The sequence below is a fragment of the Paenibacillus rhizolycopersici genome, from assembly GCF_014947195.2.
Lineage (GTDB): Bacteria > Bacillota > Bacilli > Paenibacillales > Paenibacillaceae > Fontibacillus > Fontibacillus rhizolycopersici.
The window spans coordinates 1-56,459 of sequence record NZ_JADCNN020000025.1; the positions used below are offsets into that span (position 1 = coordinate 1).

A 56,459-nucleotide genomic window follows, 5' to 3' on the forward strand; every position below is an offset into this window, starting at 1 on the left:
TACACGCCGCGTTTGTTGCCCCAGACGAGGGCGTGCAGCTGCGGCAACACCCGAACGTCGTTCAGGTCCGGCGTGGCGACCACTTTGTCGATCAGCGCCTCATAGCGGTGCAGCAGGTCGGACGCATGTTCCTGGATGTCCATCCGCTTCACGTCCGGGTTGCCGACCTGCACATACATCGGTACAGCTGGATATCGGCTGTGCACTTGCTTCGCATAATCCAGGTCGTCGTCATCAAACACGACGACCTTCAGGCTGACGGCGAGCGGGTGAGGCCGGGCCGACAGCTTGGTGACGATGTCGTCCAACACGCCCCAGTCGGTGTCCATGCCCGAGCTAGGCGGCTTCGGCGACAACGTCACCTGGTCCACCGCGGCCAGCCAGTCCTGCCAGCGCGAGCCTTGGGTTTCGACCGCGACGGCGATGCCTTCGGCGTGGAGCAGCTCGACCAGGCCGGCGAGCTGCGGCAGAAGGGCAGGGTTGCCGCCGGACAAGGTGACGTGGGCGAATCGGTTGCCGCCAATTTCGCGCAGCTCGCCGAGAATCTCGGCCGGGGTCAGGCGGCGGATCATGTCCTTCGCGCTGCCGTCCCAGGTAAAGGCCGAGTCGCACCAAACGCAACGGTAGTCGCAGCCGGCGGTGCGGACGAACATCGTCTTTTGCCCGATGACCATGCCTTCGCCTTGAACGGTGGGGCCGAAGATTTCCAGGACGGGGATCGGTAGCTGGCGGGTATCCTTAGTTTCTTGATCAAACACGGATAACTCCGGTGCAACGAGATGTGCAGAAGCAGAATTCTCTTTACTCATCCCGCATCCACTCCCGTCTTGCTTCGGCGTAGCTGGTCGGCGTCTCGTAGAGGCGGACGAACTCCGTCCGGCCTTCAAGCACCGGATTCCGGTAGGCTTCGGATTGCAACGCCTCCTCCATCTTCTCGAACAGCCATACCACCATATTCTCGGCGGTCGTATTCATCGGCGGCAGTGTTTCATTAATGTAACGGTGGTCCAGGTACCCTTCGATTTCGTTCTTCCAGATCTCCTTGATCGTGCCAAAATCAACGGTCATGCCGATTTCGTCCGGCCGACCGCTGATACCGAACACCACTTTGTAGGTATGGCCGTGCAAGTTTTTGCATTTACCGTCATAAGCATGTAAATGGTGTGCCGCATCAAAAGTGAACTCCTTGCTGACCAGCACCCGGCGGCGGTGGTAACGCAGCTGGTCCCGGCCGATGTCCTGGCCCAGCTTCTGAAGTGCTTCGACGATGCGGAATTCTCCCGGTGTTCGGTTCATTTCATATTCGCCTCCTGGCGCTCCAGCAAGTATTTATCCAGTCCGGCCTTTCTCAGCTTACAGGCCGGGCATTCGCCGCAACCGTCGCCGATGACGCCGTTATAGCAGGTCAACGTCCGTTCGCGGACGAACTCGAAGGCTCCAAGCTCATCGGCCAGTTTCCAGGTCTCCGCCTTATCAATCCACATGAGAGGGGTATGAATCACAAACTCGTAATCCATCGCCAGGTTCAGCGTCACGTTTAGCGATTTGACGAACACGTCGCGGCAATCGGGATATCCGCTGAAGTCTGTCTCGCAGACACCGGTGACGATATGCTTGGCGCCTACGCCCTTAGCCAGCACGGCGGCAAAGCTAAGGAAGAGATGATTGCGGCCGTCCACAAACGTGCTGGGCAACTCGCCTTCCTGGTGCTCGATTGCGATGTCGCTTCGAGTCAAAGCATTTTGAGTTAATTGGCCGAGCAAGCTCATGTCCAGCACGGTGTGCTTGATCCCCAGCTCGGTGGTAATGGATCTCGCGCAGTCGATTTCCAACTTATGGCGTTGGCCATAGTCAAAGGTCACGGCTTCAACCTCGCCGAACTGCTGAATGGCCCAGAACAGGCAGGTGGTGCTGTCTTGACCACCGCTGAACACTACAACCGCTTTTTCATTTTTAAGCATAAAAAACCCTCCGTCTTCTTGAATAGTGAAGCGGGAAAGCGTGGCTTTCCGGCTCATTGGCAGAAGAAAGAGAGTTCTTGAACTGGTCACAAAAAAACAAGCCCGTTCGACCGACAGGGCGTTCCTTAGCGCTGCGCCTCGGTGCGAATAAGCAAACGAGTATGCAGGCACGAAAGAACCCGCCAAATCTAGGCTGGGCACTTATAGTTTTTTATAGAGGGAGTTCTCGAACCTCTCCCATGCGCCCCAATGGGGGAGAGCATGGACTTCTTCTTCAATTCATAAGCGCTTGGGATTAAGGCCCCAGGCACAAAGCCCATTATAGCATATTTTGTTCGTAAAGGAAGAGAAGACAGGCGGTCACATCAACGATTTTTTAACGAAAAGAAGGAATTATTGGTTCACAAACCAGCGGAACTAACCGATAATGGAAGAGATTAACTAAAGGAGGGTATAGCATGCGAAAAATTAAATGGCTGGCCATTCCACTGGCGCTGCTACTGGTAGCGCTAACAGGATGCCAGGCGGTCGGCGGGTTTGACGTGGCCAAAGCGCTGGCAAGCAGCGTGAAGACAACGAGTAGCGAGTCGAAGCAGACGGTTACCGTCGAGGTTATTCCGGCTGCATCGGCAAAGCTGACTGCAGAAGATCAAAAAGCAATTGATCTCATTAATTCATTCTCCCTGAATATCGACAGCGCGAAGGTGCAGGATACCAAACATCTTTCGATGAAAGGCTCTGTCGGATTGAAGGGGGAGAAGATTCCATTCCTCTTCGCCATGGACGATAAGGGCATTGCGCTGCAGGTTGAAGGCGCGAAGCAGCCGTTATACATATCCCAGCAGACGGCCACCATTCCCGGCCTAGCGGATATGAGCTCTATGGAAGCCGGAGCGCAGGAGCTTTCCGTCAAACTGGCGGAATTCGTTCTGAAGCATTTCCCCAATCCTTCGGTCCTGACCGTGAAGCAAACCTCCTCGCAGGTGAACGGGGAAACGCTGAGCTTGACCAACCTTCATGCGGAAGTGCGCGGCGATGAGTTATTCGGGTTGATTAAGCCGTTTCTTGCCAGTGCGGTGAAGGATGAGCAAGGACTTAAGGATTTGATCGCGGGTTACTACGATTTGCTGACGCCGTTCCTTGGTACGCTGGAAGACCTTCCGGAGGATGCGGAACTCACGCCGGAGCTGGCGGAGGAAACGAAGAAGCAAGCCGTGGACGAATTGTACAAGGAGCTTCAGCAAGGGATTGAAGAGCTGCTTGCCTCTTATGACGAAGAGGTAGCCGGTTTGTTCGCCGATACGCCGGAGCTTGCGACCGTGTTCGGGAAAGATACGGTGCTGAAGCTGGATCTTTATTTCGACGGCAAGCTGAACATCCGCAAGCAAACGATGGAATTGAACGTAGCGCTTCCGGCTTCCGAGGATCTTCCGATCTCTGCGATCAAGGTGCGCAGCGACAGTGAAATGTGGAACATCGGCGGGACGGTAACTGCGGATCAAGTGGATACGCGTGAGGGTGTCATCGACGTGATTGAAACAGAACCAACCCCGGGGCAAATATTACGTAACTTTAAGGATGTCGCGCCGCTGTACAAATTGCTCAAAGAAGACTTCCAACTGAGTCATAAACAGGTTGTACTGGATACTCAAAGCGATTACTACGGAGTCATCACGAAGAACGGTACGTCCTTCGTGCCGCTACGCTATTTGTCCGAGCAATTTGACGCTGAAGTGAAATGGACACCGGGCTCCGGCCAACTGGTCGTAATCGATGACCTTACAGGCAAGGAGATCGTCCTGAAGGTCGGCTCGAAACAAGCGACGGTGGACGGCAAGGTTGTTCAGCTCAGCCAGCCCGCTTTTGTGCACAAGGACGGCTCAACCTATGTACCGTTGCGTTTCCTGACGGAAGCGCTTGGAGCAACGGTGAGCTTCGATGCGGACGGTTGGATTACGATCGTAAGAGAGTAAGCAAGTAAGCTGGCAACCGCAACATATACGGGATCTTTCCAAGCCATTTGGGTGATGGCTTGGGAAGATCCTTTATTTTTTGGCGAAAGATTTGATTATTTGACCCAGTCTATGTATAATGATAATCATTATCAATGGAAATTGGGGGAACACTACAAATGAAGGTTTACAAACACCGTTTTCTCACTTTGGCGGCGGTCTTGCTGCTGACGGTCGTCCTCGCGGCCTGCGGCCAAAATGGCGGTAACTCGGCAAATGATGCGACCGCGTCGAACAACGGCGCAACGGGCAATACGCAATCCGGCAACGGAGCGAACGATACCGCTGAAGGACAAGCTGCTACGAAAATCTACAAGGACTTCACCGAGCAAGAGGTAGAAATTCCAACGAATCCAGAGCGGATCGTGTCGGTTACGCACCTGGGTGACCTGCTTGCTCTGGGCGTGAAGCCGATCGGTGCCGGCTCGCTCGCATTGGACAATTCGGTGCTGTTGAGCAAGGAGCTGGAGGGCGTAGAAAACGTCGGAGATATCTCGGTCGAGAAGGTGCTGGAGCTTCAACCTGACCTGATTATTGTGCCGACTTACACGCCGGCCGATATCGTGGAGCAATTAAAAAAAATCGCTCCGGTCGTAACGCTCGCGACAGCGGGCTGGGAAGGCATCGATCCGCTGGAGGAAGTGAAGACGGTCGGCGAGATGCTGGGTCGCGAACAGCAAGCGGAGGAATTCATAACCCGGTACAAGCAAAAAGCCGAAGACGCTAAAGCCAAGCTTAGCGAGGTCATCGGTCCGAACGAAACCGTCGGAACCTATTCGATCTGGGCGAAAAATTTCTGGGTATGGCCGAAAACCCGGGATGCCGGGTATAACCTGTATGAAATGTTTGGTCTAAAGCCACAGGAGAAGATCGAGAAAGAAGTATTCTCGACCACGGGCGCGGACATTTCCTTGGAGGTTGTTCCGGAATATGCCGCGGATCACATGTTCCTGACGGTGTATGAGCCGGACGGCGGGAAGGAACGTGCTGAAGAAGTGATGAATGGACCGGTGTGGAAAAATATCCCTGCGGTTCAAAAAAACCACGTGTATCCGCTGAACTATAAAGAGTTCTGGATGGTGGACGGACTGAATCTGGAGAAACAGCTTGATATTCTCGTGAATCTCGTCGTCAGCCAAAATCAATAATAACAGGTTAATAAAGAGGCCGTTCCCCGCGTCAAACGATGACGTGGAGGAACGGCCTTTTTGCATCTTGCATCGGCGTTATAGTCTTACACTACCTGCCGATTGATCGCCGCTGAGAATTGCTCGACTTCATCCCAGCGGATCGCTGGAAGCGCCCGCCCTTCCTTTCGTGCTGCACGCGAGACCATTCTTGCCACGAACCGGTCGAACAGACTCATTTGTTTGAGGCTGAGTTCGCCGCCGAATCCGGCTTTGACCGTAGCGTGCTCCAGCAGGTCCGCCGGAAAGGAGGCGTCTAGGAAGTCTTCGGTTTTCTCAAAGGTTCCGCAACAGATAAACAAGCCTAACTTCTTTCGCATGAGTTCGGTGGAATGATCGCGGCAAAATTGCCGGCAGGCCTGCTGAAGTTGACCAAAGTAAATCGATCCTCCAACGATGACGCTGTCGAACTCTGTCAGATCGGGGACGGCTTCCTGCCGTAAATTAAGGATTTCCACGGGGTCGTTGATCTTGGTTGCCAAGGTTTTGACGCACTTTTCCGTTGTGCCGTATTTTCCTGCATAAACGATGAGTGTGCTCATCACGTACCCTCCCATTCGACCGATTTCGATATCCTCTCTATTGTATCTGGAAATGTTTAGGTGATGATGCGACATCGGTCATATAGAGGCTGCAACAATCAACGGAGCATTGCCCATTCCTCGGCGATCAATGGCTCGGGAAGACGATAACCGATCAGCACGAGATACAGCGGTCCGTCATAATCCATCGCTTCCCAGTTGAACCGCTTGCCGGAGTATTGCATCAGGTAGGCTGATTTCTTCGGTTGGGAGAAACGCACGTAACCTTTGGCCCGAAGCAGGCCGGGGCTCCACTTCTTGATGAAACGCTCCAGCTTGGATACGGGGATTTGCAACGGTTCGCGGATCGGCAAACTGATGGTGTTGATGCGGCTGTAGGAGGTGGGAGCCTCCCCACCGGACGCTGAAGTGGGAGTAGCCGGTAGGTGCTGGTGCGGCTGGACGATCTGAAACGGGGAACGGCTTCCCCGCGAGGAACTCCCTGCGGCAGCGGTAACCTGCGGTAAGCGGCGCGATACCGGTCGGATCGTCGAGAAGAGGGAGGCGAGTGGGATATTGGCGTTGACGGCGTAATGAACCTGGCCCTCGGCATTATATTTGCGGACCATTTCGGTGACTTTGCCGCTGTGAACCGGCGGGATGAGATCGGTTTTGTTAATGATCAGATCATCGGCGGCGGACAGCTGGCTGCGCAGCGTACGAACGAGTTGTTTGTCCGAAGCGAAGAGACTGTTGTACTCCAAGGCATGTTCAGCATCGACGAGGGTGATGACACGGTGAAGGTACAGCTTGGACAGAAGACCGGGCTCGGCCAACTGTTCGACGATTTCCTCGGGGTTCGCCACCCCGGTGAGCTCCAGCAGCAACAGGTCAGGGTCTTGTTGAAGCAGACCGGTCAGGGCGGCTTGGATTTCGTCTTTTTTGGTGCAGCAGATGCAGCCGTCCAGCATCTTCTCCAACGGAAATCGGGTAGAAGTGGAGCGGGAGATCAGCTCACCGTCAATATCCCTTTTGCCCAACTCGTTCATTAGAACACCAGGCTTAAGCCCACGTGCGGCCGCCTCCTCCAGCAGCTTGATCAGCAGGGTCGTTTTGCCGCTGCCTAGAAATCCGCTGAGGACGACTACCGGTATTTTCATCGCCATATTCATCGGGCAAATTTCTCCTTTCGGAATGGGTCATTGACAAAGAAAAGACTAGTTTTTAAGATATACTTATTCGTAAACATTACGTTTAATGCATAGGACAGGATGGATGAATATGCTTAAAATGAAGCGGGGCGACGTTCTGCTGATCGTGTTTCTGGTATTGTTGGGTTCGGCGTGGCTCCTCCTGCGCCAGGCGTTGGAGAGCCGAGAGACGGTTGATCCGGCCACGCTTCGCGCCGAAATCAAAGTAGACGGCGAATCGTTCCGCAGCGTGCCCCTTGGCGGTGGGGAGGAGACGATCGAGATCCACAGCGAATACGGCCACAATACCTTAAAAGTTTTTGACGGGGGAATCCAAATGGTCTATGCCGATTGTCCGAAAAAAATCTCCATGCAGATGGGCTTCATCTCCCGGCCTGGGGAAACGATCATTTGCGTGCCGAACCGCGTGTACGTGGAGGTGGTTCGCAGCGGTACTCCAAGCCCGGAAGAAAACGGCGTAGATGCTTATGTCCGCTAAACTTTGTCCTCTCCTCCAGGCCTCGTTATCCGCCGGTTATTTTGCCGGTTCCGCCTCCGACAGGTTCTCCCACGCTTTCACCGAATCCTCGCTTGGGTAGACGTAGGGCGTTTGGGGCCTTGGAATTTCCCAAATACGCTCCGCCTTAACGGTAATGATCGCTTTACCCTGGCGAATTTGCGGTTCGATGACTCCTTCTACTTCAAGCCAAGTATCTTTAGCTAATCCTTCGAGCGGTTGATCAGAAGTCACTACGAGGCCAAACGGGGCCGAATCCGCGGTACAGCACAGGACGAGAAACCGCCCGAGGATCAGTTCCCCCGCGTTGCCTTGCCCGTCCTGGCGCCCCGGTTCCTGGTAAACGAATCCGCTCAGCTTGACTTTTTTGCCGCGGAATTCTTCCGCAAACAATTCGATCGCCCCGATCGTTTCGGAGAAGATTTCCGGTTTCACCTCGACGACAGCCTGCGGGTAAAGCCGCTTGGCCAATTCGGCGAATTCAACGTTATAGGGGTCTGGCGCCCGGAAGAGTTCTTCCAGCCGTTCAGAGGCGAGCAGGGGAGAGGTTAGGCTCATCCCTTTTTTGGCTGCAGCCGAGCTGCCGAGGGCCTGATTGGGAAGCAAGGTCCCGAGTAACAGCGGGAGCAGAAATAAGCCGTATACCGTTCCGTTCTTCCATCTGGATACGGAAAGCGGGCGCTCGCAGTCGCAGAGGGCGGAAGACGGCTGGAACAGCGCCTGGTAGGCAAGACATACCGCCATGACGGCGAGCGGAATCGGGCAGAATCGAATCAACGGCTCCATGCGGGGGCCGATATAATAATGCAGGGCTCCCGACCGGGCCAGATGGGCGATGAACAGAGCCAATCCAAGCAGGATCAGCGATCTGGCCAAATAATGCCGGCGAATGAGTCGAGGATAGTTCATGCAGCTAACAACCTCCTTTCAGGTGCGATCAATCGAGATGGGGGTGTGTCTCCAAGGCTACGGATTCAGCCAAAGCGTGCCGGTTAACGCCGCCCCCGTGAACACGAGGGTAAAGATCAGGAAAGAGATGTACAGGACGAATTTCGTGCGGAACACGGAGAGCAGCATCAGCAGGTTTTTGAAATCAAGCATCGGCCCGAATACAAGAAAAGCAAGCAGCGAACCGCCGGAGAAGGTCGGCAAAAAGGCGGAAGCCACGAACGCGTCGGACGTCGAGCAAAGCGACAGCAGGAACGCGAAACCCATCATGAAGAGGTAGCTGCTGACCGGGCCGCCGCCGATATCCGCGAGCTGTTCATGGGCGACGAACGATTGGATGCCTGCGGTCAGAATGCAGCCGATCAGCAAATATTTGCCCATCTCGAACACTTCGTCTGCGGCATGCACGAACACGGCGGCCAGCTTGCCGCCCCCATGCGCGGGGGAATGGGGTTCGCTTCCCGCGTCCGCACCGGCGGACAGGGCATGCTTTAAGGGATTGTCCTTCCAGGTCAGGTAGACGATCGCCCCGATGGCGGCAGCGACGGCGAAGGCCAGTCCCATCCGGGCGTACACCATCTCGGGGTACAGGCGGAAGGCCATGTAGGTCGCTCCGAACACGACCGGATTCAGGATCGGCCCGGACAAAATAAAGACGACAGCGATGTAAACGGGCATTCCTTTCTGAATCATCCGGCGGATAAGGGGAATCATCCCGCATTCGCATACCGGGAAGATCAACCCGAGCAGGCAGGCGAACAGGATGCCTGGAACGGGATGCTTCGGCATGAAGCGGCGCAGCGTGTTCTCGGAGACGAACAGATGCAGCAGCGAGGAGAGCAACGCTCCGACCAGCACGAAAGGCAGGGCCTCCAGGAAGATGCCGAGAAAGTTGATTTTGAACGTTTGCAGCTCGTCGAGCGGGACCTGCCGAATCAAGGACGGGTACATGACCGTCAGGCAGGCGAGCGCGAAAGCGGCCGGCACAAGAATCGGCAGCATCCGGGTGAGAGCATGTTTATGCATGGCAAACTCCTTATGGGCATTTTAGGTAACCAACGCAGTATCATATCTATTATTTTCCATGGTAATTCAGAACCGGGCTAATAGATTAGTCCGGATAGACGCATTTACAGTTGACAAAGCCCAACGAAGGAAGATATAGTATGGATTATTAATCGTAATTATTACGATTAAGCTAAAGATGTGACGGATGAGATGTTCGGCCTTGATCAAGAAAGGGGATGAAACCAATTGAATGAACAACTAACGCGCAAAGTTCCGGTTACGGTGCTATGCGGATATTTGGGTTCGGGCAAAACGACGTTGCTCAACCATGTCCTGAGCAATCGCCAGGGCCTGAAGGTAGCGGTGATCGTGAATGACATGAGCGAGATAAACATCGACGCGGAGTTGATCAGCGCCGGCGGAAGCCTCTCACGCACGGAGGAGAGGCTGGTGGAGTTGTCGAACGGCTGTATCTGCTGCACGCTTCGTGATGATTTGCTGAAAGAGGTTCAGATGCTGGCGGCAGAGGGGCGATTCGATTACATATTGATTGAGTCGACGGGCATCAGCGAACCGGTGCCGATCGCCCAAACGTTTACTTATGCGGATGAGGAGTCGGGAATCGATTTGACGAAGATCGCCAAGCTGGACTGCCTGGTGACGGTGGTGGACGCTTACCGGTTCTGGCATGACTTTTCCTCCGGCGATACACTCCTGGAACGCGGGCAGCAAGCGGGGGAGGGGGATACCCGCGACGTCGTCGATCTGTTGATCGACCAAATCGAGACGTGCGACATCCTGATTCTGAACAAATGCGACCTGGTTGACGAGAAAGAGCTGATCGAGCTGGAAGGAGTTTTGCGCAAGCTGCAGCCTACCGCCAAGCTGATTCGCTCAACCATGGGTCGCGTGGAACCGCAGGAAATCCTGAATACGGGGTTGTTCGATTTCGAACAAGCCAGCCAGTCGGCCGGTTGGATCCAGGAGCTGCAGCAGGAAAGCCATACGCCGGAGACGGAGGAATACGGCATCGGTTCGTTCGTGTACCGGCGGAGACGGCCGTTCCACCCGGAGCGGTTGGCGCGATTTATGAGCGAATGGCCGGAGGAAGTGGTGCGGGCCAAAGGTTTGGCTTGGATCGCGACGGATGCGGACATGGCGGCGAATTTAAGTCAGGCAGGGCCGTCGATCCAATTTGGTCCGGCTGGTTATTGGCTGGCCTCGCTGCCCGATTGGCAGCGGGAGGAGTTCTTTGCCGAAGAGCCCGAATTGCGGCGCAGGTGGGACGAGGCTTGGGGCGACCGGATCAACGAACTGGTGTTTATCGGGATCGAAATGGACCGCTCCGGGATCGAACGGGAGCTCGACGCTTGCCTGTTAAGCGACGAAGAAATGCAGTTGGACTGGGCGGCCTTCCCGAATCCGCTGCCGTGGATTTCGGCGGAAGAATCGGCCGACGCCGGATAAATGCCAAAGACAAGGAGGGGAAGACATGCGAGTAGTGGTTACGCTGGCCTGCACGGAGTGCGGAGATCGCAACTATACGACGACAAAGAATAAGAAGACGCACCCCGAGCGGCTGGAGCTGCGGAAGTATTCACCGCGGCTGCGCAAATATACGATTCATCGGGAGACGCGTTAATAAAGCCTCGAACCGTTGAGGGGCGATTTGTCGTCTTTGTTAATCGTAATAATTACGCTTTAAAGAAGAGAGGTACCATGATTTTATCAACGATGGAAAACGTCGTGTTTGGTTATAGTACAAAGCCGGTGATCGACGGAGTGTCTCTCGAAATCGGGGTTGGCGAGTTTATTGGTATTACCGGGCCGAACGGCGCGGCCAAAACGACGCTGCTTAAGCTGCTGCTCGGTCTACTGAAACCATGGAGCGGGAGCGTGCGAATCAACGAAGAAGCGCTGATCGACGGACGGCTGAACGTGGGTTACGTCCCGCAGCAAGTTGCCGCGTTTAACAGCGGGTTTCCAAGCCGGGTACTGGAGCTGGTGAAGTCGGGGTGTTATCCCCGGCTCGGCCTGTTTCGGCGGTTTGGCGCGGAGGAGCGGCAGCTCGTCGAACGCAGCTTGAAGCAGGTGGGGATGTGGGAGCACCGCCACCGAAGAATTGGGGAACTGTCGGGCGGACAAAAACAGCGCATCTGCATCGCCCGGGCCTTGGCCGGGCAACCCCGGGTGCTGGTTCTGGACGAACCGACGACGGGCATGGACCGGCAAAGTCGGCAAGGATTTTATCGGCTGCTGCGGCATATGGCGGACCAGCATGGCCTGACGGTCATCATGGTAACTCACGGCCCGGAGGAGGCGGAGGCGTATCTGGACCGCCTGATTTCCCTGGAGCAACAGGAAAGTGAGGAATGGCAATGTTTGACTACGCATTCATGCAGCGTGCGTTTTGGGCAGGCGCTTTGATCGGAAGCATCGCTCCGGTGATCGGCGTCTACCTGATGCTGCGGCGCCAGGCGCTGCTGGCCGATACGTTGTCCCACGTCTCGCTGGCCGGCGTGGCCCTGGGAGCCGTGCTGGGGTGGAACCCGGCCGTCGCGGGCTTCGCCGCCGCCATCCTTGGCGGACTGCTGATCGAGCAGTTGCGCCAGAGCTACCGGGCATACAGCGAGATGCCAGTCGCCATCGTCATGACCTCGGGCTTGGCGCTCGCCGTCGTGCTGATGAGCTTGCGTAGCAGCCTGAGCCAAAGCTTCAGCGCGTACTTGTTCGGCTCAATCGTAGCGGTGAGCGACACCCAACTGGCGTTGATGGCCGGCGTTGCCTTGGTTGGTGCCGCGTATTTCGCCGTGCTGCGGAGACCGCTGTACAGTCTGACCTTTGACGAAGAAACCGCCCGAATCGGCGGGGTTTCGGTGAAGTGGCTGTCGTTCTCCTTCGCGGTGTTTACCGGGATGGCAGTGGCGGCGGCGATCCCGGTCGTCGGCGTGCTGCTGGTGTCCTCGCTGATCGTCCTGCCGGCATCGCTTGCGCTGCGGCTGGCCCGCGGGTTTGCCGCAGCGATTGCTATTTCGGTCGCCGCGGGCCTGACGGGGATTTTCAGCGGGTTAACCGCTTCATATTACCTGGATATGCCGCCCGGCGGGACGATCGCGTTGATTTTGCTGCTGATTCTATTGATCGGCATCGCGGGGCAGAAGGTCCGAGGCCGGGTCGTCCGAAGGAGCGGCCGTAGCGCGAAGCGGACTGCGCGGGACACAGAGGAAAGTATGACGTTGCCGTCCAAGGACGGCGAGAGATTAACGATGGAATAAGGGAGAGAGATGAGGATGAATTTGCGAATTGCGAAACGGGCCGCCGCCGCGGTCGGCCTGAGCTTGGTGCTGACGATCGCCGGTTGCGGCGGGGGCGGACAACAGGCCGGTGGAAATGCGGCTAATTCAACGAATTCCGCAGGGAATGCGGCAGGCAGCGGAGGAACGGTAAACGGGGAACATCCATTACGGATCCAAACGAGCTTTTACCCGATCTACGAATTTACGAAACAAGTCGCCGGCGATTTTGCGACGGTCGAACTGCTGGTACCCGGTGGCATGGAACCTCATGACTGGGAGCCTAGCCCCCAGGATATCCGGAAGCTGGCCGAATCCGATCTGCTGATCGTGAACGGGGCCGGGATGGAAAGTTGGCTGGAACAGGTAGAGGCATCGTCCGCCAGCGGCAAGCCGGAAATCGTAGAAGCCAGCGAGGGGATCACCTTGATGGAAGGCGGAGAAGAGGAGGAGCACGGGCAGGAAGAGGAACAGGCCGACGGAGATGAGCATGCCGCGGAGTCCGAGGCCGACTCAGGGGAAGCAGCTCACAATCACGACCACGACCACGACGGGCTGGATCCTCATGTTTGGTTGTCTCCGGCGTTAGCGGTCCAGGAGGTCCGTCGCATCGAGGCTGCCTTGGCTCAGGCGGACCCCGAGCATGCTGCCGACTACAAGCAAAACGCGGACGCTTACGCCGACCAGCTCGAACAGCTGAATCAAGAGTTTGTCGAGGGATTGGCGAACGCCAAACGTAAGGACTTTATCACGCAGCATGCCGCATTTGGTTACTTGGCCCGGGAGTATGGGCTGACCCAGGTGCCGATTGCCGGCTTGGCCCCTGATCAGGAGCCGTCGGCAGAGCAGATGACGGAGATCGTGAAGTTCGCCAAGGAGCATCAAGTGAAGACGATTTTCTTCGAGACGCTGGTCTCTTCCAAAGTAGCCGAAACGATTGCCCGGGAAATCGGGGCGAAGACGGCCGTGCTTAACCCGATCGAAGGGCTAACGGCCGAAGACGAGACGGCTGGGGAAGACTATCTGTCGCTGATGCGCCAGAATCTCGATGCCTTGAAGGCGGCGTTAAACGAGTAAAGTAACAATACTCCCGAGATTCGCTATGAAATCACAAAGCAGCCCCAGCCGAATTGCGGCGAGGGCTGCTTTACTTCTTTTAGCTGTCCTCCAGGGATCCGGAGGCGATATTTTTGCCATAGAAGATTTCATCCATCTCGGTCACGAGCATCGCGGTAATCGTCTTCTGCTCCTCGGGGGTCAGCTCGTCCTTTGTATACCCGAACAAATAGTTGTTGAGGTCAAACTGCTTCAGCTTGCACTTCGTATGGAAAATATGCTCCGGGTACACATTGACGTCGATCATCTGATATTGCTCGATTACTTCGTCGGGAATGTAGTTCTGGATCGAACTGATGTCATGGTCGATGAACAGCTTGTGGCCGTTGATGTCCCGGGTAAATCCGCGAACCCGGTAATCGATCGTCATAATGTCCGCTTCGAAGGAGTGGATCAAGTAATTCAGCGCCTTTAACGGCGAGATCTCCCCGCAGGTCGACACGTCGATGTCGGCACGGAACGTGCTGATGCTTTCGTTCGGATCGTATTCGGGGTACGTGTGCACGGTGATATGGCTTTTGTCGAGCTGCATTACGACGGAGTCCGGCAGCGGCCCGGGCGATTCGTCAAACGACTCGGTGGGCACCTCCACTACGGGGCCTTCGGAAATCAACATGGTCACGCTGGCTCCCTGCGGAACGTAATCCTGGTTCGCGATATTCAAAATATGAGCGCCGATAATTTCGGAAACGGTGCTGAGGATTTTCGTCAGGCGGTCGGAATTGTACTGGTCGTCGATATAGGCGATATAAGCTTCGCGTTCCTCTTTGGTCCGGGTGTAACAAACATCGTACATATTGAAGCTTAACGTTTTGGTCAGATTGTTGAACTCATGCAGCTGAATGCGCTGCTCCGGCGTCAACTTCATCAGGGAATCCCCCTTAGCATAGGTATACCCTATTGGTTATTCCCTTTTCTTCTAGAAAAAAAACGTCATGCCTAAGACAGCGCATCCCATCTGGACCATTGCTCCGGCGGGTTCAAGGTATAGACCTCCAGCTCCCGGCTCATGAACCGGTGGATGATCCATTCGCGGCGAATCGTGGCGTAATCCTCGTCAAATTGCTGGATGTACGCATTAATTTCAGGTTCGGTGTAGTTTCGTCCGTGCTCGAGACCAGAAACCAAATGCTCCAGAACGATTAATTTCTTCTTGAGCTGGGCTGGCAGGTTCTTGAGTCTCCCTGAATTTGTGAAAAAGTTGCGGAGGACGTTCTCCGGCAAAGGTGAGCGTGGGGTGGTCATATTGGTACCTCCTCATGAATTATGAATTAGCCGTAAATCTAATTAGATGATTGTTTAATTAGATGATAAACGATGATCCCTTGACTGTCAAACAAGCGCTCCTTTCCTATGATTCCCACCCTATGTTAGTTTGACAGAATAGAGTTGATATTGTATCCTACAAACACAATTGAATCAGACCTCACGTTCTTCATGGTGAGGTAGAGGCGCGATATTTAACAGTTTTCGGAGGAGCTTGAGCAAGCGAAGAAGCCGGGAAGAAGGAAATGTCGCCGAAGCGGGATACAGGCTCACTGTATGCTGCTGGGTCTGCAGTTAAGAACTGCAGGACTGTCTTGGTAGATTACCCGATCTATCAAGTTGCGCTATCTCGTCGAGGGGAGAAGTGGGTGTCAGGACGGAAATGAACCCATCAAACGGCCTCGGAGTATACCCGAAGCCGTTTTTTTGTTTCTGTTATTCATCTATTATTTGTATGGAGAGTGAAGAAAAATGAGAAAAACTTGGTCTTTATCCATCCTGATGCTGCTGTCGGCAATGCTTGTCCTGGCGGGCTGCAACTCTGGCAGCAAAGACGACAATACGTTTAAAGTAGGGCTTGAAGCGGGTTATGCCCCGTTTAACTGGACGCAAAACGGTGAGGCCAACGGCGGGGTTCCGATTGACGGCAGCGCGGAATACGCAGGCGGCTACGACGTGGAAATCGCCAAGAAAATCGCGGACGGCCTCGGCAAGAAGCTGGTCATCGTGAAGACGGAATGGAATGGTCTGGTTCCGGCGCTGACGTCCGGCAAGATCGACGCCATTATCGCGGGGATGTCTCCGACGGCGGAACGCAAGGAATCGATAGATTTCTCGGATAACTACTATAAATCGAACCTCGTTATGGTGGTGAAGAAAGGGGGCTCCTATGAGGGAGCTACCTCGATCCAGGATTTCAGCGGCGCGAAAATCACGGCTCAGTTGAATACATTCCATTACTCGGTTATCGACCAAATTAACGGAGTCAATAAGCAACCGGCCATGGACGATTTCCCGGCGATGCGCGTCGCCCTGGAATCGGGGGCCATTGACGGTTACGTCTCGGAGCTTCCGGAAGGCGTCAGCGCCGCGGCAGCTAACGAGAATTTCGCTTATGTTGAATTCACGGAAGGCTTCACCACCTCGGATGATGACACTGCTATCGCCGTTGGATTGGAGAAAGGCAGCGACCTGACGGAGAAAATTAATGAGATCCTGGCTGGCATCTCCGAAGACGAGCGGGCCGCAATCATGAACGACGCCATCAAGAATCAACCTGCAGCGAACTAAATAAAGCACGGTGATCATAAAGCCGGCTGCAGCGGGACTGCAGTCGGTTTTATGGTGATCTTGCGGGAGGAAACAAAATGACTTACGAGTGGATTATTCGAATCGTCTCCGACAACTGGCCCATGTTCCTGCGCGGAGCGGCGGTAACTTTATATATCTCATTGATCGGCACGATGGTCGGCGCGGCGATCGGCCTCCTGGCCGGCGTGATCCGCACGGTTCCGCTGCCGGAGCGCGGCTTCAAACGGCTGCTGTTCAAGATCGTAAACGGTTTGCTCACCGTGTACATCGAATGCTTCCGGGGCACGCCGATGATCGTCCAGGCCATGGCGATTTTCTACGGGTCGTCCCTGCTGTTCAACTATGATATGGACCGGACGTTCGCGGCGATTTTTATCGTCTCGATCAATACGGGGGCCTATATGGCCGAAATCGTCCGGGGCGGCGTTTATTCGGTAGACAAAGGGCAGTTCGAAGCCGCTCATGCGATCGGGATGACCCATTGGCAGACGATGCGGAACGTGGTGCTGCCGCAGGTCATCCGCCATATTTTGCCGGCAACGGGCAATCAGTTTATCATCAACATCAAAGATACCTCGGTTTTAAACGTCATTTCCGTATCGGAACTGTTCTTTATGACCAAATCGATCGCCGGCAACAACTTCCGGTTCTTCGAATCGTTTTTTGTTGCAAGTATTTTGTATTTGGTCATGACGTTGACCGTAACGAAGATATTACAGCGTATCGAGAAAAGGCTGGACGGCCCCGAAAGCTATACGCTGCAGCGCTAGCAGAAAGCAGGAGTGAAGATGGAAAAGGTCATCGAAATTCGGCATTTGAGCAAATTTTTCGGCGCTAACGAGGTGCTCAAAGATATCAATCTGTCGGTCAGTAAAGGGGAGGTCGTCAGCATCATCGGCTCCTCCGGCTCCGGCAAGTCGACGCTGCTCCGGTGCATTAATCTGCTGGAGAAGCCCAGCGGCGGGGAGATTATTTACAACGGCAACAACATCCTCGATGATGCGCATAAGGTCTCGTCGTACCGCCGGCATTTAGGAATGGTCTTTCAGCAGTTCAACCTGTTCAACAATCATGATGCGCTCAGCAACTGCGTCGTGGGACAAGTTAAGGTGCTGAAGCGCTCCAAGGAAGAGGCGACCGAGACCGCGATGAAATATTTGCTGAACGTGGGGATGGAGCAATACATTCATGCGAAGCCAAAGCAGCTCTCCGGCGGGCAAAAGCAGCGGGTGGCCATCGCCCGCGCTTTATCCATGGACCCGGACGTGCTGCTGTTCGACGAGCCGACCTCGGCGCTGGATCCCGAGATGGTGGGCGAGGTGCTCAAGGTCATGAAGGAATTGGCTTATTCGGGGCTCACCATGATCGTCGTGACCCATGAGATGGAATTCGCCAGAGAGGTGTCGGACCGCGTCGTGTTTATGGATCAAGGCGTTATTGCCGAAGAGGGGACGCCGGAACAAATCTTCAATGATCCGAAACAGGAGCGAACGAGAGAGTTCTTGAAGCGGACGTTAAATCGAGAAGGATAAATATACGGGAAAGGCGGAACCTGGATGAATATTTGGGCTCCGCCTTTTTTCCCTGATTTCTCTACCTCAGGCTTGGGGTGTCTGTTCCCTATAATTGAAGGAATGCCACACCCCAAAATTATCTTTGACGGTGATCGTGCGTCTCCCGCCCATGGAGGCATCCTGGTAGTAAGGGTAACGCCGTCCGGCGGTGAAGTGACCGCGGAAAGCGCCGGCAAACGTCACCGGCACGACCTCGAACCGAATTTCGCGGGGGGTCACACTAGTGACACGGGTTGTCTGTGTGGACGATCCATAGTTGCTTTCATGGGTTTGCTGTACGTTGTTATCCGCTTTTAGCATATTAATGTCGCTTTGCATTGCGGTGATCGTTTCCCGCAGGCCGGTCACGTCGGGAGCGCCGCCAAACTGCGGGATGCAGAGCCGTTGTCCCACCCGTAGCGAGTTCGGGTCTACTCCCGGGTTCGCTTCCAGGATACTGGCGACGCTGACGCCGTAATCTTGAGCGATCTGATACAACGTATCGCCGCGCTCAATGATCCGGGAGACATGATTCGGCGGGCAGGAGGGAATGCAGATGACCTGGCCGATTTGCAGGTTGTTTGGGTCAAGTCCAGGATTCGCGGTAAGGATACGCATCACGCTGGATTCCAGTCGAAAGGCAATCAAGTTCAGCGTGTCTCCGGGCTGAACGGTATAAGGATAGTGCTCTGCGGGGCATTGCCGGTAATTATAATTAAACAATGGAACGTTCCCCTTTCGTGTAGGCGGTTTTCCTATACCGTATGCGGCGCCTGGGCGTCGGTTACCGGAATCTCCGTTTTGGACGAGCCTAGGTTTAGGACTTAGGGTTAGTGTATAGTAAAATGGAGTGCCGCTAACTCAAGGTGCGGCTCTTCCGCCATAGAAGGGAATGGATGAAAGTCTCATGTTCAAGCTACGTTTATTCAATTTCAGTTATTTTTCACTGTTCGCGATCTTTCTGTCCTTCCTTCCGGTGTATCTGTCCAATCTCGGACTTCCCGAGACGGAGATCGGACTGATGATCGGGACGGGCGGGTTCATCGGGTTATTCTCCCAGCCGTTTTGGGGCGTGGTCAGCGACCGGAAAAAATCGATCACCCAGATCCTACTGCTGACGCTGGCGATCTCGGCCGTCGTCGGTTTTGTGTTGTTTCGGGCGGTTTCTCCCTGGGCGCTCGTTCCCTTGGTCGGGTTGATGTATTTCTTCTTTATGCCAACCGACTCGCTGGTGGAAAGCTTGAACTTTCAATCCGCGTTAAGACGGAAGGTGAACTATGGTTCGATTAAGATGTTCGGAGCGCTCGGGTATGCGACGGCTTCGTTTGCCATCGGTCAATTGACGGATTGGACGGGTCCATCCGGCTTTGCCTGGGTATTTCTCGGATACGGCGTGACCACCTGGCTCATCGGATTTACGCTGGAGGATGTGGAGGCAAGCACGAAACCATTGAAACTTGGCGAGCTCAAAGCTTTTTTGGGACAACGATCGACGGTATCCTTCCTGTTGCTGATCTTCCTACTAGCGCTGCCGCATCGCATCAACGACACGTATATCGGGATTTATATCCGGGATTTGGGCGGGAGTTTTTCGCTTGTCGGAACAACCTGGTTTGTCATGACGATGGTGGAGTTTTTAGGTTTCGCCGTGGTTCACCGGTTTCTTAAACGGGGAAACGAGTTGAAGCTGATTGCTTTGGCAGGCGTGTTTTACGTGCTGCGCTTCGGGTTGACTGCCATCGCGGATCAGGCAGGGATGATTGTTTTGCTGCAGCTGCTTCAAGGGGTGACCTTCGTGTTTTTTTATACCGCGGCAATGCAGCAATTGTATTCGATCGTGCCGGAGGCCTGGCGTGCTACGGGGCAGACGATTTTGGCGATTGTGTTCTTTGGGATTTCGGGGATTGTCGCTTCGTTTGCGGGCGGGTTCGTTTTTGACCATTGGGGAGGCCGTGCCCTTTATTGGATTATGACCGGACTGTCGCTAACCGGCTGTCTGTATAGTTTTATACTGATGAGAGGAGGGCACCGAGAGGCGTCCGCACTTCAAGACCAATAAATAGGAGGCGATGATCATGACCATCCATATCGCGCTGCTGCGGGGCATTAACGTCGGCGGCAAAAATATCATCAAAATGGCGGAGCTCAAGCGTTCACTAACCGAACAGGGGTTTAGCAAGGTACAGACCTATATCCAAAGCGGCAATATCCTGTTTGCTTCGGAAGAAGAAGGGGCGCTGGGCTTGCGGATGGAGGAAGTGATCCGCCGGGATTTTGGCCTGGATATCCCGGTCGTGCTTCGCACGGCGTCAGAATTGCGAGCGACGGCGGAAGGTTGTCCGTTCACGCCAGAAGAGATCGCTGCGGCGGAAGCGGCATCGACAGGGGAGTGCCTGTATGTTGCCTTTTTGCGGAGCGAGCCGACCGCCGAAGCGCTGAAGCGCTTTGCGGCCTATGCCAACGAACAGGAGCTGTTTCGCACATCGGGCAGGGAGGTTTACTTGTTGTTTAAAGAAAGCGTTCGGAATTCCAAGCTGGCGGCGAACCTGCAGAAATTGGATGCCTATGCTACGGTGCGCAACTGGAAAACGGTGGGCAAGCTGCTCTCCCTGGCCGAAGGCATGGAAACGCTGAATTAACTGCGCGATATCCGTCAATCTGGCTTTGCTTGCCCGTAGCCGTCCCCGCTCAAAACCAGCTTTTGCGGTTTAGGTCAAGCTCCCTCGAGGTCAGGTGAATCAGCAGTTCTTCCGTGGCGCTCGCCGCGGAGACGATGCACAAAACGATAAGAATCCACGGATGGTTGCCCTTCGCGAGCATGAGCCAAGGGGCGGCGAAAACGAGCAACCCGGTGATTTTATTGCCCCAGGTATGGATCATCGCAACGGTGCGAAATTTACAGACCGCATAACCTGCGGATGCCACTCGAATGGCAATGGCACCGGCGAGATACGGCCATACGAACCTCATTCCTTCTCCCGCCCACCGGATGAGCGCGAAGGTCACCACCCCGAACATCAGCAGGTCCGCCATTGAATCCAGCTTGGCCCCTATGGAGCTGGCCGTATTCGTTCGGCGCGCAATCCTTCCGTCCAGCACATCGGTAATCCCGGCAATCGTATAGATGATGATAAATACCGTGGGTTGGTTCAGTACGAAGATCATGATACAAGACAGGACCATGCGGCTTAGGGTCAGGCCATTGGCCAAATGCTTCATCTTAGCCCTCCGCTAGATCGGGAAGCTGCCAATCGATTTCAGCCCATCCTTTGGAGCGTAAAAATTGATTCGCCCGCGAAAAGGGCTTGCTGCCCAAGAATCCCCGATGGGCGGACAACGGACTGGGGTGTGGCGACTTGATCAAATGATGCTCACGGTTGGTGATCAGCGCCGCTTTTTTCTGCGCATGGCTGCCCCAAAGTAGAAATACGATCGGTTCCCGCTTCTGGTTCAGCGTTTCGATCACCTTGTCGGTGAACACCTCCCAGCCCATGCCCTTGTGGGAATTGGGGAAATCGGCCTGCACGGTCAGTACCGTGTTGAGCAACAACACGCCCTGCTTTGCCCATGGAACCAGATATCCATTGTTGGGAATACGGCAACCCAAATCGTCCCGCAGCTCCTTGAACATATTCTGCAGGGATGGTGGGGCTTTGATACCCGGCTTCACGGAGAAGCTGAGCCCATGAGCCTGTCCGGGTCCGTGATAAGGGTCCTGGCCGAGGATCACTACCTTGGTGTCGGCGAAGGAGGTATAATGCAATGCGTTGAAAATATCATACAAATCGGGATAAATCGTTTTGGTGCGATATTCGTTCGCCAGAAACTGGCGCAGCTGCGAATAATACGGTTTCTCGAATTCGGGCTCCAGAAACGGGGCCCAATCGTTTTGAAGAATCGTCAAGCGGAAATCACCTCAGGTCTAGTTTGCTAAAGTAGGCTTCGACATCGGTCGACCGAGTTCCTTCTTTCGGATGTGGAACCGATGGGGGTTAATCTATTGGAACATCCAGCAGAAATTCACTATAATAGGGGTAATGCATCAACGGGCGGGAGGATTGGCGATGAGTAAGCAGGAGCAGGTCATCCTGGATTTCAGAAACGTATTCAACAAGATGGTCTGGCTTAATAAGATGAAGATGGAAGACCGTCTGAAAGGGGTTAAGCCTTCAGAAGTCCATTGTATTGAATCGATTGGAAAGCATGCGGATCCTAACGTAACCCGAATTGCCGATTCTCTTTATATGACGAAAGGTGCGATTACGAAGCTCACGAAGAAGCTCATGGAGAAGGGCCTGATCGAAAGCTACCAGAAGCCGGACAACAAGAAAGAGATCTACTTTAAACTGACCGAGCAGGGTCAAGAGATTTATGACATTCACGAGGAGCTGCATAAGGAGTTTCAAGAGCGGGATCAATCTGTATTTGAGCAGGTCACCGAGGAACAATATGATCAAATGCTAATTTTTATGGAACAGTATAGTCGGCATTTGGATGCGGAGATCAAGAAGCAAGGGATCGATCTGAAATAAATGAGTTGGAATCAAAAGGTGCTAGTACATGGCAAATCACAGGCAGCCCATTCTTTTTGAAGGGCTGTCTTTTTTGTTTCGACTATTTGGTTGACAAGGAAACCATACTTGCGTTACTATTTTGTTGAAAAGGAAACAAAATACACGTTGACTTCTGAAAGGAGAATCCCATGGAGAAAGCAAAAGCTAAAGAAAGAGAGCTGCCTAGAGAAATCCTGATAGCGGCCTGGGCGATTGCGCTTGGCGCCATTGCCCCTATGCTGGACTCGACGATGGTGAATATTGCAATCGACATCCTCACCAAGGATTTTCATACGACATTGGATATCATTCAATGGGCCATTACAGGTTATGTGCTGGCTCTTGCGATGGCGGTCCCGGTGTCCGGTTGGCTAATGAACCATTTTAATGGAAAGAAGATCTTTATCGGAGCAGTTGCTGCGTTTGGCATCATATCCGTTCTAGTGGGCCTAAGCTGGAATATCTCCAGTTTCATTTTTTTTCGCTTACTGCAAGGATTTAGCGCCGGGATCATTACTACACTGATGTTCACGCTTCTGGTTAAAACCGCGGGTCCGAATTATTTGGGGAGAGTGATGGCCATCGTCAGCACGCCGATGATCTTTGGTCCGATTTTGGGTCCCGTCATCGGAGGCTTTATCGTTCAGGGCGCATCATGGCAGTGGATTTTCTTCATTAATGTATTGGTTGTTCTCATTGCCGCACCGCTGATGATCAGACGGATCCCGGACTTTGAACCGTTCAACAAAGAGAGTAAGCTGGATGGATTTGGGATCGTTTGTTTGTCTCTGATGAGTGCGGCTTTCATTTATGGAATTACGAAAGCAGCGGAACATGCTTCGTTTCATAATCACGAAACCTTGATTTGGGTGGGCATCGGCCTTGCCTTAGCTGTCATGTACCTCGCCTATAACCGATTTAGAAGGAATCAAACCGTACTTCCGCTAAACTTGTTTACGCATCGAAATTATCTGGCATCCAGCGTCGGATTATTTTTGGCGAATATGGCCATCATGGGGCCGATGTTGATCTTGCCCTTGTTCTTCCAAAACTTCCGACACTTCACGGCGATTGAAGCGGCGCTTGCGTTAATTCCCCAAGGCGTCGGAATGCTTGTGACCCGGCCTTTGATCGGTAAAATGATCGATCGGATCGGCGCGAAATACGTGGTCATGGTCAGCCTGGTTCTTTCGCTGATCGGGTCCATTCCGCTGATTTTCATCACCGATCGAACCAGCATGGTTTGGATATCCCTCGTCCTATTTATTCGGGGGACCAGCGTTGGGGGGATTAATCTCCCGTTGACGAGTGACGCGTATACGGGACTGGACGATCATCAGCTCCCGGAAGCAGGCGTTGGGATCAACATCATTGAGAACTTGGGCGCAAGTTTTGGTTCCGCCGTGATCGCGACTGTGGTTGCGACGGTGGTCCAAGGGGTACAGCCAACCATCGCAAATGGTTTGAAAGGATACCACGCAGGATTTCTCGTTTCAGCTCTCATCCTCATCCTTATCTTTATCCCGGGCTTATTCCTCACCCATAAAAGAAACGCATAAAGAAGCCGCGAGATGAATCCTCGCGGCTTCTTATTGTTTCAATATTATTTATCGAACCATTGAAAATGGAACGTTCCTTCCTGGTCAACGCGTTCGAACGTATGAGCGCCGAAGTAGTCGCGCTGCGCTTGCAGCAGATTGGCCGGCAACCGCTCGGAACGATAGCTGTCGTAGTACGCCAGGGCGGAGGAGAAGGCCGGTACCGGAATGCCGCGGGTGACGGCGGTGGCAATAACTTGTCTCCAGGCGTCTTGATAGTTCTCCACAACATCCTTGAAGTAATCGTCCAGCAGCAGGTTTCTAAGCTCCGGATCGCGATCATAAGCGTTCTTGATGTTCTGCAGGAAGCGGGCGCGGATGATGCAGCCGCCGCGGAAGATCATGGCGATGGCGCCATAGTTCAAGTCCCAGCCATATTCCTCGGAAGCCAGTCGCATCTGCGCGAAGCCTTGGGCGTACGACGCGATTTTGCTGGCGTACAACGCCTTGCGAACGGCTTCGATGAACGCTTGTTTGTCGCCGGTGTACGGCGTGGCGGCTGGACCGCTCAGTCGTTTACTCGCAGCAACGCGTTCCGCCTTCATCGCGGAGATGAAGCGTGCGAACACCGACTCGGTGATGATGGACAGCGGCACGCCGAGATCAAGGGCGCTTTGGCTGGTCCATTTGCCGGTGCCTTTCTGGCCGGCGGCATCGAGAATGACGTCCACCATCGGTTGGCCGGTGGCGGGATCTTTTTTGCCGAAGATGTCGGCGGTGATTTCGATCAGGTAGCTGTCCAGCTCGCCGTTATTCCACTCGGTGAATATATCATGCAGTTCGTCCACGCCAAGTCCGAGCACGTCCTTCAACAGTTGGTAGGCTTCGCCAATCAATTGCATATCGCCATATTCGATCCCGTTATGAACCATCTTCACGTAGTGGCCAGCACCGTCCGGACCGATGTAGGTGGAGCAGGGATCGCCGTTTACTTTGGCCGAAATGGCCGTCAGAATCGGCTCAACCAGCTCGTAAGCGTCGCGTTGCCCGCCGGGCATGATCGCCGGTCCCTTCAGCGCGCCTTCTTCGCCGCCGGACACGCCGGCGCCGATATAGCGGATGCCTTGGGACTCCAGCAATTTATTTCTGCGCTGCGTATCCGGGAAGTGCGCGTTCCCGCCGTCGATCAAAATGTCGCCCTTTTCGAGATAAGGGACGAGCTGGTTAATCGTGTCGTCGGTTGGTTTGCCGGCTTTCACCATAATCAAAATTTTACGGGGCGTTTCGAGCGCTTGTACGAATTCCTCAATGTTGTAGGTGCCGACGAAATTTTTACCCGGCGCTTCCTCCAGCAGCTCTTTGGTTTTCTCAGAAGAGCGGTTGTACAAGGCAACGGAGAAGCCGTTGCTTTCGATATTTAAGGCGAGGTTCTTGCCCATGACGGCCAGGCCGACGACGCCAATTTGTTGTTTCTTCATTCGAATTTTCCTCCAAACCTATCCGCGAATATTTTCTTACTATATAAAATTAAAATGCGAGTTCAAAAGGCAGTTTTTCAGCACCGAGAAGGTTGGAAGAAGCTAGGGACCGAGGAGCGGAGCGTAGGTAGAACCTACGTGAGCACCAGAGGGCCCGGCTGAATTCTAGATTCGATGCTGAATCCACTTCATGACTTGCTTTGTGATCAAAAGATGACTTTCGAATTACCGCTTATAAGGATTTTTTCCAGTCGGCAGCGAACTTCTCTAGCCCTTGATCCGTAAGCGGGTGTTTAGCCAGCTGCTCGATGACGCCAAACGGAATCGTGGCGATATGCGCCCCAGCTAACGCTACGCGGGTGACGTGGTCCGGGTGACGAACGGAGGCCGCGATGATTTGCGTGTCCAAGCCATGAACCCGGAACAACTCCGCTATTTTTGCAACCAATAGCACGCCATCTTCTGAAATATCGTCTAAGCGGCCGAGAAATGGCGATACGTACGTGGCACCGGCGCGGGCGGCGAGCAGGGCCTGATTGACCGTGAAGATCAAGGTAACGTTGGTCTTGACGCCTTTTTGAGCCAGGTACTTGGTCGCTTCGAGTCCTGCCAATGTCATCGGAAGCTTAATCGTGATGCGCGGGTCATGGTTATTGATTTTGATCAATTCGTCCGCTTGGGCAATCATCTCTTCGGCCGTGAGCGCATCCGGTGTCACTTCAGCCGAAACGGATTCCACGTCGGAAACGGCTTGCAGGATTTCGGCGATGCGGTCTTCGAACTTGACGCCTTCCTTGGCTACCAGGGAAGGGTTGGTTGTCACCCCGGACAAGACGCCGATTTTATGGGCCTTTTTGATGTCTTCCAGATTGGCTGTGTCTACAAAAAACTTCATCGCAAATCCCTCCAATTTGTAAAATATAGATTTGAGATATCGGGGCGAAAAGCACGTTCATCCCCCGTTATTTGATGGACAAGGCTTCCTTCGCCGACGGTGTAACTGTCTGAACTTCTGTAGATGCGGCTTCGCTTTCTTGATCGAACCACCACTCGAAACCGTCTTTAGCCAACAGTTCATGCGCGGCCTTCGGACCAAAACTGCCTGCCGGGTAGGCATGTAATGGAACCTCATTCGCCGCATAGGCGTCAAGGATCGGCTGCACCCATTTCCAGGACAACTCGACTTCGTCCCAATGGGCGAAGAAGGAAGAATCGCCGCGGAGCGCGTCATAAATCAGGTTCTCGTAAGCCTCTGGCACATCGCTACCGCTCTTGTGAGATCCGATCAGGACCTTCGTGAGATCCTGCTGTTGCGCTTCGCCTTCCGTATTCAGGCGCAGGTAAATGCCTTCATTCGGGCTGATTTCGAACACCAGCAAGTTCGGGGCGCCGCCGTTGTTGGGCGCAGCAATTTGCTTAACCGGCTCCCGGAATTCAATGACGATCCGCGTCGCTTTCTCCTTCATGCGTTTGCCGGTGCGGATATAAAACGGAATCCCCCGCCAGAAATCATCTTCGATTTGCAGCTTGGCAGCGATAAACGTGTCGTTATGGGAATCCTGCGGGATTCCGGCTTCGTCCTTGTAGCCAACGACCGGCTTCCCTTGAATCGACCCGCTCGCATACTGACCGCGGACCACCTGGGTTGCGACGTCCTGGCGCGGCAGCGGCTCTAAGGATTGCATGACGTGTTTCTTCTTGTTACGCACTTGCTCCGAATCATCGCCTTTTGGCAGGTGTCCGGCCAACATCATCAACAGTTGCAGCATATGATTTTGGAACATGTCGCGCAACGCGCCGGAATGATCGTAATAGCCGGCTCTTTCTTCGACGCCGACCGTTTCGCTGGCCGTAATTTGCACGTTAGCAATATAACGCTTGTTCCAGGAAGCCTGAAGCACCGGGTTCGTCTGTTGCAGCAGCTGGAGCTTCTGTACCATCGGCTTGCCGAGGTAGTGGTCGATGCGGAAAATTTCCTCTTCGGTAAAAGCTTTGCTGAGCTGCGCGTTGAAATCCCGAGCAGATTGCAAATCGCGGCCAAACGGTTTTTCGATCACAAGGCGTTTCCAGCCTTTCGTATCGCCAAGCCCGCTATCCTGAATATGGGCGGCGATCGTTTCGAACAGTTCCGGACCTACCGACAAATAAAACAATCGGTTTGGGGCAATCCCTGCGGTTCGTTCGCCTTCCTCGACCCGTTGCAGCAGGCTTTGATAATCTTCCTTACGGTCGACGTTCAGCACATGATAGCGGAAGAAGCCGAGGAATTGGTTCACGGCCTCCGCGTTGCTGGCATCCCGTCGCGAAAAGCTGTGCAGAGACCGCTCGATGTTTGCCTTAAAGGTCTCGTCGGACCATTCTCTGCGGCCCAAGCCAATCACGGAAAAAACATCCGGCAGCTTTCCATCCAAAAACAAGTTAAACAGGGCAGGGTAAATTTTGCGTTTTGCCAAATCCCCGGTTGCCCCAAACAATACAAACGTATTGGCATCCATCCAGGTTCTCTCCTCTCGGCATAGCTTTTCATCTATGTGTTCTTGGGAGGCGCCTCGGTCTTGATTCCGGGGTAACCGCCTAAATCCCATCTCTAAGCTATGGATTATTTTGACTGACTCCACTATAATACGAATATCGCCATAGGTGAAATTAATATATTTGACAGGAGCTATAGACTGCATTTATGACAAATAATTATGAATTATATAAAGTCTTTTATTGGGCGGCCAAAACCGGCAGTCTGACTCAGGCAGCCAATGCCTTGTTTCTGACGCAGCCGAGCGTAAGCCATGCCATTAAGCAGCTGGAAGAGAGCTTTGGCCTCACGTTGTTCTACCGCAACTCCAAGGGGGTGTCTCTAACGCAAGAAGGCGCGCTCTTGTACTCCTATATCGAGCAATCGCAAATTCTTATCTCCCTCGCGGAGAAAAAAATGGCTGAGCTCAAAAACCTCGATACCGGTGTGCTCCGGATCGGCGGCAGCGACTCGTTATTCAAGCATTACTTGCTTCCGTATATAGAAGAGTTTCACCACCGATATCCTGACGTTGGGATTCAGCTGCTTCACGGTACGACGCCGGAAATCATGGGTTACTTGAAGGAGGGGAAGATCGATCTTGGCGTCGCCCGGATGCCGATCGTTGATTCTCATATCGAGGTGCGGGAAGGGATTCTACTGCAAGATTGCTTCGTGGCCGGCTGCGCGTACGCCGATCTCAAGGATAAAGTGATCCCGCTGGATACACTGCTGGAGCATCCGCTCGTCTTGTTCTCGCGGAATAGCCGGGCTCGCATGGCGATCACCGAGTTGTTCCACGAGTACGGTTACGAGCTTAAGCCGGAAATCGAAGTGGGCAGTGTCGATCTGCTGATCGAATTGGCCCGCAAAGGACTGGGAGTCTCCTATGTAGCTCGGGAATTCGTGTCGAAGGAGCTGGAGGAAGGGTCGTTGTTTGAAATCCGGCTGGACGTGGAACTGCCGCCGTCGCAAGTGGGGATTATGAATATGCGGAATATGCCGCTCACGAGTGCGGCCCAGAAATTCATCGAGGAATTCCGTTAAGTCAAAGTTTAAGAACGGGGGACCCGCGAGATTTCTCCAGCATAGGATGAAATAGGTGTTTGACTATTTTTCCTGTGGGAGGATAACTCGTGTACATCTATCAAGAAGCCCGGCAAATGGTACCTCACCCCGTGTTAACGGAGGTGAGACAAATCGCAGCCAACCAAGTTCTCCTGGTATACGATCAGCGAGCCGATTTTGGATCGGCAACACGGATCTCGAACTATTGGATCCGCAGTAATAAAGGAGCAGGCGGAGCGGCTAGCCTAGGGATGGGGGAGGCGCTGACTGCGGCAAACGCGATCAGGCCAGAAGCGGCGATGATTACGGCAGCGGATAATACGAACACACGATTTGTCATCACATTCAGGGAGCGGGCATTGACCGGTGTCACTCATATCGTTCTGCCTTGCTTCGTCAGTGTGGAAGGCATGACCGGGTATGGCGGAGCCAATTGGGGCCCTTTCAGCCGTAACGTGTTTATTGGGATGTAAAAAAAGGAAGGAGGGGGCGTACCCCTCCTTCCTCCGTTTTTCACGCCTCATTCAAGGTACCCCAATCCGCTTGGAGCAGCTGTTTCAACAAGGCGACCTGATCGGCTCCGAGAGCATCCATGATTTTTTGCTCCAGCGATGCCTTAATCAAGGCATTCTTCTCATAACTGCTCTCGCCTAGCGACGTTAATTTGAGACATTTCTCCTTTTTATTGTTCTGAGCTTTGGTGATCTCGACCCATCCTTTTGATTCCAAACTCTTGATGAATTTGTGGGTAGCCTGCCGTGAAATGTCCACCTGCCTGGTCACCTGAGAGATGGTCGGATTTCTCTTATAAATCCTTGCCATAATAAACCACTCTGAATTGGAAATGTAGATATCATGACGGTCGTTCCACAACTGCTCGCAGATGGAGCGAAGCTGGACATGGCGTTCGCTGATCAGGTCGATCAGATTCAATTCCTCGAATTCAAGGTACACTCCGTTCCTCCATTCCATTCACGTTCCTATTTCCCTACACTATACAAAAGCATCCGTAAATTGTCAATTTGGTTGACATTTTGTCGAAAAACAGGTATATTGATAATAGTCAACTTAGTTGACAAAAATAGAGAGGCGGGATCACGACCATGTTTCATGAGGGGGATTTGATCATTTATTCGGTGCATGGCGTTTGCCGCATCGACGACGTTTGCGTCAAATCGCTAGCCGGCGTTTCCAAGTCTTATTATGAGCTGCATCCGCTCGGCAACGAGACCTTGAAAATTAGCACTCCGGTCGATAATGCGTCGGTGCTGATGCAGAAATTGATGGGTCCGGAGGAGGCCAAGACGATATTGGATTCGTTTCAGGCACCGGGCATCCAATGGATTGATAATAATAATGAACGGCATCACAGCTATACTGCGATCGTTAAAACGGGCAACCGGGAGGATATCGTACAAGTCGCCAGTACGTTGATGCGTAAGAAACAACTAGCTGAGCTGAATCATAAGAAATTGGGCAACCAGGATCATCAACTGTTGCTCGGAATTCAGAACGTCCTGTTCAAAGAGCTAGCCATTGCCTTGAATATCACTTACGAAGACGTGATAAGCGAAGTGCATGAGAAGGTTGCCGTGAACTTATAAATATAATAGAAGAAGAGAGGTGCAAGCCGCACCTCTCTTCTTTGCCTTATAAATAACATTGAATCGACTTTTCAATCCAATACGAGAACCTTGTCTCCGGATACTGTTGTTCAATGAGCTTCATCTTCAAATACAATTCGATCCCATCGGAAACGTCATGCCATAAATCGGTGAACACGTAATCGTAAGCATCCTGGGACAACCGTGTGCGGGCAAACTCGAAAGCATCCGCATGAATGATCTGAATTTTCCCAGCCTGCTTGAACTGGGGCAGAATATGCTGCTTAAACAAACGGATAACGTCCTCATTGATTTCCACAATCGTCACGCTGTCCACGTTGTCTTTCTCCGAAACCATATAAGCATAGTAGCCAAGGCCAAGACCAAACGTAAGGACGCTCCCAAAAGCTTCCGCGACGGGTACCTTCATCGTCTCGATTTCGTTTGGCGTCACCGTCATCCAGACGCGGCCCTGTTCCAGAACCGCCGGATATTTGAATTCAGCGGGAAAGATACCGATTTGCGGAATCTGGCGTCCTTCCGAAGTTTGGAGGATGTCATTGCAGACAAAACCTTCATACGGCTTATAGCATTCGTATGTGAGCTCGCTACCGCCGATGCGCACTTCGGGGAGGCGGATATTCCGATAATAGGGGTTTTGTTCGTATTCCCCAACGTCGAGCAGATGAATCATGGGGTGGAAATACGCGTTAAATAGCGCCTTATCCTCGTCACTATCGACGATATCTAGCCCGAACTTGGCAGCAAGAATCAGCTTGAAGGCGTATTCGACCGACACGCCGTTTTGGACAATCTCTTCGACCTCCGCCTCATGGATGAGATCGGGTGCATGGTTCAAATAACTGCTCAGTAATGCGAATACTTTGTGATTGTCTTGGCGGATTTGTTTCTGTTGTTCCTGTGTTGGTTGTTGTTGTTCTGGCAAATGGCTCACCTGTTTCCACGAACTATTGTTGATTGGTCAATATGGACAGGGTACCATTCGAATGGCTTCTTTTCAATCCAAGGTCCTATTCGTACAACCCCAGGCTAACGCTTGCCTCAATGCTTATTGATGCCAAATAAGGGGGATGTCAGCTCTAACGCTTACCAGCGAGCTTATTTGGGCAAAAACGCCTCTTTTACGAGGAGAAACAGGCAAATAAGCTCTACCATAAGCGTTACATTGGGAATCCCCCCATTTTGGGCCTAATAGCGTTGCTGACAAGCGTTAAGGAGCATTGCGGTTTGGGAGTTATTAAAAATAGGACGGCCCATCGATATCAGCAATCAATCCGGATTGTGTAGGTCTCCATCCCAACCTGAAAAGCCTTGTCCCATTTGTGTTTATCTCCGGGTATTTCAAACCCTTAAAGCCCCGCGGAACCCTCTGGCGCCGTAGTAGGAGTCCGCTCCATTGTGGTACACAAAGACCGTATCGTAGCGGCGGTCGCAGAAGAGGGCGCCGCCAAGCTTTCGGATCGGAGCAGGGGTTTTCACCCAACTGGATGTCTTCAGATCGAAGTTCCCAAGCTTTTGCAACTCCCGATATTGTTCTTCCGTTAACAGCTCAACGCCCATGGCTTCCGCCATATTCATCGCGCTGTCTTCCGGCTTGTGCTGTTTTCTCGACTCCAGTGCTTCATGGTCGTAACAGATGCTTCTGCGACCCTTAGGCGTTTCCGCCGAGCAGTCTACAAATACAAATTCATCCGTCTGCTCGTCATACCTGATTACGTCCGGTTCGCCGCCGGTCCGTTCCATTTCATGGAGCGACCACAGCTTCTTCGGCTGAGCCTCCAGCTTAGCTTGTACATGAGCCCATCCCAACCCGGGATGGCGGCCCAAATTTCTCTCGAATCGGGCCTTCAGGGCTTGGAGCAGTTCCTCACGTTGCTCTGGCAGCAAGTCCGTTTGTTCATTCGTCATCATGAAGCCTCCTTTGCTTTATTTAAGCTTAATCCTTATAATTCTTCGGTATTAAGCGTAAATCCTTCGATCACCGCATCTTCATCGACCTCGATCAAGATGCAACGTTTACCATGATAATTGACTTGTTTCACGTATCTTAAATCCTGCGGGCTGACCGAAATCGTGGCGACCTTCGTATCGATCTTGATTGATTTCGAAGTAAACTTCGGCACGACGCTGCTCGCTTTGATCTCATAATTCTTGTCATCGATAACCGTTTGGTAGGCAAGCTCAACCCTTTCCGTGGTAACGTTCTCCACGCCGCTGGCGGTCAGCACGCGCTCGACATCTTTATAATCCAGCTTCGGAGGCTCTTCCTCTTCGTGGGTTTCGATGACCTGTTGAATTTCCTCGTAGACGCTCGCAATCGTGGAGGCGTCCAGCTGATCCCCGGCAATTTCCTTGACGATATCCTCGAAGATGGCTCTCTCTTCTAACGCGGTTACGGTCTTCTCGGCATTCAGAACCTGATCGATAAACTGCTGATTCGGATCGTTGACTTTGCCCGCGCAATACAGCACCCGATTCACATCGGAGAAACCGTCCGTTACGCTAGGGTAGAAGAAGCCTTGCTCCGGCGTACGCAGCTTGATGATCGGATCAACGATGACATTGTATTTGAATTCGCGTTCAATATAATCGAACATCAGTGTTTTTCGTTGCGGTTCCGTGGAATTGATACTGCATAGAATAAACGGATTCGCGAACATCTCATCGTTTTCGCTATCCTCGGCTTCCTCGTTACGTTCCTTGGTTGGCTTGTAGTATTGTCCGCGAACGAAGGTGATCACCGTATCCCGCTCATACTTCGTATCTTCCAACATTTTCTCCACCAGAAGAAGCATCAAATCATGCCACTCCTCGGCATCACCGGTAACCAGAGCTTGATGGAGAAGCGGCTGAGAGGGCTTGTCCGTTTCCGGCTGCTCCTGGAACTTTAACTCGAACAGCTTCTGATCCAATTCACCGGCCAGCAGCTTCTTGAAATTGCCCATATGCAGCTCCTGCTTCTCCCGCTCCAAGAGTTCGAACGGCGTGCGTTCAAAATGATAGATTTCATTCGTTTCCTTCATAATATAGACGTTAAGAATGTCGTAAATACTAAGTCTTTCATGATCCAACTTGAACTGTTTACGGATATAAGCGACTTCTTTCTTGATCAAGGCGATTCCCCTTTGCAAAAATCAATATTTGCATTGTACTACAATGCTCGTCACCTGTCATGATCCGCCAAAACGAAAAAGATCCAAACTGTCAAAGAGGAGCGGCCGAGGCCAAAACTCTATTGCAGGTTGGATCCGTGTGAATGAACCAAAGAACAGACGCGTGTCTTCCTTCTATGATGTAATTACTTCATGAACCCCACAATCAGCAAGATGATCCCAAGTGCGATGGAGAAGTAGCCGGCGATCTTTTTGATCGTCCCGCCCCATTTGGACAGCTTGCTGAGAACGGAAATGGAGAAGACCGCAACCAATGCGAGAATCACGCCTTTGCCCAGGGAGTACGTCGTCATGAGCAACGCGCCGTGAAGCGGACTGCCTTGAAGAGCAATATAGCTGATCAACGCGAAAAAGATCGGGATCGCACAGGGCGAAATGACAAGTCCATATGGAATCCCCAGCTTGAAAGCAGCCAACAGGCCAGGCTGTTTATCCGGCCGGCTCATCGGCTTCTGGAAGGCAGGCATCGCGAATGAAATAACTCCTAACAGCTGCAGACCTGCCAAGATGTCAAAGAGCGGCGGGATCCAGGTCAGCAAGTGATATTTCTCGATAAAGGGAAGAAACTGCTGGCCAAGCAGGGCGAAAATGAAACCCGCCAACAACGAAGTGACCCCCATGCCTAAGATAAAGTTAAATGCAATAGCCAGGGCTTTTCTTTTACTGCCGGAGGCCCCTTTTTGGACATATCCTCCAAACATCGCAAGTACGGGTAAATAGCAGGCTAACACCGCGCTCACGATGCCAACAATGAACACCAGGATGTAGGTCGAGGCGGAAATACCGCCCGAGATCGTAAAATGATATAAATTTTCCATTAGTGACTCCTTTGATCTTGTGGATGATTTTCGTGACGAAGCAGTTCAGCGACACGTTCGCGAAGCTTGGTGAATGTGGGTAAAGTAACAAATTCCGCTTTTCCATTGATCAGAATCGCCCCGGCGCTAAATAGGTTCAGCTCCTGAAGACGTTCAAACTGATCAACGACATGTAATTCCTGGATCACGATTTGTGGAAATTCTTCCGCCACTTGCTTGACCAGCTTGATCGCTTTCTGACAAATGGAACACCCCGGTCCAGCGGATACTACTTCAATTAACAGATGGACCTCCTCCTTTACTTCGTGCTGTGAACCATTCTCCCCGTTTCAGGAAGATTTGTTTTTGATTATAAAGACCGGGCTGTTAAATCCTTGTTAAGTGGAGCTTCCACAAACCCCAGGACTTGCTCGCATCCCGAAAACGGGTATGATATGGTATTGTCATTGAAGAAAGGGGCGGTGTAATGCGAATCCTTATTGTTGAAGATGAGGAGGATCTATCCCGTGCATTAGCCAAGGGATTAAAGCGGGAAGGGTATGCCGTGGACATGGCGTTGGACGGGCTGATCGGCTGGGAGATGGCGGATACGAATGAGTACGATGTGGTGATTCTCGACATCAATCTTCCAGAGCTCGACGGTATTTCGCTTTGCCAGCAAATTCGCCGATCCTCGCACCATCCCGATGTGCTTATCCTCATGCTGACCGCACGTAGCCACCCAGATGAGGTGGAAGAAGGGTTGGATTCCGGGGCAGATGACTATCTCCGCAAACCGTTTGTGTTTAATGAATTGCTTGCCCGCATCCGGGCGCTGCTTCGCCGGAGCTCGTCCGTGAAAAGCCCGGTTTTACAATACGAGGGGCTGACCCTTGATACGAATAGGAAAGAAGTTTGGGATGGGGAGGAACGGATTTCATTAACGCGAAAAGAATTTGGTCTGCTTGAATATCTGATGCTGCATCCCGGTGAGGTCATTTCGTCGGAAAGGCTTCTGGAGCATGTTTGGGATATCCATGCCGATCCTTTGACTTCTACGGTCCGGGTTCATATCAACTCGCTGCGAAGAAAGCTCTCGCACCATGATCCGGAGGCTGGGGAGAGGTATATTCAGACGGTTCAAGGTCATGGATACAAATGGGCGGGCACAACTGCAAAGAAAGAGGAATTAAAATGAGAAGAGGGAATCGACTTTCGCTACGTCTCAGATTAACGCTGTTCGAAATTCTTTTTCTGGCCATCTTAATTACGCTATATGTATCGATAGAAACTTTCTTCTCTACGACTCGAATTGTACCGGAGATGCAGGGGCGAATCATCAGCCTGTTGGTTGTTCTCACGGGGATGGTGCTCAGCGCGCAATGGCTCGCCGTGATCATCTTGAAGCCCGTAAAACGGATGAGCGAAACCTCGGCTGGCATTACCGCTTCCACCCTGCATAAACGGCTGGAGATCGATGAGCTCCATGATGAATTAAAGAAGCTGGGGATTACCTTTAATACGATGCTGGATGGGTTGGAGCATTCGTTTAACCAGCAGGCCAGGTTTGTTTCGGCGGCCGCACATGAGTTAAGAACCCCGCTTTCCATCCTACGCACGAATCTGGAAGTGGCCGGGGATAGCCGGAGTATCGATCCGGACGAATGGAGAGAGTACAGGGAGACCACGGAACGGACGCTTGCGCGGCTGGAATCCTTAACGGAAGATTTGCTGCTGCTGGCGGACGGGACGAATGATCGGGACGAGCGGGAGCATCAAGTAGTGGGGCTTGCGGACATTCTTCGAGATGTGATTTCCTTTATGGAACCGATGGCTGACAAACACGGGGTGACGCTTCATTTGATGGAGCCCTGTACGGCCCTGGTGAAGGGGGAGGAGAACTTCTTATTCCTCGTATTCCGTAACCTGCTGGATAATGCCATTCGGTATAATCGGCCTAAAGGGAGCGTTACCCTGCAGGTCACGGAAGAGGATGAACAGGTTGTGGTTCGGGTGTCGGATACCGGGAAGGGGATTCCCCTGGAGTCCAGGGAGTTGATATATGAACGGTTTTATCGCCTCGACTCGTCACGGGCGCGCAGGCATGGCGGCGCCGGCCTAGGCCTGTCGATCGTCCGCCATCTGCTCTCCTTCTTCCAGGGTACCGTTGAGCTGGAGGCATCTTCCGAACTGGGAAGCGTATTTAAGGTTACGTTGCGTCGGGGCTAAACCGAAGCATCCGGGGCAATTCGTCCATTGGGTTAGCTCTTCAATATCTTGTCAAGCGTCCCCACATCAAGCAGGTTCACGGTTTGAAACTTTCCTTTATAAAATGCCCCCCAGTTATTAAATACACCGGGCAAGTCCTTTGCTTTTTCTAACGAGTCAACCGGAATCATGGATACTGTCACCTTATGATCATTGCAGTACTGCTTGATATCTTCAATCTTCTGGTGAATAAACGGACACTGCATGCTGTAATAAATCGTCAGTTCCTGATTCTCGATCTGCTGTTTTCTTGCTTTATCCGTAAACCTGGGTAGGGTTCCATCAAAGGAAAGTGCCAATAATTCATATCCGTCTTCGGTAGAGTCCACCGATTCGAACCCGTACTTTTTAGCAAAGGACTGGTTGGAAAGCCAGTTCTTCTGCTTTTTTGCGCCAAGCATACAAACGCCGGACATCCCTTTTTCCTTTGCATCTAAAATGCAGTAATCCATCAAGGCTTTCGCGTAACCTTTTCCTTTAAAATCACCGGAGACCCATAAGCAATAAATATAATAATAATTATGGCCTACCACGGGAGTCCACGCTGACTTTAATGGCGAATACTCAATAAAACAGCATCCCTTAGCGTTTAGCTTTCGAAACACATGACCTTCCTTCAATCGCTCGGCAAGCCATGCTCGTTTCGCTTCAACACCGGGGTGAGGTTTCTTGCTTCTGATGATGCAACATAAATGCTCATCTACGAGGTTATCCTGCGTTAAATTAATAAACTCCTCCAGCATGCCTTCATGCCTCCGTCATTTATTTTTTTGACATCAAAACAACCGTCTCCACATGACTCGTCTGCGGGAACATGTCCACCGGTTGCACCCATTCGAGAACGTAACCGCCGTCCAGCAGCGCCTTGCAATCCTTCGCCAGAGTGGAAGGGTTGCAGGAGACATAGACGAAACGCTTGGGCTTGGTCTTCAACACCGCTTCAAGGAAGCGGGGATCAAGACCGGTGCGCGGTGGGTCGGCGACGATCACGTCCGGCGTAAATCCGGATTTCACCCAGCGGGGGAGCAGTTCCTCGGCGTAACCCGCGTAAAACGCCGTGTTAATCCGCCCGTTGCAAGCGGCATTGGCTTTGGCATCCTCCACCGCCTCGGGGATCGATTCGATCCCGCGAACTTCCTTCGCGTAAGGCGCAAGCCACAGGCCGATCGTGCCAGTGCCGCAGTATGCGTCGACGACCGTTTCCCGACCCGTTAATCCAGCGGCCGTACGCACGGATTCGTACAGTTTGACCGTCTGCAGCGGATTCAGCTGGAAGAAGGCGCGGGGGGATAAGGTAAATTCCAGATCGCCAAGCGATTCCTGAATGCCGTCCGCTCCCCACAGGACTTCCGTCCGATTCCCAAACACGAGCGAGGTGTTCTTCGGGTTGACGTTCATCGCAATGCTGGTTAGTTCCGGCATAGCCAGCCGCAGTTCCTTAATCAATTCGTCCCGGCGCGGCAGCTTGTCGCTGGCGGTCACGAGCGTGACCTGCAGCTGCCCAGATTGAAATCCAACGCGGACGACAAGGGTGCGGACGAGCCCTTGATTGCCTTTCTCCTTGTACACCGGAATACCTAGTCTTTGCAGGACGTTCCGCGTCTTGTCCACCACTTCGTTTACCTTCGGGTGCTGGATCGGGCAGCCGGTAATGTCGATTAGTTTGTGGGAATCGGCAGCATACAAGCCGGCGATCATCCCTTCCTGGGCCATACCTAATTGAAGCTGTGCCTTGTTGCGGTAACCCCAAGGGTGATCCATTCCCAGCATGGGTTTCAGGCGTACATCCTGCATGCCGGCGTAACGCGCAAACGCCTCGCGGATGATCTCCTCCTTGCCGGCCAGTTGGCCCTCATAGGACAAATGCTGGATTTGGCAGCCGCCGCAGATGCCGAATACCGGGCATGGGGCATCGACCCGATGCGGAGAACGTTTCTCGATCTCCCGGATCTCGGCGGCGATATATTTGTTCTCAACGCGGATGACTTCCGCTTTAATGACCTCGCCGGGAATTCCGCCTTCGACGAAAACGGCCTTCCGTCGGTAATAGCCGACGCCTTCGCCGTTAATCCCCAGCCGCTTGATCGTAACGACAATGCGGTCGCCGGAGCGTACCTCATCGGCCTGCTCCCGTTTAGCGATTGACGGCATTGGTCGTGACTGCTTTTTTTTGTCCGAGCGGTTGCCGGAGTAATTGCGTTCTTTCATCAATCCTGATTCTCCATCCTACTGAAGTTTGTACTAGACTCAATATACCATGCGAACCTTAACGGCACCATCACCCGCCTGTGGGGATAGGTTCCTACTGCATGATTAAGCTGATCAGCAAACTAACGCTTGCCAAGGAGAGTTGGACCCATCCGAAGAACCTCGCAACCTTTTGTTCCTTTTGCATCTGCCGGACCTTATATACCCTATGATCCACCAGAAGCAGGACGAGTCCGGAGAATAGAAATAGGGCAGCGGTAAAAGCGAGGACACGAAACATCCCAAACACCTCCTATTTTGCTTTTAGGCCGGTTCGACGGATCGAAAGGGCTAGTTTAATGGATATTGGAATATCCGCATACATTTGTTCCCAATCGCTTTTTTGACGGATGTTGCTCTTCCAGAATCCAGGATGATAGGCCCTCACATATTCGCCAAAGCCAAAAATATCGGAATGGTGGCGCTGCGTTTGGCGGCAGAAATTTTTGAGTAATTTCGTCGCATCCTCTTCAAACGCTTCTTCGATGAGGTCGATGTCCGTTTCAGAGCTGACATTCCGTCTTGAATCGAAATGTTCGTCCAGAATCCCTTCTACATGAATCTTGAGATTCACTTGGGGTTTACCGTCAACGATGCGGACATCGGTTTTCGCATGCCGTTCCGTGATCTTGATCATGACGTAACCTAGGTTGGGTACTCGGATCAAAGCGGAATACCCTCCGGGATTGTACCCTTTGACTGCCATATAAGCTCCGATATCAACGGCCGTGCTGGTTCCGGCAAGACGTCCTCCGCTGAAGTAAGCCAAACCCTTAATGAGAACATTCTCCTTGCCTTGGATTGCGATGTAAGGCAGGTATCCGTCTTGCCCCCAGTTCGACTCTTCGACCCAAAACTCGCCTATATAATTCGCCGGGAATTTCCCCATTAGGATAGACTTTTCGACCATAGCCTGAAGATATAGCGTAGGCACGCGCTCCAGCGGTGGAGCCACCTTCATGAGTTCCGCCGCTTCGGCCTCGGAGACGAGCAGCCATGTTCGGCGGCGGACCTCCGGATTCCGGCGTAAATAATCGTTTAGTTCGTCCAGCCCGTCCTTAGCGATGCCCTTGCTAATCACGATCACCCGCAAATGAATAAGGTAACGGGGATCGGCGATTTGCTGCTGCAGATTGTTCAATGCCTCGTCCAGACTATGCCCATACACTTGAACGACCCACACCGGGCTTTCTCCGTCGCCGCCGCTTCCCGCGCCGCCGTTGCTTGGACCGAGGGGAACTCGACCGGGGACTGCGATTTGGGCGGTCACCCGGAGCATCTTCTTCGGCAGGGGTTCGTTCTTCAGATGGGCGACGGTCGGTTCCAACTGCGCGGTATCGGGAGGAGCCTCATCGATGGCCAGGCCAAGCACCAGGGCACGGTTTTCAATTTCGACCTGATCCCAGCAACCGGTCAAATGGAACGCCAGAGTCATGCTAAGCAAGCCCAATACCCAACGCGCCCGTATTTTACCCATGTTGCTGCCCGCCCTTCCGTCTGATCACAGCTACGATCCACAGAAGAAGAGCGTAGCCGGTCAGGAAGAGATACCCGGCCCCGTCAGCGATTCGAGAAAATTTGTAAAGTTGGAGTTGATCCTGTGGGAGCAGGGAGACGGCAAACAATATAGGGATTAACAGGGTAGTTGCAAGACGGTGATCCTGGATCCGAAGCATATGGCTTAGGGAGAGCGAAGTTAGATAATAGTTGGAGAACATGGTCGTGTAAACATTAATCACCCACATAATAATAAAAATCGCATCCAAACGTTCTATGACATCACCGCCAATCGCTATCGAGCGCGCCATTTCCAGGGTGGGATATAACAATTGGAGGGTCTCCTGAACCCCGTAAATCCCGATCGTGGATAAGACCAACAGCAGGTATAAGCTGGCGCTGACGGCAATGCCCAGCATTGCCGCCTTCATCGCGTGACGTGGTTTCTCTGTAATTGGAAGCATAATCGTGATGATGAAGGAGCCCAAATAGAGGGAGGCCGGAGATAGCAAAGCCGGCAACCCGTTGATGGAATCATTGCCTAGTAGGGGAAGCCAATTTAAGAGATGCACAGATTTCATCGACATCATGATGACAAAGAGGAAGGGCAAGACGACAAACGGCCAATAGAACAGGTGTATATAGGTGAATTTCACCGTATCCCTTCGGCAGGATAAGGCGACCAGGATCAAGATCATCAGGATACTTATCTCGATGGGAGTTCTTCGGAAGACGACCGAAGACAATACTTCGCCAAACTGGCGGAACAACATCGCCGAGGTGATGAAGAAGCAGGCGAACACAAGAAGATTGCCGAGCAGGGCAGGGATCTTTCCAATCACCGTCTGGCTGTAACTAAACAGCGTCTGATTACTGAATCTTTGGCTGATCCGGGTATACACGAACAGGCTGAAGATGGCGCAGCAGGTGCCCGCAACGGTCATAAGCGGAGCGGCGCTATCGGCCGATTCAGCGATCGTTTTCGGGAAACTCAGAACGTAGGGGCCAAATATCGTGCTACTGATGACGATGGCCAGCTGAGTCGTGCTGATTTTCTGGGCTTTTTGCATCGGCTTTTCCCTCCGGGTCAAAAATCTTATCGATATTCGCTTGGAACGTGCCTTCAGCGCGCCGCGTATCATCCAGGGCATGAAGGTAACTCGGACGTTTCCCCATCCACCACAGGGGAGCCCGGATCAAGGTATCCGTGAACCCCGCCCGTTTCTTGGCCAGGATGGACTGCAGGAATGGCACGCCAAACGATTCCAGGTACAACATATGATTGATGATGAAAATGCTGCCTAACACGACGCCGTACAATCCGAATAAGCCGGCCAGCACGATAAGCGGGAAACGCAGCATTCGCATGGCGATCGCCGCATTATAGGCGGGGGTTGCAAAGGAGCCAATCGTCGTCAGGGCCACGATCACCACGGTGATCGGGCTCGACAGGCCTGCGGAAACGGCTGCTTGTCCGATCACCAGAACGCCAACGATCGACAACGCGCCGCCGATCATTTGCGGCAGGCGAATCGTCGCTTCTCTCAAGATCTCCATCGAAGCTTCCATAATCAGCACCTCCAGCATGGCGGGGAAGGGAACCCCTGCGCGTCCGCCGGATATCGCCACGGCAAAATCGGTTGGCAAGAGCTCGGGATTGTAGGAGATGACGGAGACGTATAAGGACGGAAAAAATACGGAAAAGAGCAGGGCGATTAACCTGACGAATCGCAGCAAGCTGGCGATCATAAACCGTTCGGAATAGTCGTCAATGGTTTGGAAATATTGGTCGAACAAAGAAGGGACAATTAACGCGAAGGAGGAACCGTCCACCAGAATGGCCACCCTGCCTTCCAATAAGGCGGCTACCGTTTTGTCCGCCCGTTCCGTGTTTTGGATTTGCGGAAACGGCGAAATCGGCTGATCCTCGATAAACTGTTCAATGTAACCGGCGTCGATGATGCCGTCGATATCGATTTTGGACAGACGTCGCATGACCTCGCTCACCAATTCCGGATTGGCAATTCCAGCGATGTAGCAGACGGCCGTCTTCGATTTGGTGCGGGCGCCCAGCTCGCCGGTTTCGATCACCAGATCGGCGGATTGCAGGCGATAACGGATGAGCGATATGTTCGTCTCCAACTGCTCGATAAATCCATCCCGCGAGCCGCGGATCACCTGCTCGGTTTGAGGCTGCTCGATCGACCGCTTCTCAACCAACCGGGTATCGAAGGTCACCGCTTCGGCATGACCGTCGATGAACAACAACGTCTGCCCTTTCATGAGCTGATCCAAAAGAACGTTCCATTCGGAGCTTCGCCGACCCAGGTTGGCGTGCACCCGCTCCTGATACACCAGATCAAACAGGTCCACCTGGCGAAGCGGGTCCCCCTCCCTCCCTGGCTCAAAGGCAAGGGGCGGAGCTTGTAAAGGAGCGACAACCCCTTCCTGTATCAACTTTGAATCCGTCAAGGACGAGAGGAATAACAAAGCGGCGCTGTGTATGCTCATGATCCTCACTCGGCGGACAACCAAATCCGTAGAGTTTCTCATTCGGTTCTGAATCGAGCTCAGATTGTCGTCCAGATCGGCCTCAAGCTGCCTAGGCTCGCTATCCATGCCGGCGGGAGTGTCTGTGGAAGATAGAGATTCAGTTGGATGTGAAGGATGTTTTTTCAAGAATGCTTCGTAATTGGATTTCCAATCCAGCATATCTGCCGCCTCCGGTCTTAGCACATGATTAATAGAGAGTGTTGGTTATTTTGGAAAAGTTTATGTACCCGCTGCAGCGGTTGCCCATTTCCCCAAACCCCGGTAAACTTAAGAGTGCATAAAGCCGGTCTGTCCCGGAATCCGGGAGGACGACGGCCTAATGGGAAGTTAGGAGAAATGGTAAAATGAGCACGGAAGTACTGACAATGGAACATGCGCAGCAGCTGCTGCAGAAATATTACGGGTATCCCGATTTCCGCGAAGGGCAGCGGCGGATCGTCGAGAGCGTACTGACCGGTGCGGATACCTTGGGCATCATGCCAACGGGCGGCGGGAAATCGATCTGCTACCAGATCCCGGCCTTGATGCTGCCAGGTCTCACGTTGGTCGTGTCGCCGTTGATCTCGTTGATGAAGGACCAGGTGGATGCGCTCACGGCGATGGGCGTCTCTGCGGCCTACATCAACAGTACGTTGTCGGGCAAGGAAGTGAACGACCGCATCCGGGCGGCTCGCCGCGGCGAGATCAAGCTGCTGTATGTGGCCCCGGAACGACTGGAGCTGGACTGGTTCCGCGAGGAAATGAGCGGGTTGACCATCTCTTGCGTTGCCGTCGACGAGGCGCACTGCGTCTCACAGTGGGGCCATGACTTCCGGACAAGCTATCTGGCGGTCTCCCCGTTTGTCGAGTCGCTGCCGCAACGTCCGATTTTGGCCGCCTTTACGGCTACGGCAACGCCGGAAGTCATGGACGACATGGTCCGCCTGCTTCGTCTTGCGGATCCGGCCGTATTCGTCACCGGCCTCGGCCGGGATAATCTGGCGATGTCGGTGCTGCGCGGCGAGAACAAGCGCGAATTCGTCCTGAATTACGCGAATACGCATGCCCACCAGCCTGGCATCGTTTATGCCGCGACCCGCAAGGAGGTCGACGACTTGTACGAACGGCTGCGCCGCGCCGGGATCCCTGCCGGCCGTTACCATGCCGGCTTGTCCGATAAGGAGCGGGAGGAGAGCCAGGAGGCTTTTCTCTATGACGACATTCGCGTGATGGTCGCAACGAACGCTTTCGGGATGGGGATCGACAAATCGAACGTTCGTTATGTCATCCACTACAATATGCCGAAGAACATGGAAGCTTACGTACAGGAAGCCGGTCGGGCAGGCCGGGACGGCGAGCCCAGCGAATGTATCCTGCTGTTCAGTCCGCAGGACATCATGACGCAGAAATTCCTGATCGAGCAAAATCCCCAAGAAGGGGATCGCAAACGCAACGAATACCGCAAGCTGCAGCAGATGATCGAATATTGCTACCATACTAGCTGCCTGCGCTGGGCGATGCTGGATTACTTCGGCGAAGCCCACGACCATAAGCATTGCGGCATCTGCAGCTCCTGCCGGGACGAACGGGAACTCGTCGACATGACTCGCGACGCGCAAATCGTCTTCTCCTGCATTCACCGGATGCGAGAACGATTTGGAGTTTCGCTTGTCGCTTCCGTACTGAAGGGCTCGCAGAACAAGAAAGTGTTGCAGTATGGCTTTGATGCGTTGCCTACATACGGGATGCTACGCACGCGCACGGAGAAGGAGATCTCCGAGCTGATCAACGTATTTATTGCGGAAGGCTATTTAGCTTTGTCCGAAGGGCAGTACCCGGTCGTACGGTTGCAACCGCTGGCGGTTGAGGTGTTGAAGAGTCGCCATCAAGTCATGATGCGCGCTCCGGAGCCTGCGGCCCCCTCCAAATCGTCTTCCGGTTCACGGCGCCGCGGGTACGACGAAGGTCCGTCTGCCGTCAACGAGACGGTGTTCGAGCAACTGCGCCTGATCCGCCGGGATTTGGCCGAGAAAGAGCATGTGCCATCCTACATTATTTTCAACGATGCGACGCTGCGCGAGATGAGTGTCGTCTGTCCGACCCACGAAGCGGACATGCTGAGAATTAAAGGGGTCGGTGAAGTGAAGTACCGCAAATATGGAAAGCCGTTTCTGGAGTTTTTTCAAAATATGGAATAGGGTTGTGAACTTGTGAAAGTCATATTGGCGACGCTTAATGCAAAATTTATCCATACCTCGCTGGCCATCCGGCTGCTTAAAGCCTACAGCGGCAACGAGTTCGACATTGATCTGGCGGAATACACGATCAAGGACCCGGTCATGAACGTCGTAGCGGACTTGTTTGGCCGCAAACCCGATGTGATTGGCTTCTCCTGCTACATCTGGAACATCGAGGAGACGATCAAGCTAGTCGCATTACTCAAAAAAGTGCTGCCGGAAGTGAAGATCGTATTGGGCGGACCCGAGGTCAGCTATGACACGGAATATTGGATGGAACGCGCCCCGGAGGTCGACTTTATCGTGATGGGGGATGGCGAGGAGACGTTCCACCATCTGCTGCAAGAGCTGTCCGGAGAACGAAAGTTCCACTTCGTTTTTGGCGCAGCCTACCGCAAAGGGGAAGAGATCGTTTTGAATCCAGGCCGGCCCAAGTCCGATTTGAACACGCTCCCTTCGCCGCATCGGTTCCCCGAGGATATCCCGAACCTTGGCAAACGGATCGTCTACTTCGAGACAAGCCGCGGCTGCCCGTTCAGTTGCCAGTTTTGCCTCTCGAGCATCGAGGTGGGGGTGCGGTATTACGATATTGAACGGGTGAAGGCGGACATTCTTTATCTGATCGAGCATGGCGCGAAGATCATTAAATTCCTTGACCGTACCTTTAACATCAACCGCAGCTATGCGATGGAGATGTTCGAATTTCTCATTAATAACCATCAGGGCTGCGTATTCCAGTTCGAGATCACGGCGGATATCATGCGGCCGGAGGTATTGGACTATTTGGCGGAGAAAGCGCCGCCCGGCATCTTCCGGTTCGAGATCGGCGTGCAGTCGACGAATGATCCGACCAACGAGCTGGTGAAGCGCCGCCAGAATTTCACCAAGTTAACTCGGACCGTGACCAAAATCAAGGAGAGCGGCAAAATCGACCAGCATCTCGACTTGATCGCCGGACTGCCGGAAGAGGATTACGCTACGTTTCGCAAGACGTTTAACGACGTGTTCGCCATGCGTCCCGAGGAGCTACAGCTCGGCTTCCTGAAGATGCTGCGCGGGACCGGACTGCGAAACGACGCCGCCAAATACAACTACGTTTTTATGGACCACGCGCCTTATGAAATCCTGGGTAACGATGTGCTTCCGTTTACGGACGTGATCCGGCTGAAGCGGCTAGAGGATGTGCTGGAGAAATATTGGAATGCGCACCGGATGGACCATACGCTGGAATACCTGGTCACCCGTGAATTTGACTCGCCGTTCGACTTCTTCCAAGGGTTCGGCGATTATTGGGAGGAACAAGGCTGGCAGCGCATCGGTCATCAATTGGAGGACTTGTTCACCCGGCTTCATGAATTTTTAGGCCAACGCGCCTTGAAAGAACCGGAGGTGGTGTTGGGGTTGATGAAGCTCGACTACCTGCTGGGACATAAGTACAAGCCGCGGAAAATATGGTGGGAAGACCAGATGGACAAAGACCGGCGCAACGATTATTTCCGGGCGCTGGCCGAGACGCCGGGCGCCTTGTCCGAACGATTTGCGGCATACGGCCTGGACGAACGCGACTTGCAGAAATACGCCTGCATGGAGGAACTGCCGTTCTCGCTGAGCGATGTGCTGACCAGGGGAGACGCGGAGAATTCTTCCGGGCCGGGAACCGCAGAAGGGACGCCGCAAGGATCGCTGCTGGTCGTTCTCTACCAGCAGGAGCCGGATGAGCAACCGGTGTTCTTCCAAGCGCCTTTAAGTGCCTGGTCCCCGGGGCATCGTACCCTGGCCAAGTGAGGAGTGGACTGAAGGATGTTTACGATCCTGATCGTCGAAGACGACGCCAAAATGGCCGGGATGTTATCCGGGCATATCGAGAAATATGGTTACCGCGCGTTGCGTGTGAACGACTTCGGTCGGGTGCTGGACGAGTTTCGGGAATCTGCCGCCGATATGGTGCTGCTGGACGTCAACCTGCCGAAGTTCGACGGCTTTTACTGGTGCCGTCAAATCCGTGGCTTGTCCACCTGCCCGATCCTGTTCCTGTCGGCGCGCGACAGCGGGATGGATCAGGTTATGGCGCTCGATAACGGTGCTGACGACTACATCACCAAGCCATTTTCCTACGAGGTCGTCATGGCTAAGATCCGCAGCCACTTGCGGCGGGCTTATGGCGATTATTCCGCCAAACAGGAAGAGCGGACCGTAAGTGCGGCGGGGCTGATCCTTTACCCTGAACGGTTTACCGTGACGAATGGAAAAACGAACGTGCTGCTGACGCAGAAGGAAGCGGTGCTCTTGGAAGCGCTCCTGCAAAAGGCGGGCCGGGTCGTCAGTCGCGAGAAGCTGCTGGATCTGATGTGGCAGGGCCATCATTTTATCGACGATAACACGTTAAACGTATATGTAACCCGCATCCGCAAAAAGCTGAAGGAGTTAGGCATGGAGGAAGCAGTGGAGACGGTACGCGGGGCAGGGTATCTGTTTCAAGCGAATGGACATGCCGAAGCCGGGGTGATTTCGGAATGAGGCTGTTTTGGAAGGAGCATGTCCCGCTGCTGCTGTTTCTCGTGCCGCAGATTCTGCTGGTTCCTTTCCTATACTGGTTGGCCGGGACCCGCCAGGCCGAAATTGCCGGTTATGCCCTCCTGCTAAGCTTTACGTTGCTGCTGCTTTACTTGATCTACCGGTACGTTAGCAACCGGGAGGTGTACCGGCGGATGATGGAGCCGCCGCAGACACTGGAGGAGTTGCTGCAGCCGGCGGGGGATACCCCGCTTGCTCTGGCTTTGCATGAACTGCTCGAATCGGGGTACCGGTTATACGAGTCAGAACTCTATCGCTACGGCAAGCAACGCGAGCAGCAATTAGCGTTTTCGGGCCGTTGGGTTCACCAGATGAAGACGCCGATCTCGGTCATTCAGCTCACGCTGGAGAATGAACGCGAGAAAGAGACGCTACCGGAATCCGTGCTCGACAGCATTCAGGAGGAGCTTGACCGATTGCGCAAAGGGCTGGAGATGGCATTGTACACCTCTCGGCTGGAACAATTCGAGCATGATTTTCACGTGGCACCGGTTCGGCTTTTGGATGTGGTGAATGAGGCCGTTGCCGACCACCGCAAGCTGTTTATCCGTAAGGGAGTGTACCCGGACATTCGCATCGCTGAGGAGCTTGAGGTGTATACCGACAAGAAGTGGCTGATGTTTGTGCTCGGCCAATTGATCACGAACGCGGTAAATTATTCCGCCGGAGTGGGGGAGAAGGTAGAGTTTACCGCATACGCTCGCGGCAAAAAGACGGTGCTCGATGTTCGCGATTACGGTATCGGCATTCTGAAAGAAGATATCCGCCGCGTCTTCGAACCTTATTACACGGGACAACGCGGGCGGCAGTACAGCGAATCGACCGGGATGGGCCTCTATTTGGTCCATGAGGTGTGCAGCCGCTTGGGGCATCGCGTAGAGCTTGCGTCCACGCCGGGACAAGGAACGACTATAAGCCTGCTGTTTGAGCGACAGCGACCGTTATAGAGCACAGGGGTAACGTTGATCGGTTTCTTCGAGGTCAGCGAACCGCTGTTTTTTTTGCCCGAACATAACCTTACAAACATTTAAGATTGGATTAAGATCCATCGATGGCTGGCATCCCGGCGATAGGTTAGAGTATAACCATAACCACCCGGGCCGCGGCAACAACGCAAGACGAGCTTGCCGAAGGCTCCGCGAAAGGGGATTAGACACAAATGGAAATACTTAAGGTCCAGGGATTAAACAAGGTATACCCGGGAAAAATTGCGACGCGCGCGCTGCAGGACATAGAGCTGACGATTGAGAAAGGCGAATTCGTCGGAATCATGGGACCCTCCGGCAGCGGGAAAACGACGCTGCTCAATCTGGTCTCGACCATTGATTCGCCCAGCTCGGGAGAGGTGCGAATCAACGGGAAAAATCCGCATGGCTTGAAACGGAAGGAGCTTGCCGCCTTTCGCCGACGCGAGCTGGGGTTCGTGTTCCAGGATTTCAATCTGCTGGATACGCTCACCGTTGCGGAAAATATCGTCCTTCCCTTAACGCTGGATTCCCGTCCTTTCCGGGAAATGGAGCAGAAGCTGCAAGCCATCGCACATCGGTTGGGGATTACGGACATTCTAGGCAAACGAACCTACGAAATCTCCGGGGGTCAGCGGCAGCGAGCCGCGATTGCACGGGCGATGATCTCCTCGCCATCGTTGCTGCTGGCTGACGAACCAACGGGCTCGCTAGATTCGAATGCGTCCCGCAACGTCATGGAGTTGCTGGAGACCTTGAACCGTACCGAAGGCACCACGATGATGCTGGTCAGCCATGATCCGCTGGCAGCGAGCTATTGCGATCGGGTCGTGTTTATCAAGGACGGCAGACTGACAAACGAAATTCACCGGGGCGACAGCAGGCAGGTTTTTTTCCAAAAGATCATCGATATGCTGTCGTATTTGGGAGGGAACGCGCATGAACTTTCTTCAATTCGCGTTTAACAATGTCAGACGTAATGCTCGGGCTTACTTCGCTTATTTCCTGAGCAGCGCTTTTATGGTCATGATCTTTTTTACTTATGCGATGTTCATTTTTCACCCGGGTATAGCCCAGAGCGAAATGGGACGGATGACGAGTATCGGGATGGAGGTCGCGGAATATATCATTTTCGTGTTTTCTATTCTGTTCGTGTTATTTTCAATCGGCAGTTTCTTGAAGGCGCGCAGTAAGGAGTTTGGTGTGCTGTCACTGCTGGGGGCGACTACCGGCTCGATCAACCGGCTTGTGTTTCTCGAAAACCTGATCATTGGCATTGGGTCCATCGTTGCGGGCTTGGCCGGGGGGCTGCTGCTTTCCAAGCTATTCCTGCTGCTGAGCGTGAAGGTGACGGGGATGAACCGGCTGCCCTTCTACATGCCTTGGAAGGCGATGGGGTTCACGGCGATCGCGTTTCTGGTCTTGTTTGCCGTGTTGTCGGTTTTTACGCTGGTTTTCTTCCGGAAAAATCAGGTTATTGAACTGCTTGGCGGAAGCAGCAAGCCGAAGACGGAACCGCGCGTTTCCTGGGTGCTGGCGCTGCTTGGCGTCGCGCTGCTGGCGAGCGCGGTGCTGCTCCTGAAGGGCGGCGAAGGCCTGGACTTCCCCAAAGTGATGATGGCGGCTGCAACGGGGATCTGGGGGACCTACTTCTTCTATACCCAAGTGACGGTGGCGCTCATTCGACTACTAAGACGCAGTCGCCGCCTGTTGTGGCGCGGAACTCGTTTGCTTTGGGTGTCCGAAATGGCCTATAAAATCAAAGATAATGCGCGGATGTTGTTTATGGTTACCGTCGCCATCTCGCTGGCGTGCATGAGCGTTGGCGTCATACTGGCAGCCCAGGCCCAAAATGAACGGATATACGAGGGGGATCCATTTGCCTTCTCGTACGGCATCTATGAAGAAGAATTCGTGGAAGCGGATGTGGCCTGGATCGATCAACAGCTGTCTGAACAAGGGATTCGTTATGAAACCATCGAGCAGGAATCGTTCTCGGGTTACCTCGGTACAATGGAATCCTATGTGAAAGTTTATTCGCGTTCGGAATATAACAAAGCCGCAGCGTTGTTAGGCAAGGAGATGTTGCCCGAGATCGGCAAAGGGCAATCCGTCGCGCATGCCATGGAAGGATCCGCCGCAGAGCGTATGCTGAAGGGGAAAACTATCCCGTTAACTCTTTCGATTTTGGGGGAGCCCATGGAGCTCGAGCTGTTGCCAAATGAGGTTCCGTTAATCGGCTCCAATAGCTACACCTCGGTTGTCGTGTTGTCCGACGCTGATTTTACGGAACTCAAGAACGGCTTAACGGAAGAAAATCAGAATCGTCTGTACCGTGATATCGAGATTTACGTTCCAAGTTGGCAGCACAAGGGGGCGCCTCGTCTCCAAGATCCGGAGATCGTCATCGGGAAGAGGCTGTTTCATGGGATGATGAATCGCCTTGAAAACAAGGTGACCGATAATTATATGAGCTCGCGTGGCCGATCCTACGCGGAAACTCGAGAACAGCTCTCGATGCTGAGCTTTGTTGGGATTTTCATCGCCGCCATTTTCTCAGTGTCCTCTGCCAGCTTCCTGTATTTCAAGCTGTACAGCGAATTGAACCAGGACCGGCGGATGTACCATTCGTTGTCGAAGATCGGGCTGGGAGACCGTGAAATGCGTTATTCCTCCAGCCTGCAAATCGCCTTGCTCTTCTTCATCCCGGTGGTCATCTCAGGGATTCAGACGATGGTTGTCCTGTCTTTGTTAGGGGCTAGATTCCTGCTAGGGGATGTCACGGTTCCGGTACTGACGGCCACCGGTGCTTTCCTGGCGGCGCAGCTACTGTATTATGTCGTAGTTCGCTCGCGTTATGTGGTGCAATTAAAACGCGTAATGGTATAATGTACAATCAAAAAGCGAGCTTGCTGTCGGTATCCTCTCCGTAAGGGAGGCTCCGGTTTGCATGCTCGCTTTAAAGTTTATTTTGCGGGGGATGCCGCCAGCGGCATGTGGCTCTCCAGCCAACCCAGCACATCCGACATCACTTCGTCGCGGTTGACTTCATTCAGCATTTCGTGACGACCGCCGGGATATAGCTTGACCGAGACTTCTTTGAGACCCAGTCGGTCGTATAACTTGGCCAGTCGCCGTATTCCGTCGCCGTTCCGGCCGACCGGATCCAGATCGCCTCCGAAGATATAGATGGGCTTCTCCTTGGGTATGGAGCGCATCTTCTCCGGGCGGTGGATCTCCTGCAAGAGGCCGAAGAACCCGTAAAAGAAGCCGGCACTGCACAAGAAGCCGCAGTGCGGGTCCGCTATGTATTTATCGACCTCCTCATCGTCTCGGGAGAGCCAATCGAACGGCGTTCGCGCCGGAAGGAATTTCCGATTAAAGCTGCCGAAAGTCACCGCGTTCATCAGCAGGCTGGGATGGCTGTCGCCTTGCAGCAGGGCTTGGACTCGGGCCAAGGTACGGCCGATGCCAAGTAGGCCTCGAGGACCGTTCGTCCCCGAGAGAATAAATCCGGCGTAAGGCTCAGGCGTTCGGTACATGACCTTCTGAGTCAAGAAGGAGCCCATGCTGTGACCGAGCAGAAACAGAGGCAGGTCCGGGTGCTCCCGGCGGATGATGGCGGAGAGCCCGGTGATATCCTCCGCCATGCCGGTAAAACCTTGCTTGCCCGGCCAGCCCAGTTCCTCCGGACTCCCGGCGGTGCGGCCGTGGCCACGGTGGTCGTTCGCGTACACGATGAAGCCATGGGCGGTCAGCACCCGCGCCAGACGTTCGTAGCGCTTGGCGGTCTCCGCCATGCCGTGAGCGATTTGCAGTACGCCCCGCAGCGGCGCCTCGGAATCGTCAGAACTCCAGCGGTACACGAAGACAGGATGGCCGGTGTCATTGTCGAAGGTAAACGTATGCTCTTCCACGCACAGCCCTTCTTTCCTTGATTTTAATAAAGGTTGTTCAATAAGTCATCTTTCCATGACGAAGCAGAACATGTGAAGTGGATTCGACATCGAATCTTGAATTCAGCCGGTCCCAAGCTTATGCTTCCGATGCATGTTTCCTACGGAAACATTTCAGTTGCTCACGTACCCAAAACGTACGCTCCGCTACTCACTCCCTAGCTTCATCCAACCTTCTCGGTCCTGAAAACCTGACTTTTTGAACTTGCACTAATAGAGGAGATCAAGCTAGGAACGCCGGTTGGAACAATTCGATCCGCTCGCCATCGGGGCCGTTAAAGAAGAAGAAACGGCAGCCGTTGGGCAAACTGCGAATTTCCGGATCGAGTCCCGACAGGCCCAGAGCGGAAATACGGTCATACTCCTCCTCAATATCGCTGGCCGTAAAGGCGATGTGATTGACTTTGCCTTCATTCGGCAAATCTTCGCCTTCACGAATATATACGAGTTCCACTTCGACTGACTCCTGCCCCGGAAAGGTCAGGAAGGCCAAACGCAGCGATTCACCCACCTCGCCGATCGTGGATAGCAGCTTCATGCCGATAATTCGTTCATAAAATTCAATGGAATCCTCCAGCGCCGAAACGCGGATTCCGATATGCTCGATTTTGCGAATCCCCAAATCGATGACCCCCAATGATTGATGGTTTGTTATTTCTTCTCGACAGCGATCAAATACGGCGCAGCCGACCTTTGCGGCTGTCGGTAGAGAATTGCTTGCCCGGCGGAAGCAGGGAGTAGCGCCGCCCATGCTTCTACTGCCGCCGCTTCGGCGTCACCTCCGGGATGGCCGGGGTAGAGAACGGCGGTCAGGATCCCGCGCGGCCGCAGCAGGGCGAGGCCGGCCTCCAGGGCCGGCAGCGTGCTGTCCGGCAGCGTGATCAGCGCCGAATCGGCGCCCTCGGCAGGAAGATAGCCGAGGTTAAACATGACGGCGCCCAATCGGCCGTGTACGTCGGACGGCAGCACGGCCGCCATGTCCGCGTGGCTGGCCTGGAGCAGGGACACGGCAGCGATGGAGTCCGCCGGCTCCTTGTCCAGCCTGGCCTGCGTGAGCGCCAGCGCCTGCGGCTGGATATCGAAGGCGAATACTCGCCCCTTCGGTCCGCAGGCCTTGGCCAGGAACAGGGTGTCCGCGCCCGTGCCCGCCGTGGCGTCGACCGCGGCGTCGCCAGGCGCAAGCCGCTCACTCGCCAGTTTATGTGCGAAGCTTAATACGGAGAGAAAGCCCATAGCCTATCAGCGTCCTCTCCAATACTTGCCTTGCCAGGAATCGCGGCGTTTCAGCTCGGCGTCGATGGCGTTCAGCACTTCCCATTTCTTAAGGCTCCACATCGGTCCGACCAGCAGGTCGCGTGGAGCATCCCCCGTCAGCCGGTGCACAATCATTTCTGGCGGTAGAAATTCCAGCGTATCCACGATCAGCTTGATGTATTCGTCCTGTTCCAAAAATCGCAGCAACCCCGCCTCATATTGCTTGACCATCGGCGTTTTGCGCATCAGATGGAGCAGATGGATCTTGATCCCCTGCACATCCATGTTCGCTACAGCGCGGCCGGTTTCCAGCATCATTTCGTGCGTTTCCTGTGGCAATCCGTAAATGATATGCGTGCAGACGCGAATGCCTCGTTTGCGCAGCTTCTCCACCGCATCGAGGTAGCACTGCGTATCATGCGCCCGGTTGATCAGCGTAGACGTCGATTCGTGGATCGTTTGAAGGCCCATCTCCACCCAAAGGTAGGTCCGCTCATTGAGCTCGGCCAAATAATCGACGACATCGTCGGGCAGGCAATCCGGCCGCGTGGCGATAGATAAGCCGACGACCCCCGGTTGCTCAAGTATCGCCTCGTAATATTCACGAAGGACCTCCACCGGCGCATAAGTATTCGTATAGGCCTGGAAGTACCCGATATATTTGGCATGCGGCCATTTCTGATGCTGCCGGTCGCGGATCGTGGCAAATTGTGTGACCAGATCGTCTCTGCGGCTCCCGGCGAAGTCGCCCGATCCCCGGGCGCTGCAGAACGTGCAGCCGCCTTTCGCGATCGAACCGTCCCGGTTGGGACAAGTGAATCCGGCATCCAGCATGACCTTAAATACTTTGTCCCCGAACTCGCGTCGCATCTCGGTATTCCATGTATGAAATCTTTTGTCTCCCCACCAAGTAGGAGTGTCCGTCATCAGTGTACTCATTGCGGCTCCTTCATTTTGTCACAAAATAATTTATGCATATTTATACAACGGCGAAAGCCGCGTCCGTACGCCGCTTCCACTGGATTCATTGTATCAAATTTCGCGCAAAAAGGGGAAGTGTGCTTGCCTGATTCCTTGCGGCAGGTTTCGGAATATGTTATTTTGAAAGTATCAAATTCGTTGGACCCCAATTCCAAAATATATCGAAAAAGGAATCACTCGTCTCGTCTCCCCGGCGAACGGTTGGTTCCTTTTTCATTGCGCGCTTTACATTTTCGGCGATCTTCGGCACAATATTGCAAGGAATGGATAACAAGAAAGCGGAGGAATAACATGCGTTTACGCGGTAGAAAAGGAATACGGGAGAATTTGGAACAACAGCAGGAGCTGGTTGTCCTGAATCCTCGGGAATATAAAGGGCGTTGGGCTGAGGTGTTCGGTAACGGTCGGCCGATCCACATCGAGCTTGGCATGGGTAAAGGCCAGTTCATCAGCGGCATGAGCGTGAAATATCCGGACGTGAATTTCATCGGTATGGATATGTACGACGAGCTGATCCGACGGGCTAGCGAGAAGGTCCGTGCGAAGTGGGATGAGCAGGGAGCGAAGGAGCCGGAAACCGTTCGTCTGGCGCTCGGCAACATCGAGATGATCGAAGAGTTTTTTGCGCCGGGGGAAGTAGAACGCATTTATTTGAATTTCAGCGATCCTTGGCCGAAGAAGAAGCATTGGCGTCGGCGGCTGACCCATCCGCGTTTTCTGGACAAGTACCGCCAGCTTCTGAATGAGAACGGCGAAATTCACTTCAAGACGGATTCGCGCGTGCTGTTTGAATTCTCGCTGAATGCCTTCGCTGCTGTGGGACTGCAGATGAATGACATCTCGCTCAGCTTGCATGAAGGCGGGATCAACGAGGCCCATGTCATGACGGAGTATGAGAGCAAATTCGTTGGACAAGGGATGCCGATTTACCGCTGCGAGGTCATGGTCGGCGAAGCGGCAGTGCGGCGGTACCAGGAGCGGAAGATGGAGATGTTTGAATAGCGAACAAAAGCGGAGCAGGATGGATATCCTTAGCTCCGCTTTTTTTTGCGACTGGCCGTTCCTTCAGGCCGGTTATTTTCGGATGAAATTCGTATTTGCAAGAAGATCGATAATAGCTTGGGCACTCTGCATCGGCCGGAATAGGGCAATATGATTCAAGACCTCTTCCCGCTTGCGAACGACATCGTCGTACTGTTCGGTCAACCGTTTGACCCAATTGGTAATGTCGTCCAACGAATTGATAGGGGTTCCCCATCCCTGTTGCGTAAAATAATGTGAATTTTCCTCTTCCTGTCCGGGAAGGGGCTTGTGAAACAAC

59 protein-coding genes and 2 riboswitches (1 of these 61 running past the window's edge) are annotated in these 56,459 nt (G+C 53.4%); of the genes, 27 read left to right on the forward strand and 32 right to left on the reverse strand.

The features are described from left to right. From queE to queC, 3 genes are all read right to left on the reverse strand, one after another. On the reverse strand, positions 1 to 674 hold a 674-nt coding region (queE, locus tag IM700_RS19860; protein ID WP_239484085.1), incomplete at its 3' end, for a 7-carboxy-7-deazaguanine synthase QueE. Between the two features lie 127 nt (positions 675 to 801). Then, positions 802 to 1,296 (reverse strand): 6-carboxytetrahydropterin synthase QueD, encoded by a 495-nt coding sequence (queD, locus tag IM700_RS19865; RefSeq protein ID WP_193415459.1) that lies wholly within the window; start codon positions 1,294 to 1,296, stop codon positions 802 to 804. Then, the gene (gene queC, locus IM700_RS19870; protein WP_193415458.1) at positions 1,293 to 1,961 is read right to left on the reverse strand and encodes a 7-cyano-7-deazaguanine synthase QueC; all 669 of its coding nucleotides are present in this window, start codon (positions 1,959 to 1,961) and stop codon (positions 1,293 to 1,295) included. Before queC ends, queD begins: the two co-directional genes overlap by 4 nt. 197 nt (positions 1,962 to 2,158) lie before the next feature. After that, positions 2,159 to 2,202: riboswitch (PreQ1 riboswitch) on the reverse strand. A 217-nt stretch (positions 2,203 to 2,419) separates the two neighbouring features. Here queC and IM700_RS19875 point away from each other — a divergent pair. Both IM700_RS19875 and IM700_RS19880 read left to right on the forward strand, forming a co-directional pair. Next, a complete protein-coding gene (locus IM700_RS19875) occupies positions 2,420 to 3,934 on the forward strand; it encodes a copper amine oxidase N-terminal domain-containing protein (protein WP_193415457.1) in 1,515 nt (504 codons plus the stop codon). 158 nt (positions 3,935 to 4,092) lie between these two features. Further along, entirely contained in the window at positions 4,093 to 5,121 is a 1,029-nt protein-coding gene (locus IM700_RS19880) for an ABC transporter substrate-binding protein (RefSeq protein ID WP_193415456.1), read from the forward strand. 86 nt (positions 5,122 to 5,207) lie between these two features. Here IM700_RS19880 and IM700_RS19885 read toward each other — a convergent pair whose 3' ends face one another. Then, positions 5,208 to 5,702 carry a flavodoxin domain-containing protein gene (locus IM700_RS19885; protein ID WP_167521265.1) on the reverse strand — a complete coding sequence of 165 codons (495 nt, stop codon included), beginning with the start codon at positions 5,700 to 5,702 and terminating at the stop codon, positions 5,208 to 5,210. Positions 5,703 to 5,800: 98 nt separating this feature from the next. Further along, positions 5,801 to 6,853, reverse strand: coding sequence for a CobW family GTP-binding protein (locus IM700_RS19890; RefSeq protein ID WP_193415455.1), 1,053 nt, complete (start codon positions 6,851 to 6,853; stop codon positions 5,801 to 5,803). Between the two features lie 109 nt (positions 6,854 to 6,962). On the opposite strand from IM700_RS19890, the gene IM700_RS19895 reads away from it, so the two are divergent. Continuing rightward, entirely contained in the window at positions 6,963 to 7,370 is a 408-nt protein-coding gene (locus IM700_RS19895) for a NusG domain II-containing protein (protein WP_193415454.1), read from the forward strand. 36 nt (positions 7,371 to 7,406) lie between these two features. Here the strand turns inward: IM700_RS19895 and IM700_RS19900 are convergent, their stop codons facing one another. Continuing rightward, positions 7,407 to 8,297: a TIGR03943 family putative permease subunit gene (locus tag IM700_RS19900; RefSeq protein ID WP_193415453.1), complete on the reverse strand. Its 891-nt coding sequence runs from the start codon at positions 8,295 to 8,297 to the stop codon at positions 7,407 to 7,409. 57 nt (positions 8,298 to 8,354) lie between these two features. After that, positions 8,355 to 9,362: a permease gene (locus tag IM700_RS19905; protein ID WP_155607582.1), complete on the reverse strand. Its 1,008-nt coding sequence runs from the start codon at positions 9,360 to 9,362 to the stop codon at positions 8,355 to 8,357. Between the two features lie 228 nt (positions 9,363 to 9,590). Here IM700_RS19905 and IM700_RS19910 point away from each other — a divergent pair, with 228 nt between their 5' ends. From IM700_RS19910 to IM700_RS19930, 5 genes are all read left to right on the forward strand, one after another. Continuing rightward, positions 9,591 to 10,811, forward strand: coding sequence for a GTP-binding protein (locus IM700_RS19910; protein WP_193415452.1), 1,221 nt, complete (start codon positions 9,591 to 9,593; stop codon positions 10,809 to 10,811). 25 nt (positions 10,812 to 10,836) lie between these two features. After that, positions 10,837 to 10,986: a 50S ribosomal protein L33 gene (gene rpmG, locus IM700_RS19915; RefSeq protein ID WP_059046469.1), complete on the forward strand. Its 150-nt coding sequence runs from the start codon at positions 10,837 to 10,839 to the stop codon at positions 10,984 to 10,986. A gap of 77 nt (positions 10,987 to 11,063) precedes the next feature. Then, positions 11,064 to 11,771 carry a metal ABC transporter ATP-binding protein gene (locus tag IM700_RS19920; RefSeq protein WP_193415451.1) on the forward strand — a complete coding sequence of 236 codons (708 nt, stop codon included), beginning with the start codon at positions 11,064 to 11,066 and terminating at the stop codon, positions 11,769 to 11,771. Next, positions 11,717 to 12,619 carry a metal ABC transporter permease gene (locus IM700_RS19925; protein ID WP_193415450.1) on the forward strand — a complete coding sequence of 301 codons (903 nt, stop codon included), beginning with the start codon at positions 11,717 to 11,719 and terminating at the stop codon, positions 12,617 to 12,619. Before IM700_RS19920 ends, IM700_RS19925 begins: the two co-directional genes overlap by 55 nt. Positions 12,620 to 12,634: 15 nt before the next feature. Further along, positions 12,635 to 13,714: a metal ABC transporter substrate-binding protein gene (locus IM700_RS19930; RefSeq protein WP_193415449.1), complete on the forward strand. Its 1,080-nt coding sequence runs from the start codon at positions 12,635 to 12,637 to the stop codon at positions 13,712 to 13,714. Positions 13,715 to 13,793: 79 nt separating this feature from the next. Here IM700_RS19930 and speD read toward each other — a convergent pair whose 3' ends face one another. Together speD and IM700_RS19940 are read right to left on the reverse strand one after the other, a co-directional pair. Continuing rightward, positions 13,794 to 14,621, reverse strand: coding sequence for an adenosylmethionine decarboxylase (speD, locus tag IM700_RS19935; RefSeq protein ID WP_155607577.1), 828 nt, complete (start codon positions 14,619 to 14,621; stop codon positions 13,794 to 13,796). 71 nt (positions 14,622 to 14,692) lie between these two features. Continuing rightward, a complete protein-coding gene (locus IM700_RS19940; protein ID WP_193415448.1) occupies positions 14,693 to 14,998 on the reverse strand; it encodes a DUF2087 domain-containing protein in 306 nt (101 codons plus the stop codon). A 193-nt stretch (positions 14,999 to 15,191) separates the two neighbouring features. Further along, a riboswitch (Lysine riboswitch) is annotated at positions 15,192 to 15,374 on the forward strand. Positions 15,375 to 15,490: 116 nt separating this feature from the next. Here IM700_RS19940 and IM700_RS19945 point away from each other — a divergent pair. From IM700_RS19945 to IM700_RS19955, 3 genes are all read left to right on the forward strand, one after another. Continuing rightward, positions 15,491 to 16,309, forward strand: a complete 819-nt coding sequence (locus IM700_RS19945) for a transporter substrate-binding domain-containing protein (protein WP_155607575.1) — start codon at positions 15,491 to 15,493, stop codon at positions 16,307 to 16,309. Between the two features lie 77 nt (positions 16,310 to 16,386). Next, positions 16,387 to 17,100, forward strand: a complete 714-nt coding sequence (locus IM700_RS19950; RefSeq protein ID WP_193415447.1) for an amino acid ABC transporter permease — start codon at positions 16,387 to 16,389, stop codon at positions 17,098 to 17,100. An 18-nt stretch (positions 17,101 to 17,118) separates the two neighbouring features. Continuing rightward, entirely contained in the window at positions 17,119 to 17,862 is a 744-nt protein-coding gene (locus IM700_RS19955) for an amino acid ABC transporter ATP-binding protein (RefSeq protein ID WP_193415446.1), read from the forward strand. A gap of 66 nt (positions 17,863 to 17,928) precedes the next feature. Here the strand turns inward: IM700_RS19955 and IM700_RS19960 are convergent, their stop codons facing one another. After that, entirely contained in the window at positions 17,929 to 18,606 is a 678-nt protein-coding gene (locus tag IM700_RS19960) for a LysM peptidoglycan-binding domain-containing protein (protein ID WP_193415445.1), read from the reverse strand. Between the two features lie 184 nt (positions 18,607 to 18,790). On the opposite strand from IM700_RS19960, the gene IM700_RS19965 reads away from it, so the two are divergent. After that, positions 18,791 to 19,942 (forward strand): MFS transporter, encoded by a 1,152-nt coding sequence (locus IM700_RS19965; protein ID WP_193415444.1) that lies wholly within the window; start codon positions 18,791 to 18,793, stop codon positions 19,940 to 19,942. Between the two features lie 16 nt (positions 19,943 to 19,958). After that, the gene (locus IM700_RS19970; RefSeq protein WP_193415443.1) at positions 19,959 to 20,522 is read left to right on the forward strand and encodes a DUF1697 domain-containing protein; all 564 of its coding nucleotides are present in this window, start codon (positions 19,959 to 19,961) and stop codon (positions 20,520 to 20,522) included. 49 nt (positions 20,523 to 20,571) lie between these two features. Here the strand turns inward: IM700_RS19970 and IM700_RS19975 are convergent, their stop codons facing one another. Then, positions 20,572 to 21,102, reverse strand: coding sequence for a CDP-alcohol phosphatidyltransferase family protein (locus IM700_RS19975; RefSeq protein WP_193415442.1), 531 nt, complete (start codon positions 21,100 to 21,102; stop codon positions 20,572 to 20,574). Between the two features lies 1 nt (position 21,103). Beyond that, positions 21,104 to 21,787 (reverse strand): uracil-DNA glycosylase, encoded by a 684-nt coding sequence (locus IM700_RS19980; protein WP_193415441.1) that lies wholly within the window; start codon positions 21,785 to 21,787, stop codon positions 21,104 to 21,106. Positions 21,788 to 21,947: 160 nt separating this feature from the next. Here IM700_RS19980 and IM700_RS19985 point away from each other — a divergent pair, with 160 nt between their 5' ends. Together IM700_RS19985 and IM700_RS19990 are read left to right on the forward strand one after the other, a co-directional pair. Beyond that, positions 21,948 to 22,415, forward strand: a complete 468-nt coding sequence (locus IM700_RS19985; RefSeq protein ID WP_193415440.1) for a MarR family transcriptional regulator — start codon at positions 21,948 to 21,950, stop codon at positions 22,413 to 22,415. A gap of 170 nt (positions 22,416 to 22,585) precedes the next feature. Continuing rightward, a complete protein-coding gene (locus IM700_RS19990) occupies positions 22,586 to 23,995 on the forward strand; it encodes an MDR family MFS transporter (RefSeq protein ID WP_193415439.1) in 1,410 nt (469 codons plus the stop codon). A gap of 44 nt (positions 23,996 to 24,039) precedes the next feature. Here the strand turns inward: IM700_RS19990 and gndA are convergent, their stop codons facing one another. The 3 genes from gndA to zwf all read right to left on the reverse strand — a co-directional run bounded on the left by gndA (position 24,040) and on the right by zwf (position 27,947). Further along, positions 24,040 to 25,452 (reverse strand): NADP-dependent phosphogluconate dehydrogenase, encoded by a 1,413-nt coding sequence (gene gndA, locus IM700_RS19995; protein WP_155607565.1) that lies wholly within the window; start codon positions 25,450 to 25,452, stop codon positions 24,040 to 24,042. Between the two features lie 232 nt (positions 25,453 to 25,684). Further along, on the reverse strand, positions 25,685 to 26,347 hold the full coding sequence (gene fsa, locus IM700_RS20000; RefSeq protein ID WP_155607564.1) for a fructose-6-phosphate aldolase: 663 nt from the start codon (positions 26,345 to 26,347) through the stop codon (positions 25,685 to 25,687). 67 nt (positions 26,348 to 26,414) lie between these two features. Continuing rightward, positions 26,415 to 27,947: a glucose-6-phosphate dehydrogenase gene (gene zwf / locus IM700_RS20005; RefSeq protein ID WP_193415438.1), complete on the reverse strand. Its 1,533-nt coding sequence runs from the start codon at positions 27,945 to 27,947 to the stop codon at positions 26,415 to 26,417. Between the two features lie 185 nt (positions 27,948 to 28,132). Here zwf and IM700_RS20010 point away from each other — a divergent pair, with 185 nt between their 5' ends. Then, positions 28,133 to 29,011 carry a LysR family transcriptional regulator gene (locus IM700_RS20010; RefSeq protein WP_193415437.1) on the forward strand — a complete coding sequence of 293 codons (879 nt, stop codon included), beginning with the start codon at positions 28,133 to 28,135 and terminating at the stop codon, positions 29,009 to 29,011. Between the two features lie 89 nt (positions 29,012 to 29,100). Continuing rightward, the gene (locus tag IM700_RS20015; RefSeq protein WP_244868372.1) at positions 29,101 to 29,505 is read left to right on the forward strand and encodes a hypothetical protein; all 405 of its coding nucleotides are present in this window, start codon (positions 29,101 to 29,103) and stop codon (positions 29,503 to 29,505) included. A 40-nt stretch (positions 29,506 to 29,545) separates the two neighbouring features. Here the strand turns inward: IM700_RS20015 and IM700_RS20020 are convergent, their stop codons facing one another. Next, the gene (locus IM700_RS20020; protein ID WP_244868371.1) at positions 29,546 to 29,986 is read right to left on the reverse strand and encodes a MarR family winged helix-turn-helix transcriptional regulator; all 441 of its coding nucleotides are present in this window, start codon (positions 29,984 to 29,986) and stop codon (positions 29,546 to 29,548) included. 149 nt (positions 29,987 to 30,135) lie between these two features. Here IM700_RS20020 and IM700_RS20025 point away from each other — a divergent pair, with 149 nt between their 5' ends. Then, positions 30,136 to 30,636, forward strand: a complete 501-nt coding sequence (locus tag IM700_RS20025; RefSeq protein ID WP_155607560.1) for a CarD family transcriptional regulator — start codon at positions 30,136 to 30,138, stop codon at positions 30,634 to 30,636. Between the two features lie 46 nt (positions 30,637 to 30,682). Here IM700_RS20025 and IM700_RS20030 read toward each other — a convergent pair whose 3' ends face one another. The 5 genes from IM700_RS20030 to IM700_RS20050 form a co-directional block, all read right to left on the reverse strand. Next, positions 30,683 to 31,582: a spermine/spermidine synthase domain-containing protein gene (locus IM700_RS20030; protein WP_193415435.1), complete on the reverse strand. Its 900-nt coding sequence runs from the start codon at positions 31,580 to 31,582 to the stop codon at positions 30,683 to 30,685. Between the two features lie 416 nt (positions 31,583 to 31,998). Further along, positions 31,999 to 32,565, reverse strand: coding sequence for a DUF4256 domain-containing protein (locus IM700_RS20035; protein ID WP_193415434.1), 567 nt, complete (start codon positions 32,563 to 32,565; stop codon positions 31,999 to 32,001). Positions 32,566 to 32,600: 35 nt separating this feature from the next. Continuing rightward, positions 32,601 to 33,770 carry a DUF4317 domain-containing protein gene (locus IM700_RS20040; protein ID WP_193415433.1) on the reverse strand — a complete coding sequence of 390 codons (1,170 nt, stop codon included), beginning with the start codon at positions 33,768 to 33,770 and terminating at the stop codon, positions 32,601 to 32,603. Positions 33,771 to 33,955: 185 nt separating this feature from the next. Beyond that, positions 33,956 to 34,648 carry a cytochrome c biogenesis CcdA family protein gene (locus IM700_RS20045; protein ID WP_193415432.1) on the reverse strand — a complete coding sequence of 231 codons (693 nt, stop codon included), beginning with the start codon at positions 34,646 to 34,648 and terminating at the stop codon, positions 33,956 to 33,958. Further along, positions 34,648 to 34,932 (reverse strand): thioredoxin family protein, encoded by a 285-nt coding sequence (locus IM700_RS20050; protein WP_193415813.1) that lies wholly within the window; start codon positions 34,930 to 34,932, stop codon positions 34,648 to 34,650. Before IM700_RS20050 ends, IM700_RS20045 begins: the two co-directional genes overlap by 1 nt. Before the next feature lie 182 nt (positions 34,933 to 35,114). Here IM700_RS20050 and IM700_RS20055 point away from each other — a divergent pair, with 182 nt between their 5' ends. Further along, the gene (locus IM700_RS20055; protein ID WP_155607554.1) at positions 35,115 to 35,825 is read left to right on the forward strand and encodes a response regulator transcription factor; all 711 of its coding nucleotides are present in this window, start codon (positions 35,115 to 35,117) and stop codon (positions 35,823 to 35,825) included. Continuing rightward, positions 35,822 to 36,856: a HAMP domain-containing sensor histidine kinase gene (locus IM700_RS20060; RefSeq protein ID WP_193415431.1), complete on the forward strand. Its 1,035-nt coding sequence runs from the start codon at positions 35,822 to 35,824 to the stop codon at positions 36,854 to 36,856. The genes IM700_RS20055 and IM700_RS20060 overlap by 4 nt, the downstream gene beginning before the upstream one ends. 32 nt (positions 36,857 to 36,888) lie before the next feature. On the opposite strand, the gene IM700_RS20065 is transcribed toward IM700_RS20060, so the two are convergent. The 6 genes from IM700_RS20065 to IM700_RS20090 all read right to left on the reverse strand — a co-directional run bounded on the left by IM700_RS20065 (position 36,889) and on the right by IM700_RS20090 (position 43,351). Beyond that, positions 36,889 to 37,638 (reverse strand): GNAT family N-acetyltransferase, encoded by a 750-nt coding sequence (locus tag IM700_RS20065; RefSeq protein ID WP_193415430.1) that lies wholly within the window; start codon positions 37,636 to 37,638, stop codon positions 36,889 to 36,891. A gap of 19 nt (positions 37,639 to 37,657) precedes the next feature. Further along, positions 37,658 to 39,103, reverse strand: coding sequence for a 23S rRNA (uracil(1939)-C(5))-methyltransferase RlmD (gene rlmD, locus IM700_RS20070; protein WP_193415429.1), 1,446 nt, complete (start codon positions 39,101 to 39,103; stop codon positions 37,658 to 37,660). Between the two features lie 94 nt (positions 39,104 to 39,197). Further along, positions 39,198 to 39,383, reverse strand: coding sequence for a CLC_0170 family protein (locus IM700_RS20075; RefSeq protein ID WP_193415428.1), 186 nt, complete (start codon positions 39,381 to 39,383; stop codon positions 39,198 to 39,200). Between the two features lie 12 nt (positions 39,384 to 39,395). Next, positions 39,396 to 40,619 carry a Ger(x)C family spore germination protein gene (locus IM700_RS20080; RefSeq protein WP_193415427.1) on the reverse strand — a complete coding sequence of 408 codons (1,224 nt, stop codon included), beginning with the start codon at positions 40,617 to 40,619 and terminating at the stop codon, positions 39,396 to 39,398. Then, positions 40,612 to 41,709: a GerAB/ArcD/ProY family transporter gene (locus tag IM700_RS20085; protein WP_193415426.1), complete on the reverse strand. Its 1,098-nt coding sequence runs from the start codon at positions 41,707 to 41,709 to the stop codon at positions 40,612 to 40,614. Before IM700_RS20085 ends, IM700_RS20080 begins: the two co-directional genes overlap by 8 nt. Next, on the reverse strand, positions 41,657 to 43,351 hold the full coding sequence (locus tag IM700_RS20090; protein WP_239484084.1) for a spore germination protein: 1,695 nt from the start codon (positions 43,349 to 43,351) through the stop codon (positions 41,657 to 41,659). Before IM700_RS20090 ends, IM700_RS20085 begins: the two co-directional genes overlap by 53 nt. 185 nt (positions 43,352 to 43,536) lie before the next feature. Here IM700_RS20090 and recQ point away from each other — a divergent pair, with 185 nt between their 5' ends. The 6 genes from recQ (at position 43,537) to IM700_RS20120 (ending at position 51,836) form a co-directional block, all read left to right on the forward strand. Continuing rightward, positions 43,537 to 45,369, forward strand: coding sequence for a DNA helicase RecQ (gene recQ, locus IM700_RS20095; RefSeq protein WP_193415425.1), 1,833 nt, complete (start codon positions 43,537 to 43,539; stop codon positions 45,367 to 45,369). Between the two features lie 12 nt (positions 45,370 to 45,381). Continuing rightward, complete coding sequence (locus IM700_RS20100) at positions 45,382 to 47,193, forward strand: DUF4080 domain-containing protein (RefSeq protein WP_193415424.1); 1,812 nt, start codon at positions 45,382 to 45,384, stop codon at positions 47,191 to 47,193. Positions 47,194 to 47,208: 15 nt separating this feature from the next. Beyond that, positions 47,209 to 47,925 (forward strand): response regulator transcription factor, encoded by a 717-nt coding sequence (locus tag IM700_RS20105; protein WP_155607545.1) that lies wholly within the window; start codon positions 47,209 to 47,211, stop codon positions 47,923 to 47,925. Next, positions 47,922 to 48,929, forward strand: coding sequence for a sensor histidine kinase (locus IM700_RS20110; protein WP_155607544.1), 1,008 nt, complete (start codon positions 47,922 to 47,924; stop codon positions 48,927 to 48,929). Before IM700_RS20105 ends, IM700_RS20110 begins: the two co-directional genes overlap by 4 nt. A 212-nt stretch (positions 48,930 to 49,141) precedes the next feature. Then, positions 49,142 to 49,912, forward strand: a complete 771-nt coding sequence (locus IM700_RS20115) for an ABC transporter ATP-binding protein (RefSeq protein ID WP_193415423.1) — start codon at positions 49,142 to 49,144, stop codon at positions 49,910 to 49,912. Continuing rightward, positions 49,887 to 51,836 (forward strand): FtsX-like permease family protein, encoded by a 1,950-nt coding sequence (locus IM700_RS20120; protein WP_193415422.1) that lies wholly within the window; start codon positions 49,887 to 49,889, stop codon positions 51,834 to 51,836. Before IM700_RS20115 ends, IM700_RS20120 begins: the two co-directional genes overlap by 26 nt. 77 nt (positions 51,837 to 51,913) lie before the next feature. Here IM700_RS20120 and IM700_RS20125 read toward each other — a convergent pair whose 3' ends face one another. The 4 genes from IM700_RS20125 to mnmL form a co-directional block, all read right to left on the reverse strand. Then, positions 51,914 to 52,864 (reverse strand): alpha/beta fold hydrolase, encoded by a 951-nt coding sequence (locus tag IM700_RS20125; protein WP_193415421.1) that lies wholly within the window; start codon positions 52,862 to 52,864, stop codon positions 51,914 to 51,916. 262 nt (positions 52,865 to 53,126) lie between these two features. Beyond that, a complete protein-coding gene (locus tag IM700_RS20130) occupies positions 53,127 to 53,525 on the reverse strand; it encodes a VOC family protein (protein ID WP_155607540.1) in 399 nt (132 codons plus the stop codon). Between the two features lie 29 nt (positions 53,526 to 53,554). Then, positions 53,555 to 54,136, reverse strand: coding sequence for a tRNA 5-(aminomethyl)-2-thiouridylate-methyltransferase MnmM (gene mnmM / locus IM700_RS20135; protein ID WP_193415420.1), 582 nt, complete (start codon positions 54,134 to 54,136; stop codon positions 53,555 to 53,557). Between the two features lie 6 nt (positions 54,137 to 54,142). Then, positions 54,143 to 55,096, reverse strand: a complete 954-nt coding sequence (gene mnmL, locus IM700_RS20140) for a tRNA modification radical SAM protein MnmL/YtqA (protein ID WP_155607538.1) — start codon at positions 55,094 to 55,096, stop codon at positions 54,143 to 54,145. 333 nt (positions 55,097 to 55,429) lie between these two features. Between mnmL and trmB the strand changes: the two genes are divergently transcribed. Next, positions 55,430 to 56,140: a tRNA (guanosine(46)-N7)-methyltransferase TrmB gene (gene trmB, locus IM700_RS20145; RefSeq protein ID WP_155607537.1), complete on the forward strand. Its 711-nt coding sequence runs from the start codon at positions 55,430 to 55,432 to the stop codon at positions 56,138 to 56,140. A gap of 72 nt (positions 56,141 to 56,212) precedes the next feature. On the opposite strand, the gene IM700_RS20150 is transcribed toward trmB, so the two are convergent. Next, positions 56,213 to 56,459 carry the end of an MGDG synthase family glycosyltransferase gene (locus IM700_RS20150; protein ID WP_193415419.1) on the reverse strand. Its footprint extends 893 nt past the window's final position, so 247 of the gene's 1,140 nt are visible here — the last part of the coding sequence; its start codon lies off the right edge, out of view; the stop codon is at positions 56,213 to 56,215.

Coding starts and splice junctions, on each gene's coding strand:
- IM700_RS20090 (WP_239484084.1), bottom strand. CDS start 43,351: ATGCTGGATTGGAAATCCAATTACGAAGCATTCTTGAAAAAACATCCT.
- IM700_RS20035 (WP_193415434.1), bottom strand. CDS start 32,565: ATGACGAATGAACAAACGGACTTGCTGCCAGAGCAACGTGAGGAACTG.
- mnmM (WP_193415420.1), bottom strand. CDS start 54,136: ATGGGCTTTCTCTCCGTATTAAGCTTCGCACATAAACTGGCGAGTGAG.
- IM700_RS20110 (WP_155607544.1), top strand. CDS start 47,922: ATGAGGCTGTTTTGGAAGGAGCATGTCCCGCTGCTGCTGTTTCTCGTG.
- IM700_RS19920 (WP_193415451.1), top strand. CDS start 11,064: ATGATTTTATCAACGATGGAAAACGTCGTGTTTGGTTATAGTACAAAG.
- mnmL (WP_155607538.1), bottom strand. CDS start 55,096: ATGAGTACACTGATGACGGACACTCCTACTTGGTGGGGAGACAAAAGA.
- IM700_RS20080 (WP_193415427.1), bottom strand. CDS start 40,619: ATGGGTAAAATACGGGCGCGTTGGGTATTGGGCTTGCTTAGCATGACT.
- IM700_RS19950 (WP_193415447.1), top strand. CDS start 16,387: ATGACTTACGAGTGGATTATTCGAATCGTCTCCGACAACTGGCCCATG.
- IM700_RS19990 (WP_193415439.1), top strand. CDS start 22,586: ATGGAGAAAGCAAAAGCTAAAGAAAGAGAGCTGCCTAGAGAAATCCTG.
- IM700_RS19925 (WP_193415450.1), top strand. CDS start 11,717: ATGGCAATGTTTGACTACGCATTCATGCAGCGTGCGTTTTGGGCAGGC.
- IM700_RS20085 (WP_193415426.1), bottom strand. CDS start 41,709: ATGCAAAAAGCCCAGAAAATCAGCACGACTCAGCTGGCCATCGTCATC.
- IM700_RS19885 (WP_167521265.1), bottom strand. CDS start 5,702: ATGAGCACACTCATCGTTTATGCAGGAAAATACGGCACAACGGAAAAG.
- IM700_RS20060 (WP_193415431.1), top strand. CDS start 35,822: ATGAGAAGAGGGAATCGACTTTCGCTACGTCTCAGATTAACGCTGTTC.
- IM700_RS19975 (WP_193415442.1), bottom strand. CDS start 21,102: ATGAAGCATTTGGCCAATGGCCTGACCCTAAGCCGCATGGTCCTGTCT.
- IM700_RS19875 (WP_193415457.1), top strand. CDS start 2,420: ATGCGAAAAATTAAATGGCTGGCCATTCCACTGGCGCTGCTACTGGTA.
- zwf (WP_193415438.1), bottom strand. CDS start 27,947: ATGGATGCCAATACGTTTGTATTGTTTGGGGCAACCGGGGATTTGGCA.
- IM700_RS20045 (WP_193415432.1), bottom strand. CDS start 34,648: ATGGAAAATTTATATCATTTTACGATCTCGGGCGGTATTTCCGCCTCG.
- IM700_RS20010 (WP_193415437.1), top strand. CDS start 28,133: ATGACAAATAATTATGAATTATATAAAGTCTTTTATTGGGCGGCCAAA.
- IM700_RS20120 (WP_193415422.1), top strand. CDS start 49,887: ATGAACTTTCTTCAATTCGCGTTTAACAATGTCAGACGTAATGCTCGG.
- IM700_RS19905 (WP_155607582.1), bottom strand. CDS start 9,362: ATGCATAAACATGCTCTCACCCGGATGCTGCCGATTCTTGTGCCGGCC.
- trmB (WP_155607537.1), top strand. CDS start 55,430: ATGCGTTTACGCGGTAGAAAAGGAATACGGGAGAATTTGGAACAACAG.
- rpmG (WP_059046469.1), top strand. CDS start 10,837: ATGCGAGTAGTGGTTACGCTGGCCTGCACGGAGTGCGGAGATCGCAAC.
- IM700_RS20105 (WP_155607545.1), top strand. CDS start 47,209: ATGTTTACGATCCTGATCGTCGAAGACGACGCCAAAATGGCCGGGATG.
- speD (WP_155607577.1), bottom strand. CDS start 14,621: ATGAAGTTGACGCCGGAGCAGCGCATTCAGCTGCATGAGTTCAACAAT.
- IM700_RS19890 (WP_193415455.1), bottom strand. CDS start 6,853: ATGAATATGGCGATGAAAATACCGGTAGTCGTCCTCAGCGGATTTCTA.
- IM700_RS19900 (WP_193415453.1), bottom strand. CDS start 8,297: ATGAACTATCCTCGACTCATTCGCCGGCATTATTTGGCCAGATCGCTG.
- IM700_RS19955 (WP_193415446.1), top strand. CDS start 17,119: ATGGAAAAGGTCATCGAAATTCGGCATTTGAGCAAATTTTTCGGCGCT.
- recQ (WP_193415425.1), top strand. CDS start 43,537: ATGAGCACGGAAGTACTGACAATGGAACATGCGCAGCAGCTGCTGCAG.
- IM700_RS19940 (WP_193415448.1), bottom strand. CDS start 14,998: ATGACCACCCCACGCTCACCTTTGCCGGAGAACGTCCTCCGCAACTTT.
- rlmD (WP_193415429.1), bottom strand. CDS start 39,103: ATGAAAGAACGCAATTACTCCGGCAACCGCTCGGACAAAAAAAAGCAG.
- fsa (WP_155607564.1), bottom strand. CDS start 26,347: ATGAAGTTTTTTGTAGACACAGCCAATCTGGAAGACATCAAAAAGGCC.
- IM700_RS19965 (WP_193415444.1), top strand. CDS start 18,791: ATGTTCAAGCTACGTTTATTCAATTTCAGTTATTTTTCACTGTTCGCG.
- IM700_RS19985 (WP_193415440.1), top strand. CDS start 21,948: ATGAGTAAGCAGGAGCAGGTCATCCTGGATTTCAGAAACGTATTCAAC.
- IM700_RS19970 (WP_193415443.1), top strand. CDS start 19,959: ATGACCATCCATATCGCGCTGCTGCGGGGCATTAACGTCGGCGGCAAA.
- IM700_RS19945 (WP_155607575.1), top strand. CDS start 15,491: ATGAGAAAAACTTGGTCTTTATCCATCCTGATGCTGCTGTCGGCAATG.
- queD (WP_193415459.1), bottom strand. CDS start 1,296: ATGAACCGAACACCGGGAGAATTCCGCATCGTCGAAGCACTTCAGAAG.
- queC (WP_193415458.1), bottom strand. CDS start 1,961: ATGCTTAAAAATGAAAAAGCGGTTGTAGTGTTCAGCGGTGGTCAAGAC.
- IM700_RS20055 (WP_155607554.1), top strand. CDS start 35,115: ATGCGAATCCTTATTGTTGAAGATGAGGAGGATCTATCCCGTGCATTA.
- IM700_RS20115 (WP_193415423.1), top strand. CDS start 49,142: ATGGAAATACTTAAGGTCCAGGGATTAAACAAGGTATACCCGGGAAAA.
- gndA (WP_155607565.1), bottom strand. CDS start 25,452: ATGAAGAAACAACAAATTGGCGTCGTCGGCCTGGCCGTCATGGGCAAG.
- IM700_RS20065 (WP_193415430.1), bottom strand. CDS start 37,638: ATGCTGGAGGAGTTTATTAATTTAACGCAGGATAACCTCGTAGATGAG.
- IM700_RS19895 (WP_193415454.1), top strand. CDS start 6,963: ATGCTTAAAATGAAGCGGGGCGACGTTCTGCTGATCGTGTTTCTGGTA.
- IM700_RS19880 (WP_193415456.1), top strand. CDS start 4,093: ATGAAGGTTTACAAACACCGTTTTCTCACTTTGGCGGCGGTCTTGCTG.
- IM700_RS20075 (WP_193415428.1), bottom strand. CDS start 39,383: ATGTTTCGTGTCCTCGCTTTTACCGCTGCCCTATTTCTATTCTCCGGA.
- IM700_RS20025 (WP_155607560.1), top strand. CDS start 30,136: ATGTTTCATGAGGGGGATTTGATCATTTATTCGGTGCATGGCGTTTGC.
- IM700_RS19930 (WP_193415449.1), top strand. CDS start 12,635: ATGAATTTGCGAATTGCGAAACGGGCCGCCGCCGCGGTCGGCCTGAGC.